Source organism: Amycolatopsis thermalba, from assembly GCF_023376025.1.
In the GTDB taxonomy this organism is placed as follows: Bacteria; Actinomycetota; Actinomycetes; order Mycobacteriales; family Pseudonocardiaceae; genus Amycolatopsis_E; species Amycolatopsis_E thermalba.
Map to the genome: position 1 here is coordinate 1,358,961 of NZ_CP091196.1, position 56,794 is coordinate 1,415,754.

At 70.2% G+C, this 56,794-nt stretch carries 53 protein-coding genes and 3 rRNA genes (2 of these 56 only partly in view); 25 read left to right on the forward strand and 31 right to left on the reverse strand.

Going from position 1 to position 56,794, the window contains the following annotated elements; translation table 11 throughout:
- Positions 1-288: the 3' portion of a carbohydrate ABC transporter permease gene (locus L1857_RS06655; RefSeq protein WP_369806769.1), read on the forward strand. 528 nt of this gene lie to the left of the window's left edge; the window shows 288 of its 816 coding nt (coding positions 529-816); its start codon lies off the left edge, out of view; the stop codon is at positions 286-288.
- Here the strand turns inward: L1857_RS06655 and L1857_RS06660 are convergent, their stop codons facing one another.
- The gene (locus L1857_RS06660; RefSeq protein ID WP_094004049.1) at positions 289-480 is read right to left on the reverse strand and encodes a ferredoxin; all 192 of its coding nucleotides are present in this window, start codon (positions 478-480) and stop codon (positions 289-291) included.
- Positions 481-488: 8 nt separating this feature from the next.
- Complete coding sequence (locus tag L1857_RS06665; RefSeq protein ID WP_094004050.1) at positions 489-1,673, reverse strand: cytochrome P450; 1,185 nt, start codon at positions 1,671-1,673, stop codon at positions 489-491.
- Between the two features lie 130 nt (positions 1,674-1,803).
- Between L1857_RS06665 and L1857_RS06670 the strand changes: the two genes are divergently transcribed.
- Positions 1,804-2,436, forward strand: a complete 633-nt coding sequence (locus L1857_RS06670) for a TetR/AcrR family transcriptional regulator (RefSeq protein ID WP_094004051.1) — start codon at positions 1,804-1,806, stop codon at positions 2,434-2,436.
- 11 nt (positions 2,437-2,447) lie between these two features.
- Complete coding sequence (locus L1857_RS06675; protein WP_094004052.1) at positions 2,448-3,086, forward strand: GNAT family N-acetyltransferase; 639 nt, start codon at positions 2,448-2,450, stop codon at positions 3,084-3,086.
- Positions 3,087-3,707: 621 nt separating this feature from the next.
- On the opposite strand, the gene L1857_RS06680 is transcribed toward L1857_RS06675, so the two are convergent.
- The 6 genes from L1857_RS06680 to L1857_RS06705 form a co-directional block, all read right to left on the reverse strand.
- A complete protein-coding gene (locus L1857_RS06680; protein WP_094004053.1) occupies positions 3,708-4,574 on the reverse strand; it encodes an aldehyde dehydrogenase family protein in 867 nt (288 codons plus the stop codon).
- Positions 4,567-6,000 carry an aldehyde dehydrogenase family protein gene (locus L1857_RS06685; protein ID WP_116111513.1) on the reverse strand — a complete coding sequence of 478 codons (1,434 nt, stop codon included), beginning with the start codon at positions 5,998-6,000 and terminating at the stop codon, positions 4,567-4,569. The genes L1857_RS06680 and L1857_RS06685 overlap by 8 nt, the downstream gene beginning before the upstream one ends.
- Positions 6,000-6,953 (reverse strand): deoxyribose-phosphate aldolase, encoded by a 954-nt coding sequence (deoC, locus tag L1857_RS06690; RefSeq protein WP_094004055.1) that lies wholly within the window; start codon positions 6,951-6,953, stop codon positions 6,000-6,002. The genes L1857_RS06685 and deoC overlap by 1 nt, the downstream gene beginning before the upstream one ends.
- Positions 6,954-7,009: 56 nt before the next feature.
- Positions 7,010-7,897, reverse strand: coding sequence for a CU044_5270 family protein (locus L1857_RS06695; protein WP_094004056.1), 888 nt, complete (start codon positions 7,895-7,897; stop codon positions 7,010-7,012).
- Positions 7,890-8,456: an RNA polymerase sigma factor gene (locus tag L1857_RS06700; protein ID WP_094004057.1), complete on the reverse strand. Its 567-nt coding sequence runs from the start codon at positions 8,454-8,456 to the stop codon at positions 7,890-7,892. Before L1857_RS06700 ends, L1857_RS06695 begins: the two co-directional genes overlap by 8 nt.
- 72 nt (positions 8,457-8,528) lie before the next feature.
- Positions 8,529-9,122 carry a DUF1707 SHOCT-like domain-containing protein gene (locus tag L1857_RS06705; RefSeq protein WP_116111512.1) on the reverse strand — a complete coding sequence of 198 codons (594 nt, stop codon included), beginning with the start codon at positions 9,120-9,122 and terminating at the stop codon, positions 8,529-8,531.
- Positions 9,123-9,228: 106 nt separating this feature from the next.
- Here L1857_RS06705 and upp point away from each other — a divergent pair, with 106 nt between their 5' ends.
- Both upp and L1857_RS06715 read left to right on the forward strand, forming a co-directional pair.
- Complete coding sequence (gene upp / locus L1857_RS06710; protein WP_094004059.1) at positions 9,229-9,852, forward strand: uracil phosphoribosyltransferase; 624 nt, start codon at positions 9,229-9,231, stop codon at positions 9,850-9,852.
- The gene (locus tag L1857_RS06715; RefSeq protein ID WP_116111511.1) at positions 9,842-10,444 is read left to right on the forward strand and encodes a class I SAM-dependent methyltransferase; all 603 of its coding nucleotides are present in this window, start codon (positions 9,842-9,844) and stop codon (positions 10,442-10,444) included. The genes upp and L1857_RS06715 overlap by 11 nt, the downstream gene beginning before the upstream one ends.
- On the opposite strand, the gene L1857_RS06720 is transcribed toward L1857_RS06715, so the two are convergent.
- Positions 10,405-11,010 carry a TetR/AcrR family transcriptional regulator gene (locus tag L1857_RS06720; protein WP_249464659.1) on the reverse strand — a complete coding sequence of 202 codons (606 nt, stop codon included), beginning with the start codon at positions 11,008-11,010 and terminating at the stop codon, positions 10,405-10,407. The genes L1857_RS06715 and L1857_RS06720 overlap by 40 nt on opposite strands.
- An 83-nt stretch (positions 11,011-11,093) precedes the next feature.
- Between L1857_RS06720 and L1857_RS06725 the strand changes: the two genes are divergently transcribed.
- Together L1857_RS06725 and L1857_RS06730 are read left to right on the forward strand one after the other, a co-directional pair.
- Positions 11,094-11,498, forward strand: coding sequence for a MerR family transcriptional regulator (locus L1857_RS06725; protein ID WP_116111509.1), 405 nt, complete (start codon positions 11,094-11,096; stop codon positions 11,496-11,498).
- Positions 11,495-12,475: an aldo/keto reductase gene (locus L1857_RS06730; RefSeq protein WP_162831119.1), complete on the forward strand. Its 981-nt coding sequence runs from the start codon at positions 11,495-11,497 to the stop codon at positions 12,473-12,475. The genes L1857_RS06725 and L1857_RS06730 overlap by 4 nt, the downstream gene beginning before the upstream one ends.
- Before the next feature lie 13 nt (positions 12,476-12,488).
- Here the strand turns inward: L1857_RS06730 and L1857_RS06735 are convergent, their stop codons facing one another.
- From L1857_RS06735 to L1857_RS06745, 3 genes are read right to left on the reverse strand one after another with little or no spacing between them, the layout of a single operon-like run.
- On the reverse strand, positions 12,489-12,887 hold the full coding sequence (locus L1857_RS06735) for a hypothetical protein (RefSeq protein WP_094004063.1): 399 nt from the start codon (positions 12,885-12,887) through the stop codon (positions 12,489-12,491).
- Between the two features lie 57 nt (positions 12,888-12,944).
- Complete coding sequence (locus L1857_RS06740; RefSeq protein ID WP_116111508.1) at positions 12,945-13,397, reverse strand: flavodoxin family protein; 453 nt, start codon at positions 13,395-13,397, stop codon at positions 12,945-12,947.
- A gap of 20 nt (positions 13,398-13,417) precedes the next feature.
- Positions 13,418-14,248, reverse strand: a complete 831-nt coding sequence (locus tag L1857_RS06745) for a helix-turn-helix transcriptional regulator (RefSeq protein WP_116111507.1) — start codon at positions 14,246-14,248, stop codon at positions 13,418-13,420.
- Between the two features lie 101 nt (positions 14,249-14,349).
- On the opposite strand from L1857_RS06745, the gene L1857_RS06750 reads away from it, so the two are divergent.
- The 4 genes from L1857_RS06750 to rrf all read left to right on the forward strand — a co-directional run bounded on the left by L1857_RS06750 (position 14,350) and on the right by rrf (position 20,546).
- Positions 14,350-15,066 carry an SDR family NAD(P)-dependent oxidoreductase gene (locus L1857_RS06750; protein ID WP_094004066.1) on the forward strand — a complete coding sequence of 239 codons (717 nt, stop codon included), beginning with the start codon at positions 14,350-14,352 and terminating at the stop codon, positions 15,064-15,066.
- Positions 15,067-15,438: 372 nt separating this feature from the next.
- Positions 15,439-16,957, forward strand: a 16S ribosomal RNA gene (locus tag L1857_RS06755).
- Positions 16,958-17,243: 286 nt separating this feature from the next.
- Positions 17,244-20,362 (forward strand): 23S ribosomal RNA (locus L1857_RS06760).
- Between the two features lie 67 nt (positions 20,363-20,429).
- Positions 20,430-20,546: ribosomal RNA gene (gene rrf / locus L1857_RS06765) — 5S ribosomal RNA — on the forward strand.
- Together the 16S, 23S and 5S rRNA genes form the textbook arrangement of a ribosomal RNA operon.
- A 104-nt stretch (positions 20,547-20,650) precedes the next feature.
- On the opposite strand, the gene L1857_RS06770 is transcribed toward rrf, so the two are convergent.
- From L1857_RS06770 to L1857_RS06780, 3 genes are all read right to left on the reverse strand, one after another.
- The gene (locus tag L1857_RS06770; RefSeq protein WP_116115523.1) at positions 20,651-22,291 is read right to left on the reverse strand and encodes a phospho-sugar mutase; all 1,641 of its coding nucleotides are present in this window, start codon (positions 22,289-22,291) and stop codon (positions 20,651-20,653) included.
- Complete coding sequence (locus L1857_RS06775; RefSeq protein ID WP_094008927.1) at positions 22,288-23,079, reverse strand: purine-nucleoside phosphorylase; 792 nt, start codon at positions 23,077-23,079, stop codon at positions 22,288-22,290. Before L1857_RS06775 ends, L1857_RS06770 begins: the two co-directional genes overlap by 4 nt.
- A 573-nt stretch (positions 23,080-23,652) precedes the next feature.
- Positions 23,653-25,389 (reverse strand): serine/threonine-protein kinase, encoded by a 1,737-nt coding sequence (locus L1857_RS06780; protein ID WP_094008922.1) that lies wholly within the window; start codon positions 25,387-25,389, stop codon positions 23,653-23,655.
- 127 nt (positions 25,390-25,516) lie between these two features.
- On the opposite strand from L1857_RS06780, the gene L1857_RS06785 reads away from it, so the two are divergent.
- The 6 genes from L1857_RS06785 (at position 25,517) to L1857_RS06810 (ending at position 33,419) form a co-directional block, all read left to right on the forward strand.
- A complete protein-coding gene (locus L1857_RS06785; RefSeq protein ID WP_116114799.1) occupies positions 25,517-27,397 on the forward strand; it encodes a methylmalonyl-CoA mutase family protein in 1,881 nt (626 codons plus the stop codon).
- Positions 27,397-29,565: a methylmalonyl-CoA mutase gene (gene scpA, locus L1857_RS06790; RefSeq protein ID WP_116114797.1), complete on the forward strand. Its 2,169-nt coding sequence runs from the start codon at positions 27,397-27,399 to the stop codon at positions 29,563-29,565. The genes L1857_RS06785 and scpA overlap by 1 nt, the downstream gene beginning before the upstream one ends.
- A 4-nt stretch (positions 29,566-29,569) precedes the next feature.
- The gene (gene meaB, locus L1857_RS06795) at positions 29,570-30,553 is read left to right on the forward strand and encodes a methylmalonyl Co-A mutase-associated GTPase MeaB (RefSeq protein ID WP_116114795.1); all 984 of its coding nucleotides are present in this window, start codon (positions 29,570-29,572) and stop codon (positions 30,551-30,553) included.
- Between the two features lie 45 nt (positions 30,554-30,598).
- Positions 30,599-30,892 (forward strand): hypothetical protein, encoded by a 294-nt coding sequence (locus L1857_RS06800; RefSeq protein WP_094008918.1) that lies wholly within the window; start codon positions 30,599-30,601, stop codon positions 30,890-30,892.
- A gap of 165 nt (positions 30,893-31,057) precedes the next feature.
- Positions 31,058-32,353, forward strand: coding sequence for a M20 family metallopeptidase (locus tag L1857_RS06805; protein WP_094008917.1), 1,296 nt, complete (start codon positions 31,058-31,060; stop codon positions 32,351-32,353).
- 166 nt (positions 32,354-32,519) lie between these two features.
- The gene (locus L1857_RS06810; RefSeq protein ID WP_205413417.1) at positions 32,520-33,419 is read left to right on the forward strand and encodes a DUF559 domain-containing protein; all 900 of its coding nucleotides are present in this window, start codon (positions 32,520-32,522) and stop codon (positions 33,417-33,419) included.
- 113 nt (positions 33,420-33,532) lie between these two features.
- Here L1857_RS06810 and L1857_RS06815 read toward each other — a convergent pair whose 3' ends face one another.
- Positions 33,533-33,985, reverse strand: a complete 453-nt coding sequence (locus L1857_RS06815; protein WP_039792089.1) for a gamma-glutamylcyclotransferase family protein — start codon at positions 33,983-33,985, stop codon at positions 33,533-33,535.
- Between the two features lie 99 nt (positions 33,986-34,084).
- Between L1857_RS06815 and L1857_RS06820 the strand changes: the two genes are divergently transcribed.
- From L1857_RS06820 to L1857_RS06830, 3 genes are all read left to right on the forward strand, one after another.
- The gene (locus tag L1857_RS06820; protein ID WP_094008916.1) at positions 34,085-35,488 is read left to right on the forward strand and encodes an NAD(P)H-quinone dehydrogenase; all 1,404 of its coding nucleotides are present in this window, start codon (positions 34,085-34,087) and stop codon (positions 35,486-35,488) included.
- Positions 35,489-35,571: 83 nt separating this feature from the next.
- Positions 35,572-36,057: a hypothetical protein gene (locus L1857_RS06825; RefSeq protein ID WP_116114793.1), complete on the forward strand. Its 486-nt coding sequence runs from the start codon at positions 35,572-35,574 to the stop codon at positions 36,055-36,057.
- Complete coding sequence (locus tag L1857_RS06830) at positions 36,054-36,581, forward strand: class F sortase (RefSeq protein ID WP_116114791.1); 528 nt, start codon at positions 36,054-36,056, stop codon at positions 36,579-36,581. The genes L1857_RS06825 and L1857_RS06830 overlap by 4 nt, the downstream gene beginning before the upstream one ends.
- A 50-nt stretch (positions 36,582-36,631) precedes the next feature.
- Here L1857_RS06830 and glpK read toward each other — a convergent pair whose 3' ends face one another.
- Both glpK and L1857_RS06840 read right to left on the reverse strand, forming a co-directional pair.
- Complete coding sequence (gene glpK, locus L1857_RS06835) at positions 36,632-38,137, reverse strand: glycerol kinase GlpK (protein WP_116114789.1); 1,506 nt, start codon at positions 38,135-38,137, stop codon at positions 36,632-36,634.
- Positions 38,138-38,150: 13 nt separating this feature from the next.
- The gene (locus L1857_RS06840; protein WP_116114787.1) at positions 38,151-38,900 is read right to left on the reverse strand and encodes an MIP/aquaporin family protein; all 750 of its coding nucleotides are present in this window, start codon (positions 38,898-38,900) and stop codon (positions 38,151-38,153) included.
- A 214-nt stretch (positions 38,901-39,114) separates the two neighbouring features.
- Between L1857_RS06840 and L1857_RS06845 the strand changes: the two genes are divergently transcribed.
- Positions 39,115-40,827: a glycerol-3-phosphate dehydrogenase/oxidase gene (locus L1857_RS06845; RefSeq protein ID WP_094008911.1), complete on the forward strand. Its 1,713-nt coding sequence runs from the start codon at positions 39,115-39,117 to the stop codon at positions 40,825-40,827.
- A 454-nt stretch (positions 40,828-41,281) separates the two neighbouring features.
- On the opposite strand, the gene L1857_RS06850 is transcribed toward L1857_RS06845, so the two are convergent.
- The 5 genes from L1857_RS06850 to L1857_RS06870 form a co-directional block, all read right to left on the reverse strand.
- The gene (locus L1857_RS06850; protein WP_205413416.1) at positions 41,282-41,914 is read right to left on the reverse strand and encodes an AMP-binding protein; all 633 of its coding nucleotides are present in this window, start codon (positions 41,912-41,914) and stop codon (positions 41,282-41,284) included.
- A 108-nt stretch (positions 41,915-42,022) separates the two neighbouring features.
- A complete protein-coding gene (locus L1857_RS06855) occupies positions 42,023-42,346 on the reverse strand; it encodes a hypothetical protein (protein ID WP_094008910.1) in 324 nt (107 codons plus the stop codon).
- Positions 42,346-42,708: a DUF1707 SHOCT-like domain-containing protein gene (locus L1857_RS06860; protein WP_205413415.1), complete on the reverse strand. Its 363-nt coding sequence runs from the start codon at positions 42,706-42,708 to the stop codon at positions 42,346-42,348. Before L1857_RS06860 ends, L1857_RS06855 begins: the two co-directional genes overlap by 1 nt.
- Complete coding sequence (locus tag L1857_RS06865; protein ID WP_116114783.1) at positions 42,705-43,163, reverse strand: DUF1707 SHOCT-like domain-containing protein; 459 nt, start codon at positions 43,161-43,163, stop codon at positions 42,705-42,707. Before L1857_RS06865 ends, L1857_RS06860 begins: the two co-directional genes overlap by 4 nt.
- 9 nt (positions 43,164-43,172) lie before the next feature.
- The gene (locus L1857_RS06870; RefSeq protein WP_094008908.1) at positions 43,173-44,975 is read right to left on the reverse strand and encodes an acetyl/propionyl/methylcrotonyl-CoA carboxylase subunit alpha; all 1,803 of its coding nucleotides are present in this window, start codon (positions 44,973-44,975) and stop codon (positions 43,173-43,175) included.
- 179 nt (positions 44,976-45,154) lie between these two features.
- Here L1857_RS06870 and L1857_RS06875 point away from each other — a divergent pair, with 179 nt between their 5' ends.
- From L1857_RS06875 to L1857_RS06885, 3 genes are all read left to right on the forward strand, one after another.
- Entirely contained in the window at positions 45,155-45,775 is a 621-nt protein-coding gene (locus tag L1857_RS06875; RefSeq protein WP_116114778.1) for a hypothetical protein, read from the forward strand.
- 41 nt (positions 45,776-45,816) lie between these two features.
- Positions 45,817-46,902 (forward strand): IS630 family transposase, encoded by a 1,086-nt coding sequence (locus L1857_RS06880; protein ID WP_249464661.1) that lies wholly within the window; start codon positions 45,817-45,819, stop codon positions 46,900-46,902.
- Between the two features lie 214 nt (positions 46,903-47,116).
- Entirely contained in the window at positions 47,117-48,010 is an 894-nt protein-coding gene (locus L1857_RS06885; RefSeq protein WP_249464663.1) for an IS982 family transposase, read from the forward strand.
- A 20-nt stretch (positions 48,011-48,030) separates the two neighbouring features.
- On the opposite strand, the gene L1857_RS06890 is transcribed toward L1857_RS06885, so the two are convergent.
- The 5 genes from L1857_RS06890 to L1857_RS06910 all read right to left on the reverse strand — a co-directional run bounded on the left by L1857_RS06890 (position 48,031) and on the right by L1857_RS06910 (position 53,426).
- On the reverse strand, positions 48,031-49,350 hold the full coding sequence (locus L1857_RS06890; RefSeq protein WP_094008907.1) for a dicarboxylate/amino acid:cation symporter: 1,320 nt from the start codon (positions 49,348-49,350) through the stop codon (positions 48,031-48,033).
- 100 nt (positions 49,351-49,450) lie between these two features.
- Complete coding sequence (locus L1857_RS06895; RefSeq protein WP_094008906.1) at positions 49,451-50,077, reverse strand: Maf family protein; 627 nt, start codon at positions 50,075-50,077, stop codon at positions 49,451-49,453.
- A 576-nt stretch (positions 50,078-50,653) separates the two neighbouring features.
- Entirely contained in the window at positions 50,654-52,093 is a 1,440-nt protein-coding gene (locus tag L1857_RS06900; RefSeq protein ID WP_249464665.1) for a DHA2 family efflux MFS transporter permease subunit, read from the reverse strand.
- Positions 52,077-52,712 carry a PadR family transcriptional regulator gene (locus L1857_RS06905; protein ID WP_240323209.1) on the reverse strand — a complete coding sequence of 212 codons (636 nt, stop codon included), beginning with the start codon at positions 52,710-52,712 and terminating at the stop codon, positions 52,077-52,079. Before L1857_RS06905 ends, L1857_RS06900 begins: the two co-directional genes overlap by 17 nt.
- A gap of 66 nt (positions 52,713-52,778) precedes the next feature.
- Positions 52,779-53,426, reverse strand: coding sequence for a GntR family transcriptional regulator (locus tag L1857_RS06910; RefSeq protein WP_116110964.1), 648 nt, complete (start codon positions 53,424-53,426; stop codon positions 52,779-52,781).
- Between the two features lie 59 nt (positions 53,427-53,485).
- On the opposite strand from L1857_RS06910, the gene L1857_RS06915 reads away from it, so the two are divergent.
- Positions 53,486-54,739: an MFS transporter gene (locus L1857_RS06915; RefSeq protein WP_233157537.1), complete on the forward strand. Its 1,254-nt coding sequence runs from the start codon at positions 53,486-53,488 to the stop codon at positions 54,737-54,739.
- A 34-nt stretch (positions 54,740-54,773) separates the two neighbouring features.
- Here the strand turns inward: L1857_RS06915 and L1857_RS06920 are convergent, their stop codons facing one another.
- The 3 genes in view from L1857_RS06920 to L1857_RS06930 are tightly spaced (at most 47 nt apart) and all read right to left on the reverse strand, a layout consistent with a single transcriptional unit that may run on beyond the window.
- Positions 54,774-55,013: an acyl-CoA carboxylase epsilon subunit gene (locus tag L1857_RS06920; protein ID WP_094008899.1), complete on the reverse strand. Its 240-nt coding sequence runs from the start codon at positions 55,011-55,013 to the stop codon at positions 54,774-54,776.
- Positions 55,014-55,022: 9 nt separating this feature from the next.
- Complete coding sequence (locus tag L1857_RS06925; RefSeq protein WP_094008898.1) at positions 55,023-56,663, reverse strand: acyl-CoA carboxylase subunit beta; 1,641 nt, start codon at positions 56,661-56,663, stop codon at positions 55,023-55,025.
- 47 nt (positions 56,664-56,710) lie between these two features.
- Positions 56,711-56,794, reverse strand: the end of a protein-coding gene (locus L1857_RS06930; protein ID WP_205413268.1) for a hypothetical protein. 909 nt of this gene lie beyond the right edge of the window; the window shows 84 of its 993 coding nt (coding positions 910-993); its start codon lies beyond the right edge, outside the window; it ends in the stop codon at positions 56,711-56,713.

Genomic DNA, 56,794 nt, shown 5'->3' on the forward strand with positions numbered 1-56,794 from the left:
CCGACCCTGCTGTACCGGGTGATCCTGCCCGTGGTCGCGCCCGGCATCGCGGCGACCGCGTTGATCTGCGTCATCTTCTCGTGGACCGAGTTCTTCTACGCGGTCAACCTGACCGCGGCGCGGGCCGGCACGGTGCCGGTGTTCCTCGTCGGGTTCATCACCAGCGAGGGCCTGTACTGGGCGCAGCTGTCCGCGGCCGCGCTGCTGGCCTCGCTGCCGGTGATGATCGTCGGGTGGATCGCGCAGAACCACCTGGTCCGCGGCCTGTCGATGGGCGCGGTGAAGTAGCTACTCCTGCAGGGACAGCGCCATGGCGGGGCACAGCTTGACGGCCTCGCGGGCGCTGTCCAGCTGCGCTCCCTCGGGGTGCTCGACCAGGACCACGACCGTGCCGTCGTCGTCCTGGTCGAACACCTCCGGTTCGGTCAGGACGCACTGGCCCGCGCCGATGCAGAGATCGGTGTCCGCGACGATGCGCATGGCTCCTCCTACCAGGTCACCGGGAACTCGTGAATACCGTAGACGCTCGCGTCGTCCTTGAACGGCAGGGAGTCCAGTGGCACGGCCGGGCGCAGGCCGGGGACCTTCCGGAACAGCGTGTCGAACACGATCTGCAGCTCCATCCGGGCGAGGTTCTGGCCGAGGCACTGGTGCGCGCCGAATCCGAACGCCAGGTGGTGCCGCGCGCCACGCTCGATGTCCAGCTCCTCGGGGTGGTCGAACGCGTCCGGGTCGCGGTTGGCGAGGTTGGTCAGCGGCACCACGCCCTCGCCGGCCCTGATCAGGACGCCGCCGATCTCCACGTCCTCGACCGCGACGCGGGAGGCCGCGAACTCGGCGATCGTGAAGTACCGCAGCAGTTCCTCGACCGCGGGCAGGGTCTTCGACGGGTCCTGCCGGATCTTCTCGATGTCCTCCGGGTGTTCCAGGAACGCCATGGTGCCCAGCGAGATCATGTTCGCCGTGGTCTCGTGGCCCGCGATGAGCAGCAGGAACGCCAGGCTCACCAGCTCCTCGCGGTCGTCCTGCTTGTCGAGCTGGCGGCTGAGCAGGTCGTCGGCGGGCGCCTTCGCCTTCTGCTCGATCAGGTCCGCGAGGTAGTCGCGCAACGCGTCGATGGAGGCTTTGCGCTCCAGCGGTGGGGTGACCCGGCTGATCAGGCGCGACGAGTGCAGCTGGAAGAACTCGTGGTCGGCGTAGGGCACGCCGAGCTGCTCGCAGATGACCAGTGACGGCACCGGCAGGGAGAGCGCTTTCACCAGATCGGCCGGCTTGGGGCCGGCGAGCATCGCGTCGATGTGCTGGTCGACGATCTCCTGGATGCGCGGGCGCAGCGCCGCCATGCGCCGCACCGTGAACTCGCCGACCACCTTGCGCCGCGCCGGGCCGTGCTCCGGCGGGTCCATGCCGATCAGCGACGCGCGGAACGTGGTGTTCAGGCGCTGCCCCTTGACCAGCAGCGGGAACTTCGGGTGGCGCCGGTCGGAGCTGAACCGCGGGTCGGTCAGCATCGTCCGGATGTCCTCGTGCCGGGTGAGCGCCCAGGCCGGCTCGCCACTGGGCAGGGTCACGCGCTGGACCGGCGCCTCCTCCCGCAGCCTGCGGTGCTCGTCCGGTGGCCCGTAGGGACAGCCGCGGGTGATGGGCAGTGTGGCGGGAAGCTGAGCGGTCACGGTTCCACCCCAATCCGGACAAAATGTGGAAGGATGTCGTCCACTTATTGCTCAACGTACTGATGTGGAAGCTTTTCGTCCACGTACGTTCGGGTGAGAGAATCTGGCGGGGGTCACGGAGAGGAACGACATGACGGCTTCGGAGACCCGGCTGCGCGCGGACGCCCGGCGCAACCGCGACCAGATCGTCGCCGCCGCCCGCCAGGTGTTCGCCGCCGCGGGGCCGGACGTGCCGATGGAGGAGATCGCGCGTACCGCCGGGGTCGGCGTCGGCACGCTCTACCGGCGGTTTCCCGACCGGGAGGCGCTGATTCGGGCCGTGGCGCGGGAGAGCTTCGCGCAGGTCCTCGCCGACGCGCGGGAGGCGGCGGCCGAGGAGCCGACGGCGTGGGACGCGCTGGTGCGCCTGGCCGGCCGGTCGCACCAGCTGCAGGCGAGCGTCCAGCTCGCGCTGGTCTCCGAGCGGGCCAGGGAGATCCTCAAGGGCGACCGGCAGACCGCGGAGTTCCGCGACGCGCTGCTGGCCGAACTGGACGCGATCGTCCGCGCGGCGCAGGCCGAGGGATCGGTGCGCGCCGACATCGGCACCGGGGACGTCGCCATCCTGTTGTCGCTGGTCCTGCGCCGGCCGTCGGCCGTGGACGACCCCACGTTGCTGGCCTCCGAGCGCGTGGCGGTCCTCATGCTCGACGGACTGCGAGCGCGTCCCGGCAGCCCGTTGCCCGGGCGCCCGATCACCGGCGAGGACCTCCAAATCCATTGACGGGTACCGGTATGGTGCTCGCGATGGTGCTGCCTCCGCCCCGCCTCGACCTGGCGCGCTACCGCGCCCCGGTCTGGGCCGGTGTGCCCGCGCGGGCCGGGCGGAAGGTGCGGCTGCGGGTGGTCACGCCGGCCGATCAGCGCAGGCTGGCGGGGTTCGACCGGGAGGCGGCCGACACGCGGCGCGTCGGTGAGTACCGGCACTGGGCGGCCCACCGCGCCGAGGCGGATTTCCACTTCGCGATCGAGACCCTGCGGGGCGGGCTGGTGGTCGGCTCGCTCTCGGCCACCGAGGCGGACTCGCCGGACCGCTTCAGCTACGGCATCGGGATCGGCCCGCAGCACCGGCGGTGCGGCTACGCGGGCGACGCGGTGATCACGTTGCTGCGCTTCATGTTCGGTGAGCGCGGCTACCGCAAGTGCGAGGTCAGCATCTACGGCGGCAACGTGGCGTCGCTGTCGCTGCACGCGAGGCTCGGCTTCCGCGAGGAGGGCCGGCTCCGCGACACCGAACTGTCCCGCGACGGCGTCAAGTACCTGGTGCTGATGGGCATCACGGACACCGCGTTCGCGGAGATCCACCCGGACTTCCCGGCCGCCGAGGTGCGCGGCCGCCACTGGCGCCCCCGCGGCCGCCACCGCGACCGCTGAGCCCGCCGAGGGCTTGCTTGGCGGGGTAGTCACCGGGGGTCGCTGGGCCACCCGGCCCCGCCGCGGCTCGCGTTCCGCGCGGGTCGTCCCCGCGACCGCTGACCTCGTCTGGCGAGGCCGCGGGGCGCGGCAGCCACCGGGACCGCCGGGCCACCCGACCCCACCGCGACTTGCGCTTCCGCGCGGGTGGCCGGGCCACGGAGGTGCGGGCCATCCCCGCGACCCGTTGAGCCCAGCCGAGGGCTTGCGTGGCGGGGCCATGACGCGGTGGTCACCGTCCCGCCGGGCCACCCGTCTCCACCGCGGCTCGCGCTTCTGCGCGGCGGCCCGCCCGCTGAGGTGCGGGGCCGCCACGGGCGCCCCCGCGGCCGCCACCGGGACCGCTGAGCCCGCCGAGGGTTTGCTTCGGGGCGCGGCGGTCACCGTGACCGCCGGGCTACCGACCCCGCCGATGGCTTGCGCGGCGCCTGGCGCAAGCGACCCCGCGACCGGCCGCGTCCTCCGGGGCCCGGCCCCGCCGCGAGTCGCGGCCCGGTGGGTTCACGCCCGTCGGTTCCTGCCGAGTCGCGGCAGCTTCCCCGCGCCGAAGCCGTGGGGAGGCCACTCGCGACCCCGCGACCGTCAGACACCCATCGGGTGCCAGACCGTCTTTGCCTCCAGGTAACGCCGTAGCCGGGTGATGTCCGGCCGCTGCGTCCAGTCCGGCTCCTCCGCCGGCACCGCCAGCACCCGCTTCACCGTGCCCGCCGCCTCCCGGGCCAGCTCCGCCCGCGCCTCCACATCGGCGCCCGTCGGGTCCAGGGCGTTCACGTCGCCGTGCGAGGCCAGCCACGGCCCCAGCTCCGCGGCCCGCCCGGTGAGGATGTTCGCCACCCCGCCCGGCAGGTCCGACGTCGCTAGCACCTCCGACAACGTGATCGCCGGCAGCGGCCGCTCCGCGCTGCTCACCACGACCGCCGTGCACCCCGTGGCCAACGCCGGCGCGAGCACGCTCACCAGTCCGAGCAGCGACGACTTCTGCGGCGCGAGGATCCCGACCACCCCGGCCGGCTCCGGCACGGTGAACGAGAAGTACGGCCCGGCCACCGGGTTCGCCGCGCCCAGCACGCTCGCCACCTTGTCCGTCCACCCCGCGTACCAGACCCAGCGGTCGATCGCGGCGTCCACGACCGCCTCGGCGCGACGCCCGGACAACCCCTCGGCCGCCCCGACCTCGGCGACGAACTGGTCGCGGCGCCCCTCCAGCATCTCCGCGACCCGGTACAGCACCTGTCCGCGGTTGTACGCGGTCGCGCCCGACCAGCCGCCGAACGCCTTGCGCGCGGCCACCACCGCGTCGCGGACGTCCTTGCGTGACGCGTGCGCCGCATGAGCCAGGAAGTTCCCCTTGCTGTCGCTCACCGGGTACACCCGGCCGGACTCCGAGCGCGGGAACTTGCCGCCGATGAACAGCTTGTACGTCTTCGCGACGGTCACCCGCTCAGACATCGAGGTATCCCTCCAGACCCGTGCGGCCACCCTCGCGGCCGAAGCCCGACTCCTGGTAGCCACCGAACGGCGCCACCGGGTCGAAGCGGTTGAACGTGTTGGCCCAGACCACCCCGGCACGCAGCCGGTTCGCCATCCACAGGATCCGCGAGCCCTTCTCGCTCCAGATCCCGGCGGACAGCCCGTAGGGCGTGTTGTTGGCCTTCGCGACCGCCTCGTCCGGCGTGCGGAAGGTGAGCACCGACAGCACCGGCCCGAAGATCTCCTCGCGCGCGATCCGCATCGACTGGTGCACCCCGGAGAACACCGTGGGGGCGAAGAAGAACCCGCGGCCGGGCACCGGGCACGGGCTGGTCCACCGCTGCGCGCCCTCGGCCTCGCCGGAGTCGGCCAGCTCGCGGATCTTGCCCAGCTGCTCGGCCGAGTTGATCGCGCCGACGTCGGTGTTCTTGTCCAGCGGATCACCCAGCCGCAGCGTCGAGATCCGGTACCGCAGCTTGTCCAGCAGCTCGTCGGCCACGGACTCCTGCGCGAGCAGCCGCGAGCCGGCGCAGCACACGTGACCCTGGTTGAAGAAGATGCCGTTGACGATGCCCTCGACGGCCTGGTCCAGCGGCGCGTCGTCGAACACCACGTTCGCCGCCTTGCCGCCCAGCTCCAGCGTGAGCCGTTTGGGCGTGCCCGCGACCTGGCGCTGGATCAGCTTGCCGACCTCGGTCGACCCGGTGAACGCGATCTTGTCCACCCCCGGGTGCCCGACCAGCCGCGCGCCCACGTCACCGGCGCCCGGCAGGATGTTCACCACGCCCGGCGGCAGCCCGGCCTGCTGGCAGATCTCGCCGAACACCAGCGCGGTGAGCGGGGTCGTCTCGGCCGGCTTGAGCACCACCGTGTTGCCGGTGGCCAGCGCGGGCGCGATCTTCCAGGCCAGCATCAGCAGCGGGAAGTTCCACGGGATGATCTGCCCGGCCACGCCCAGCGGCTTCGGATCCGGGCCGAAGCCGGCGTAGTCGAGCTTGTCGGCCCAGCCCGCGTGGTAGAAGAAGTGCGCGGCGACCAGCGGCAGGTCCGAGTCGCGGGACTCCTTGATCGGCTTGCCGTTGTCCAGCGTCTCCAGCACCGCCAGCTCCCGCGAGCGCTCCTGGATCAGCCGCGCGATGCGGAACAGGTACTTCGCGCGCTCGCTGCCCGGCATCGGGCCCCACGTCTTCTCGAACGCCTTGCGCGCGGCCTTGACCGCGGTGTCGATGTCGGCGGCGCTGGCGGTGGAGACTTCGGCGAGGACCTCCTCGGTCGCCGGGTTGACGGTCTTCAGCGGTTCGCCGCCGCCGTCGACGAACTCGCCGTCGATGAACGGCCGGTAGCTCGGCTTGAGGTTCGCCAGGTCGCGCGACTCGGGCGCGGGCGCGTACTCGAAGGCAGGCATCAGTCCACCGCCACGTAGTCGGGGCCGCTGTAGTGGCCGTCGTGCTGGGTGCGCCGCTGCAGCAGCAGGTCGTTGAGCAGGCTGGAGGCGCCGAACCGGAACAGCTCCGGGGTGAGCCACTGCTCGCCGGCGACCTCGTGCACGGCCACCAGGTACTTGATCGCGTCCTTGGTGGTGCGGATGCCACCGGCCGGCTTGACGCCACGCAGCTCGCCGGTCGCGGTGAACCAGTCGCGCACGGCCTGCAGCATCACGTGCGTGACCGGCAGGGTCGCGGCGGGGGAGACCTTGCCGGTGGAGGTCTTGATGAAGTCGCCACCGGCCAGCAGGGCCAGCCAGGACGCGCGGCGCACGTTGTCGTAGGTGACCAGCTCGCCGGTCTCCAGGATGACCTTCAGGTGCGCGGTGCCACACGCGGCCTTGATGGCCTGGATCTCCTCGAACACCGCGCCGTACCGGCCTTCGAGGAAGGCACCGCGGTCGATCACCATGTCGACTTCCGTGGCGCCGGACTCGACCGCCAGCGCCACGTCGGCCAGCTTCACCTGGCGGGACGACCGGCCGGAGGGGAAGGCGGTGGCGACGCTCGCGACACCGATGTCCGTGCCCTTGAGCCCTTCGACGGCCGTCGCGACGAGGTCCGGGTACACGCACACCGCGGCGACCTGCGGCGTGTCCGGGCGGTCCGGGTCGGGACGCCGGGCCTTCGCGGTCAGCGCGCGGACCTTGCCGTGCGTGTCGGCGCCCTCGAGCGTGGTCAGGTCGACCATCGAGATCGCGGTGTCGATGGCCCAGAGCTTGCTGGACTTCTTGATGCTGCGGGTCGCCAGGGCGGTGGCCCGGGCCTCGACCCCGACCTGGTCCACGCCGGGCAGGCCGTGCAGGAAGCGCCGGAGGCTCGCGTCGTCGCGGGTGGCGTCGGCGAGAGCGGCCGGCAGGGTGGGTGCGCTCACCCCGTAGAGGCTAGTACCGGACCGCGCCCCCGTGCGGAGACGCGGTCCGGTCGGGACTACGGCGTTTGCCCGGCCTCGTCGACGAGCCCGGTGGCGAGCAGTGCCTTACCCGCTGCCCGGCCGTCGTGCGAGGTCGTGGTCCAGCCGAGGACCTGGTAGGTGTCCCGGTCGAAGACCAGCGTGGTCATGTCACCGGCGTTGGTGGTGGTGCGCGTCACGCCGAGCCCGTGCCGGCCCGAAACGTCCCACATGTCGTCGATCAGTTGCACCCCGGGCACCGTGGCGGCGACGCGGTAGAGCGCGGCCTTGAGGTCGGGCGGGGCCGCGCCGTCGACGAGGTGCGCGATCATCTGGAAGGCCCACTGGTCGACCGTGTAGAGGTTCTGGACGCCCAGCCGGTCCAGATCACCCTGGACCTGCCGGTAGATCTCCGCGCGCAGCGCCGCCGGGTCGGTCGGCAGGGTCTCCAGGTAGTCGTAGCTCTGGTTGTACAGCGACGGCTCACCGACTTCGGGAATCACGCCGCGCCAGGGCGCCGCCCGCTCGTCCCGGACCTCCGCCTCGGAGCCGTCCGTCTTCACCCAGGTGTCGACGCGCTTGGGCCGCGTGTCTTCGCTGGAGACGGTCACCGAGCTGGTGTAGGTCCAGTCGCCGTGCCCGGCGGGCGCGGCGGCGGCCGCGTCCGCAGCCAGGGAGAGCACCGTCGCCGCGGTGGCGGGTGGCGCTCCCGGCCCGGAGATGCCCACCATGACGGCGACCGCGGCGGCCGCCGCGACGGCGGCGCCGGAGATCGCCAGGCGCGGCCTGAACCGGGGTCGCACGGCCCGGACCGGCGCCGGGTCGGCGGCCCGTTCCAGGATCGCCATCCGGTGCCTGCTCAGCACGACGGGGTCCGGCTCGGCGACGTCCGGCCGGAGGCGGGTGATCAGGTCGAGGTCATTCATCGTTGTCCTCCATGGGAAGCGCGGCCCGCATCTTCGTGCGGGCGCGGTGCAGGCGGGAACGGACCGTGCCGATCGGGATGTCCAGCGCCAGTGCCACCTCGTCGTAGGACAGGTGCTCCCACGCGACGAGGAGCAGGACGTCCCGTTCCGGTGCGGAAAGCCGGGCGATGGCCTGCCCGAGTGGCTGGGCCGCGGCGCTGACCCGGTCGGAGACCACGTCGTCGTGGTTCTCCTCGTGCGGGGCGGGGCCGGTTCTGGCCAGTGCCCGCAACCGCCGGGCTTCGGTCCGCCGGTGCCTGCTGATCAGATGGGTCGCGATGCCGTAGAGCCACGGCAGCGCGCTCGGGTGGCTGACGTCGAAACGCCGCCGCTTGTCGAACGCGACGAGCATCGTCTGGCCGGTCAGGTCGTCGGCGAGTTCGCTGCCGACCCGGCGGGCCAGGAAGCGGTGCACCGTCGCGGCGTGCCGGTCGAAGATGAGTGCGAAGGCGTCGGCGTCGAACCAGGAGCGTTCGATGATTCCGGCGTCGCTTTCGGTCCGCGCGGACGCGAAGGTCATCGGGCGCCTCCCTCCGGAGGGACGGGTGATCTTGTCACCCTCTATTCGCCCGGCGCGGTGATTGGGTTCGCGCTAGTTCTTCCGCGGTTTGCGCACGACCGTGACCGCGCCCCAGAACGCGAGCCCGGTGACCTTGACGACCGGCGCGCCCGGCGGCGGGGGCTGCGTGGACGCGCCCTCGCGGTCCTGGCTCTCGAAGGCGCCCATGAACCCGACGCCGGTGACCTCGACGATGATGTCGTTGGGCACCACGATGTCGATGCCGCCCATCACCGCGACGGCCGTGATGGTGGTGTGCCGTTCAGCGAACCGGGCGCCGCGCAGGTCCATCTCGACGCTGCCCCAGAACGCGACGCTGGTGTGCTCCGGCGGCACCGTCCACGGACCCTTGCGGGTGACGCCGGACATCACCGCGACGGAGACCTTCGAGCCGGGCACGCCACCGATGCGGTGGTCCGGGGTGAGGGCGCGGGGAGCGGCCGGCTGCACGGCGGCCGACGGCACGCCCGGCAGGTCCGCGACCGGCGGCTCCAGTTCGGCGAGCGTCTTGGCGGCGTACACGGTGTCGAGCCGCTCTTCCAGCTCCTGCACGGTGATCCGGCCCTCGGCGAGCGCGTTGTGCAGGACCTGCGCGACCCGTTCGCGGTCCGCGTCGGAAGCCCGCATCGGCGGGCGCTCGGGAGTCCCAGGCTGTTCCACGGCGCGAGCGTACCGAGCCGCGGCCCATGTGCGGCGGGTTTTCGCCGGTGCCGATCGGCTACCGTGACGCGTCATGGACGTGCTTGTCGTCGATCATCCGCTGGCCAAGGCCAGGCTGTCGACCATGCGTGACGCCCGCACGGACAGCGCGGCCTTCCGGGCGGCCCTGCACGAGCTGACCGTCATGCTGATCTACGAGGCCACCCGCGAGGCGCCGGTCCGCACCGAGCGCATCCACACGCCGGTCGCCCGCACCGACGCCGTCCGCCTGGCGAACCCGCCGCTGCTGGTGCCCGTCCTGCGCGCCGGGCTGGGCATGGCCGACCAGGCGCACAAGCTGATCCCCGAGGCGCAGATGGGTTTCGTCGGCCTGGCGCGCGACGAGGAGACCCTCCAGCCGACGCCGTACATGGAGTCGCTGCCCGACGACCTGTCCGACCGCCCGGTGCTCGTGCTCGACCCGATGCTCGCCACCGGCGGCTCGATGGAGTACACGATCCGGCTGCTCACCGGCCGCGGTGCCACCGACGTCACCGCGATCTGCGCGCTGGCCGCGCCGGAGGGGCTCAAGCACCTGGAGGACTCCGGCCTGCCGGTCCGCGTGGTCACCGCGAGCGTCGACGAGAGGCTCAACGACTCCGGCTTCATCGTCCCCGGCCTCGGCGACGCGGGGGACCGCCAGTACGGTGCCCGCTGACCCGTACTGGAACACCAACGTCGCCCGGCACCGGGACATCCTGCGCGCCGTGCCGGACGGCTGTGGCGACGCCCTGGACGTCGGCTGCGGCGACGGGCTGCTCGCGCGGAAGCTGACCGCGCGGGCGAAGCGCGTCACCGGGATCGACAGCTCGCCGGAGATGATCGCCCGCGCCTGGCAGCAGGGCGGTGGTCCCGAGTTCGTCGAGGGCGACTTCCTCACCGCCGACCTCCCCGCTGAGGGCTACGACTTCGTCTGTTCGGTCACGGCGATCCACCACATGGACTTCGCAGGGGCCCTCACCCGCATGCGCGACCTGCTGCGCCCCGGCGGCACCCTCGTCGTGGTCGGTTTCGCCCGGGAAGCGACCGTGGCGGACTGGGCGATGTGGGCCGCCGCCACTCCCGTCGTGCGGACCGTCAAGGTGCTGCGCGGCGCGAGCGGCCCGCCGGGCATGCCCACGGCCGATCCGGTGATGAGCTACCGCCAGGTCCGGGACACGGCCGGGCGAATACTGCCCGGCGTGCGCTACCGGCGCCACGTGCTCCGCCGCTACTCCCTGACCTGGGTCAACCGCCACCCATCCGCATGAGCGCGCAGCGCCGCCTCGTAGGAGCCGGCCACGTCGAAGCCGGGCGGCAGGTTCCCGTTCAGCTCCAGCGACACCAGCCCGTGCACGATGCCCCACGCGCTGACCGCGATCACCTCGGGCGCGACCGGCTGGAACAGCCCGGCCCCGATCGCCGCGCGGACGGTGTCGACCAGCGGCGCGAGCGACTCCCGCGCGACCCGCGACGCCTCCGCGCCCGGCTCGAACCCGGGCACCGCCTTGGTGAACATGATCGAGTACAGGTGCGGGTCGGCCAGCGCGCTCTCCCGGTAGGCCAGCCCGAGCCGCACGAAGTCCTCCACCGGGTCGCCGGACCGCTCGATCCCGCGCAACCGCGCCCCGAACCGCCGGAACCCCTCCTGGTAGACGGCGTTGACCAGCTCGGGCTTGCCGCCGAACAGCGAGTACACGGCGGTGGTCGAGGTGCCCGCGTCGGCGGCGAGCTTGCGCAGGCTGAGCGCCTTCGGCCCGTCCGTGGACAGCAGCTCACCGGCCCGGTCGAGCAGTTTCAGCCGGAGCGCCTCGTCGTGGGTGCGCGGTCGTGCCATGGGCCCAGGCTATCGCGACAGTGTTATCAATCGCCGGATCAGGATTTGACCTGGAGTGCACTCCAGGTCGTAGTGTCGGCACCATGAGCTACTCGATAGCGGAAGCCGCACGTCGCAGCGGGCTGTCGATCGACACCCTCCGCTACTACGAGCGCATCAAACTCCTCGAACCGCCCGCCCGGGACGCCGCGGGCAGGCGGGCCTACTCCGACGACGACCTCGCGTGGCTGGAGTTCCTCACCAAGCTCCGCACCACGGGTATGCCGATCAAGATGATGCGGGAGTACGCGCAGCTGCGGTCCGCCGGTGACGCCGGCGCCGGCCGCCGCCGGGCCATCCTGGTCGAGCAGCGCCGGTCGGTCGCCGAACGCATCGCCGAGCTGCAGGCCTGCATGGACGTCCTCAACTACAAGATCGAGAACTACGACCGGATCTGCGCGCTCATCCCGGGCGCCGCCGGCGTGGTCCGGGAGGAGATCTCCGCGTGATCCCGACCAGGAAGCTGGGCGAACTGGAGGTCGGCGCGCAGGGCCTCGGCTGCATGGGCATGAGCCAGGCCTACGGCGTGCGCGACGACGACGCGGAGTCGATCGCGACGATCCACCGCGCGCTCGAACTGGGCGTGACGCTGCTGGACACCGCGAACGTCTACGGCACCGGCGCCAACGAGGAGCTGGTCGGCCGCGCCATCGCCGGCCGGCGCGACCAGGTCGTGCTGGCCACGAAGTTCGGCATCGTCCTCGGCGCCGAGGGGCAGCAGGTGCGCGGTGACGCCGCCTACGTCCGCCAGTGCCTCGAAGAGTCGCTGCGCCGCCTTGGCGTCGACCACATCGACCTCTACTACCAGCACCGGGTCGACCCGGACGTCCCGGTCGAGGAGACCTGGGGCGCGCTGTCCGAGCTGGTCGCCGAGGGCAAGGTGCGCCACCTGGGCATCTCCGAAGCGTCCGCGGACACGATCCGCCGCGCCCACGCGGTCCACCCGGTCACCGCGCTGCAGAGCGAATGGAGCCTGTGGACCCGCGGTATCGAGGACGAGATCGTGCCCACCTGCCGCGAGCTGGGCATCGGGATCGTGCCGTTCTCGCCGCTCGGCCGCGGTTTCCTGACCGGCAGCATCACGACGGCGGCGGAGCTGCCCGCCGACGACATGCGCCGCAAGCTGCCGCGCTTCGCCGAGGGCAACCTGGACCGGAACCTGCGCATCGTCGAGGCGCTGCGGAAGCTGGCGGCGGAGAAGGGCGTGACCGCCGGGCAGCTGGCGCTCGCCTGGGTGCAGCACCAGGGTGCGGACGTCGTCCCCATCCCCGGCACCAAGCGCCGCACCTACCTGGCGGAGAACGTCGCCGCCGCGACGCTCGAACTGTCCGAAGAGGACATCCGGAGCATCGAGGCGGCCGTCCCCGCGGACGCCGTGGCGGGCGAGCGCTACCCGGCGGCGCTGGCCCGCAACGTCGGCAAGTGAGGGCGGTGGCCGCTCAGGCCACCGCCACCCCGGCCGCGGTCGTGATCATCGCCGCGGCGAGCAGCACCGCGCCGCCGACGGTGACCCCGTGCGCGAGCGGCTTCCGCCCCGGCAGCAGGTTGAGGAACATGCCGCCGGACTGCGCCAGGATCCCGATCAGCAGCAGGACGCTGACCACCCACTGCCCGGCGGCGCCGAGCCCGCCCGCGGCGACGAGTTGCAGGGTGATCAGCGCCAGCACGAGCAGCACACCGGCGTGCGCGTGCCCGGCGCGGAAGGAGGCCCGTTGCTCCTCGGTGAGCCTGCGCTTGCGGAGCAGGGCGAGCAGCGAGTACCCGCCGAACATCACGGTCGGCAGCGAGACCAGCGCGATCACGGTGAACAGCTGGGTGGGACCGGACAGGACGACCATCGCGAACTTCCTCTCTGGGGAGATCCACGACTATCGTAACAGTGTTACGTAACTCTGTTATTCCATCAGCCCGGCGGCCACCGTGGCGCCGAGTTCCCAGCACTTCTCCAGATCGGCCTTCGACGGTTCCCCGGTCACGGTGACGAACTGCGCCGCCTTCTCCCAGCCGAGCCCGGTGGTGATCGACTCGATGCCGCGGACCGTCCCGGAGACGTCGCTGCCGCCGTGCACGTAACACCCGAACGGGCGGCCCCGCGTGGAATCGAGGCACGGGTAGTAGACCTGGTCGAAGAAGTGTTTGAGCGCGCCCGCCATGTATCCGAGGTTGGCGGTGGTGCCGAGCAGGTAGCCGTCCGCCTCCAGGACGTCGGTGGCGGTGGCCGCGAGGGCCGCCCGCCGCACGACGGTCACCCCTTCGATCTCGTCGGTGGTCGCGCCGGAGACGACGGCCTCGAACATGGCCTGCACGTTCGGCGAGGGCGTGTGGTGCACGATCAGCAAGGTGGGCACGCCTGACGAGCGTGCCGTGGTCAGCGCGCCGGTGCAACCGTGCCGAGGAGCTTGAGCAGCTGTAGCGCCTCGTGCCCCGGGCTGCCGGGCTCGGCGGTGTAGAGGATGACCCGCTGGTCGCGGTCGCAGACGAGCAGCACCTCGCACTCGACCTGGAACCGGCCCACGCGCGGGTGGTGCAGCGTCTTGGTGCGGCCGCGCCACCCGATCACGTCGTGCCGGGCCCACAGCTCGCGGAACTCCGGGCTGCCCGCCAGCAGGTCCTCGATCAGCTCGCGCAGCCCCGGGTCGTCGGGGTACTTCGCGGCGGCTGCGCGCAGTTCCGAGGCGAGGTTGATGCCGAACTGCTCCCAGGTGTCCGGGTAGCGGCCGGTGCCGGGCCGGAGGAACCGGTCGCGCGCGAGGTTGCGCTCCCGGGGCGGCAGGGCGAAGAGGTCGTCGAAGATGACGGCGGCCAGCGGGTTCCAGGCCAGCACCTCGTACTTGACGTCGACGACCATCGCGGCGGCGTCGTCGAGCCGGTCCAGCAGGTGCCGGATCCCGGACGGCACGTCGGGGGAGGGGCCGGCCGGCCCGGGCTGCTCCCCGGCGAGGCGGAACAGGTGCGCGCGCTCGACGTCGGACAGGCGCAGCGCCCGCGCGATCCCGGACAGGACCGGCCGCGACGGCTGCGGACCGCGGGCCTGTTCGAGGCGCGCGTAGTAGTCCGTGGAGATCGCGGCGAGCGAGGCGACCTCCTCCCGCCGCAGGCCAGGGGTGCGCCGCCGCAATCCGGTGGGCAGCCCGACGTCGGCCGGCCGGAGCCGCTCGCGCCTGGTGCGCAGGAACTCCCCGAGTTCTCGCCTGTCCATGCCTCCAGTGTCCGGGACCCCGAACGCCGGTATCCAGGGACCACGAGTCCCCGGTTGCGCCGTCTCTGCCGCGACCGCTCCCGGCCGCCGAGGGTGGAGGCGTGACAGACACGAAGATCGCCCTCGTCACCGGGGCGAACAAGGGGATCGGCAAGGAAATCGTCCGGCAGCTGCTGGCTGCGGGGGTCACGGCGATCGTCGGGGCACGGGACCCGGAGCGCGGCCGGAAGGCGGCCGAGGAGCTGGGTACGACGTCGGTGGTCATGGACGTCACGGACCAGGCGTCGGTGGACGCCGCGGCCAAGACCGTGGAGCAGCAGTACGGCCGGCTGGACATCCTGATGAACAACGCGGGCGTCGCCCTGGACTGGGGACGAGAGCGTCCGTCCGAGTTGTCCGCCGACGTGGTCCGCGAGATCTACGAGACCAACGTCTTCGGGGTCATCCGCGTGACCAACGCGTTCCTCCCGCTGCTGCGGAAGTCCGAGCGGCCGCGGATCGTGAACACCTCCAGCTCGCTGGCGTCCGTCTCTCTGCAGGCCGACCCGGACTCGCCCCAGTCGGGGGTGCTCCTCCTCGGCTACAACTCGTCGAAGTCGGCGCTGAACGCGGTGAGCCTCTCCTACGCCAACGACCTCCGGGCGGAGGGGATCACGGTGAACGTGTTCGAGCCGGGGTTCTGCTCGACCGATCTGAACGACCACGCGGGGCAGCTCGATCCGGCCCAGGGAGCCGCGGTCGGGGTCGCCGTCGCGCTGGCGCCCGGAGAGGGCGGCACGGCGCAGTTCCACGCCGAGGGCGGTTTCCTGCCTTGGTAGGCAGTTGATCAGCGCTTTTACCGTTAAGGGACCCCCCTGTTCGGACCCCATTCCGGGGCATGTAATCTTCTCTTCGTCGCCAGGGAGACCGGGCCGGCGGGGAGAAAAAGCCCCAAGGGAACGGGATCCGGGCGGGGGGTCACGAACCAAGCTCCCACCGATGGTGGTAGAGTGGGTGACCGCCGCCGGACGAAACCACAGTGTAATCGGAGTTGTGAGACTTCGTGTCGCTGGTTGGTCGTCGGGTGACACAACAAAACGTGTTGTTTGAGAACTCAACAGTGTATTGATGAGCTAAAGCCAGTTGATTAGCTAGAACCCTTTGTGGGTTCCTTTGAGGCTATGAATCATAGCCGGATCGATTTTCTAGCATTGTTGGAGAGTTTGATCCTGGCTCAGGACGAACGCTGGCGGCGTGCTTAACACATGCAAGTCGAACGCTGAAGCATCTTCGGGTGTGGATGAGTGGCGAACGGGTGAGTAACACGTGGGTAACCTGCCCTGTACTTTGGGATAAGCCCTGGAAACGGGGTCTAATACCGAATATGACTCCACACCGCATGGTGTGGGGTGGAAAGTTTCGGCGGTACGGGATGGGCCCGCGGCCTATCAGCTTGTTGGTGGGGTGATGGCCTACCAAGGCGACGACGGGTAGCCGGCCTGAGAGGGTGACCGGCCACACTGGGACTGAGACACGGCCCAGACTCCTACGGGAGGCAGCAGTGGGGAATATTGCACAATGGGCGGAAGCCTGATGCAGCGACGCCGCGTGAGGGATGACGGCCTTCGGGTTGTAAACCTCTTTCGCCAGGGACGAAGCGTAAGTGACGGTACCTGGAGAAGAAGCACCGGCTAACTACGTGCCAGCAGCCGCGGTAATACGTAGGGTGCAAGCGTTGTCCGGAATTATTGGGCGTAAAGAGCTCGTAGGCGGCTTGTCGCGTCTGCTGTGAAAATCCGGGGCTTAACTCCGGACCTGCAGTGGATACGGGCAGGCTTGAGTTCGGTAGGGGAGACTGGAATTCCTGGTGTAGCGGTGAAATGCGCAGATATCAGGAGGAACACCGGTGGCGAAGGCGGGTCTCTGGGCCGATACTGACGCTGAGGAGCGAAAGCGTGGGGAGCGAACAGGATTAGATACCCTGGTAGTCCACGCTGTAAACGTTGGGCGCTAGGTGTGGGTGACTTCCACGTTGTCCGTGCCGTAGCTAACGCATTAAGCGCCCCGCCTGGGGAGTACGGCCGCAAGGCTAAAACTCAAAGGAATTGACGGGGGCCCGCACAAGCGGCGGAGCATGTGGATTAATTCGATGCAACGCGAAGAACCTTACCTGGGCTTGACATGCACTGGAAACCGGCAGAGATGTCGGCCCCCTTGTGGCCGGTGTGCAGGTGGTGCATGGCTGTCGTCAGCTCGTGTCGTGAGATGTTGGGTTAAGTCCCGCAACGAGCGCAACCCTTGTCCTGTGTTGCCAGCGCGTAATGGCGGGGACTCGCGGGAGACTGCCGGGGTCAACTCGGAGGAAGGTGGGGATGACGTCAAGTCATCATGCCCCTTATGTCCAGGGCTTCACACATGCTACAATGGCTGGTACAGAGGGCTGCGATACCGTGAGGTGGAGCGAATCCCTTAAAGCCGGTCTCAGTTCGGATCGCAGTCTGCAACTCGACTGCGTGAAGTCGGAGTCGCTAGTAATCGCAGATCAGCAACGCTGCGGTGAATACGTTCCCGGGCCTTGTACACACCGCCCGTCACGTCATGAAAGTCGGTAACACCCGAAGCCCATGGCCCAACCCGTAAGGGAGGGAGTGGTCGAAGGTGGGACTGGCGATTGGGACGAAGTCGTAACAAGGTAGCCGTACCGGAAGGTGCGGCTGGATCACCTCCTTTCTAAGGAGCACAACACATCCACTCGCCGATGGTGAGTGGAGTGGCCAGGCTCAGTGTCCGACTGTGGCACTGTCTGGTTGCTCAAGGAATTGTGGACGACTGGCTGATGCTCATCACCTGCTTCGAGGATGTGTCTAGTACTGCCGGCTTCGGTTGGTGTGGAACGGGCATCGGAGGGGCCGGGTGGTGGGTGTTCATCTTTACGCTGTTGGGTCCTGAGGCAACACGGTGTGTTGTTTCTGGGTGTGGTGTTTGAGAATTGCAGAGTGGATGCGAGCATCTTTGTGGTCAAGTTGTTAAGGGCACATGGTGGATGTCTTGGCATCAGGAGCCGATGAAGGACGTGGGAGGCTGCGATAAGCCTCGGGGAGCTGTCAACCGAGCTGTGATCCGAGGGTGTCCGAATGGGGAAACCCAGCACCTGTTATGAGGTGTTACCCGTACCTGAATATATAGGGTGCGTGGAGGGAACGCGGGGAAGTGAAACATCTCAGTACCCGTAGGAAGAGAAAACACTAGTGATTCCGTGAGTAGTGGCGAGCGAAAGCGGAGGAGGCTAAACCGTGCGCATGTGATACCTGTCAGGGGTTGTGTGTGCGGGGTTGTGGGATCCATCTTCCAGAATCTGACAGTTCTGGCATCGTGCTGCATGGCTAGTGGAACCGCCTGGGATGGTGGACCGGAGTGGGTGAGAGTCCCGTACGCGAAAGCTGTGTTGGTGTGGTGTGGTGGTGTTCCCGAGTAGCAGCGAGCTCGTGGAATTTGCTGTGAATCTGCCGGGACCACTCGGTAAGCCTAAATACTTCCTGGTGACCGATAGCGGACGAGTACCGTGAGGGAAAGATGAAAAGTACCCCGGGAGGGGAGTGAAAGAGTACCTGAAACCGTGTGCCTACAAGCCGTCAGAGCGATCGTTTGATTGTGATGGCGTGCCTTTTGAAGAATGAGCCTGCGAGTTAGTGCTGCGTGGCGAGGTTAACCCGTGTGGGGTAGCCGTAGCGAAAGCGAGTCTGAAGAGGGCGTGTGAGTCGCGTGGTCTAGACCCGAAGCGGAGTGATCTACCCATGGCCAGGCTGAAGCGAGGGTAAGACCTCGTGGAGGGCCGAACCCACCAGGGTTGAAAACCTGGGGGATGAGTTGTGGGTAGGGGTGAAAGGCCAATCAAACTCCGTGATAGCTGGTTCTCCCCGAAATGCATTTAGGTGCAGCGTCGCATGTTTCGTGGTGGGGGTAGAGCTACTGGATGGCCTAGGGGCCTTACCGGGTTACCGAAGTCAACCAAACTCCGAATACCATCACGTGAGAGTGCGGCAGTGAGACGGCGGGGGATAAGCTTCGTCGTCGAGAGGGAAACAGCCCAGAACACCGGCTAAGGCCCCTAAGTGTGTGCTTAGTGGGAAAGGATGTGGGGTCGCCGAGACAACCAGGAGGTTGGCTTAGAAGCAGCCATCCTTGAAAGAGTGCGTAATAGCTCACTGGTCAAGTGGTCCTGCGCCGATAATGTAGCGGGGCTGAAGTACACCGCCGAAGCCGTGTCAATGACACATATACATCCGCAATGCTCTTTGGGAGTGTTGTGCAGTGGTGTTGTTGGGTAGGGGAGCGTCCTGCATCCAGGGAAGCGGCGAGGGAACTCAGTCGTGGAGGGTGTGGGAGTGAGAATGCAGGCATGAGTAGCGAATGCAGAGTGAGAAACTCTGCCGCCGGATGACCAAGGGTTCCTGGGTCAAGTTAATCTGCCCAGGGTAAGTCGGGACCTAAGGCGAGGCCGACAGGCGTAGTCGATGGACAACGGGTTGATATTCCCGTACCCGCGTATGTTCGCCCATGATGAGGCGCATGATACTAACCACCCGAGCCGGTGGAGACCTTCGGGTTGAGATCGGTGAGCGTGGGGCCTGAGTGTGTAGTAGTCAAGCGATGGGGTGACGCAGGAAGGTAGCTCCGCCAGTGAGTGGTTGTACTGGTGTAAGCGTGTAGCCTGGGACATAGGTAAATCCGTGTCCCGTTGAGGGTGAGACGTGATGCGTAGCCGTTGAGGCGAAGTAGGGTGATCCTCTGCTGCCGAGAAAAGCCTCTAGCGAGAACATGTGCGGCCCGTACCCCAAACCGACACAGGTGGTCAGGTAGAGAATACTAAGGCGGTCGGGTGAACTGTGGTTAAGGAACTCGGCAAAATGCCCCCGTAACTTCGGGAGAAGGGGGGCCAAAGCACTTGAAGCCCCGTGCGGGCTAGGGTGAGTTGGCCGCAGAGACCAGCGGAAAGCGACTGTTTACTAAAAACACAGGTCCATGCGAAGTCGTAAGACGAGGTATATGGACTGACGCCTGCCCGGTGCTGGAACGTTAAGAGGACCGGTTAGCTCTCTTCGGGGGGCGAAGCTGAGAATTTAAGCGCCAGTAAACGGCGGTGGTAACTATAACCATCCTAAGGTAGCGAAATTCCTTGTCGGGTAAGTTCCGACCTGCACGAATGGCGTAACGACTTTCCGGCTGTCTCAACCACAGGCCCGGTGAAATTGCACTACGAGTAAAGATGCTCGTTACGCGCGGCAGGACGGAAAGACCCCGGGACCTTTACTATAGCTTGGTATTGGTTTTCGGTTCGGCTTGTGTAGGATAGGTGGGAGACTGTGAAGCTGTCACGCTAGTGGTGGTGGAGTCGTTGTTGAAATACCACTCTGGTCGGATTGGGAATCTAACCTAGGGCCCTGATCGGGTTCAGGGACAGTGCCTGGTGGGTAGTTTAACTGGGGCGGTTGCCTCCTAAAAGGTAACGGAGGCGCCCAAAGGTTCCCTCAGCCTGGTTGGCAATCAGGTGTTGAGTGTAAGTGCACAAGGGAGCTTGACTGTGAGACTGACGGGTCGAGCAGGTGCGAAAGCAGGGACTAGTGATCCGGCATCTCCTGGTGGAAGGGATGTCGCTCAACGGATAAAAGGTACCCCGGGGATAACAGGCTGATCTTGCCCAAGAGTCCATATCGACGGCATGGTTTGGCACCTCGATGTCGGCTCGTCGCATCCTGGGGCCGGAGTAGGTCCCAAGGGTTGGGCTGTTCGCCCATTAAAGCGGCACGCGAGCTGGGTTTAGAACGTCGTGAGACAGTTCGGTCCCTATCCGCCGCGCGCGTAGGAGACTTGAGGAAGGCTGTCCCTAGTACGAGAGGACCGGGACGGACGAACCTCTGGTATGCCAGTTGTCACGCCAGTGGCATGGCTGGTTAGCTACGTTCGGAAGGGATAACCGCTGAAGGCATCTAAGCGGGAAGCCTGTTCCTAGATGAGGTCTCCCACCCCTTTGTGGGTTAAGGCCCCCAAGAGACGATTGGGTTGATAGGCCAGACATGGACGCACAGTAATGTGTTTTTGAGTGGACTGGTACTAATAGGCCGAGGACTTGCCCACGAAGCTGCTACGCATCCGCTCTGCAACTCTGAGACACCACACCACACCTGTGGTTGTTTCACAGAGTTTCGGTGGTCATGGCGGCAGGGAAACGCCCGGTCCCATTCCGAACCCGGAAGCTAAGCCTGCCAGCGCCGATGGTACTGCACCCCCGCGGGTGTGGGAGAGTAGGACACCGCCGAACACAATTTGATACTCGAGGCCCCGGTCGAGAACTGTAAAAGGTTCTCCCGGGGCCTCGAGCTTTTTGCCCGGTACTGCCCGAACAAGGCGGACAGCACCGGGCGATCAAGCCAGCAGAGCCTCCACATCGGCACGCAACGCGGCCATCGTCGCCGTCGCATCCACTCGCACCTCCGCCAACGCGGCGGCGTCCGCCACCGGCCGCGCCACCTGCAGGTAGCACTTCAGCTTCGGCTCGGTGCCCGACGGGCGGATCACCACCCGCACCCCGCCGTCGGCGATCCGCAACGCGTCGGTCTCCGGCAACAGATCCTCCATCTCCACGGCCAACCCGGCCAGCTCGGCCGGCGGCGTCTTCCGCAGACGCGCCATCAGCTGCCCGCGGACCGACAGATCCGTCACCCGCAACGACACCTGGTCCGTCACGTACACCCCGTGCGCGACGGCGAGCCGATCCAGCTCGTCGAGCAACGACCGGCCCTCGGCCTTCAGCTTCGCCGCCAGATCACACGCGAGCGTCGCCGCGGCGATGCCGTCCTTGTCCCGCACGAAGTCCGGGTTCACGCACAGCCCGAGCGCCTCCTCGTAGGCGAACACCAGCCCCGCACCGGAGCGGGTCAGCCACTTGAACCCGGTCAAGGTCTCCGCGTACCGGGCGCCGTGGGCGCGGGCGATCGCACCCAGCATCGACGCGGACACGATCGTCGTCGCCACCAGCGGGTCCGGGTTGCTGGTCGTGGACAGGACGTACTCGCCCAACAGCACCCCGGTCTCGTCCCCGCGGAGCATCCGCCACGTGCCTGCCGGGTCCGGGACGCCGACGGCACACCGGTCGGCGTCCGGGTCCAGGGCGATGGCGAGGTCGGCGTCCACCTCCGCGGCCAAGGCGAGCAGCAGATCGGTCGCGCCGGGCTCTTCCGGGTTGGGGAAGGACACCGTCGGGAAGTCCGCGTCCGGGTCGGACTGCTCGGGCACCAGGTGCACGTCGGTGAACCCGGCCCGGGACAGCGCCGCACGCAGGACGTCGGCGCCGACCCCGTGCAGCGCGGTCGCCGCGACCCGCAGATCGCGGTGCGGAGACCGCGGGACCTGCGACACCCGGTAGAGGTACTCGTCGAGGATCTCCTCCCCGAGCACCGTCGCCCCGGGCTTGCGGGGCACGCTGATCGCGCCCGGCGCGTCGGCGATCGCGGCTTCGATCTCGGCGTCGGCGGGCGGCACGATCTGGATCGCGGTGTCGTCGTAGAGCTTGTAGCCGTTGTCCGCGGGCGGGTTGTGGGACGCGGTGATCTGGATGCCGGCGGCCGCGCCGAGGTGTTTGGTCGCGAACGCCACCAGCGGTGTCGGCAGTGCCCGGGGCAGGACCCGCACGTCGAACCCCGCCGCGTGGAGGACCTCGGCCGCCGCCGCGGCGAACTCCGCCGAGCCGTGGCGGGCGTCCCGGCCGACGACCACGATCCGGCCGGCCTTGCCGTGCTCGGTCAGCCAGGCCGCGACCCCGGCCGTGGTGCGGACGACGACCGCGGTGTTCATGCCGTTCGGCCCCGCCCGGACGGGACCGCGCAGCCCGGCGGTGCCGAACTCGAGCGGGCCGGCCATCCGGTCGGCGAGGTCGTTCAACGCGTCCGGGGCACCGTTCATCGCGTCGGCGAGCACGGCCTGCAGTTCCTGCCGCGCGGCCGGGTCGACGTCGTCGGCGATCCAGCGGAACGCGCGGTCCCGGAGTTCCGGGTCGAGCCGGCTCATGCGCGCGCGACGAGCTGACGCAGCAGGGTGCCCATCTTCTCCGCCGACGCGCGTCCGGCCTCCAGGACCTCCTGGTGGCTCAGCGGTTCGCCGGTCATGCCCGCGGCGAGGTTGGTGACCAGGGACAGCCCGAACACCTCGACGCCGGCGGCGCGCGCGGCGATCGCTTCGAGCACGGTCGACATGCCGACCAGGTCGGCGCCGAGGGTGCGCAGCATGCGGATCTCGGCGGGGGTCTCGAAGTGGGGGCCGGGCAGGCCCGCGTAGACGCCCTCGGTCAGGCTCGGGTCGATCTGGCGCGCCAGGTCCCGCAGGCGGTGCGAGTACAGGTCGACCAGGTCGACGAAGTTCGCGCCGGTGATGGGGGAGGTCGAGGTCATGTTGAGGTGGTCGCAGATCAGCACCGGCTGGCCGACCTGGTAGTCGTCCCGCAGGCCACCCGCGGCGTTGGTGAGCAGGACGGACTTCACGCCCGCGGCGGCCGCGGTGCGTACGTTGTGCACGACGCGGCCCACGCCCTTGCCCTCGTAGAGGTGGGTGCGGCCGAGCAGCACCAGGGCACGCTTGCCGTCGACGTCCACCGAGCGGACGGTGCCGCCGTGCCCCACGGCGGTCGGGGTCTCGAAGCCGGGCAGCTCACCGAGCGGGATCTCCGCCTCGGGCTCGCCGATCACGTCCGCCGCGGGACGCCACCCGGAGCCGAGAACCACCGCGATGTCGTGCTTGGCGAAGCCGGTGCGCTCGGCGATGGTGGCGGCAGCAGCCGACGCCACATCTTGTTCGGTCATGGGAACATCCTCCCAGCGCCGCGCCACGCCGCGCGTTGAACCCAAGGTAGCTGGGTGGTCATCCCGTCGCCTGACACGTGACGATCACTTTGAGCCAGGCCCGCAACCCAGGCCGCCAACCGGCGGCCGACCATGCCAACCTTGCGGGCCTGGCTCAAAGTGATATGCACAAACCGCAGGCGACGGGATGACCACCCAGCGACCACCTCGCCAAGGTGACGTGACTGCATTCCCCGTCATCCCGGAGCCTGCCCGTCCGGCGAGGACATCTTTTGATCTTTTTTCTGCGCTTCGCGCAGGACAGCGCCTACGGCGCCAAAGGTCACCTTCCGACCACCCCCGCCCCCGATGCCTGATTGTGTTTCAGTCGCCGATCAGGCGTGCCAAGGCGGGAAAGAGTACCTTGACACGCCTGATCGGCGACCAAAAGCGGGCTGGGGATCGGGGCGGGGGAGGTCTGGTTGGGGTAGTCGGTCCTGCTGCGTTGCCAGGCGGGGTTGTGCAGGGCTGCCGCGCGGTCAGTCGAGTGCCGGGCCGCTTGCGTTGCCGGGTGGCGGTTGGGCGCTGTGCGTTCTAACCCGTCACCTGAAAAGTCGGCAGGATCCGGTCGTAGAGCGCCGTCTTCGCGGTGCCTTCCTGCTCCGTCGGTACCGTCACGCTCACCGCCCAGAGGCTCGTTCCCTGCTTGAAGACCTTCGCGTACGTCGTGCGGCTGACCGAACCGGCCGGGGCACGGTCGATCGTCCGGTACATCATCGTCCGGCCGTCCTGCTCGGCCAGCTTCGCCTGGCTGACCATCCGGAACTCCCCGCTCGAGCGGCTCTTCTCCAGCGCCTTGACGTAATCGTCGATGTCGTTGCCGGGGAAGTACTTCGGGAAGTGGTTCACCGCCAGCATCTGCGAACCGTCCGCCGAGACGAACTGCACCAGCGTCGACAGCGGCAGATCGTCCCCCGCCTGGGAACTCGTGAACCGCGTCCAGCCGGACGGCACGTCGACCGTGAACGTGCCGTCCTGGACGCCCTTCACGCTCGACGCCTCGCCCGTCCGGCGCTCGAACACCGTCGGCTGCGGGGCGGACAGCCCGGACGTGTCCTCCCGCGACGGGGGCGCCACCGGCTGCGCACCGATCACCCGCGCCGCCACGAAACCGCCGAACGCGGCGGCCAGGAACAACACGATCGACGCCGCGACCAGCACCACCGTCGCCGCCGTGCTGCGGCCCACCGGGGCGGGGGTGACCAGCGTGCCGACGGCCGGGCGGGGCGCGGCGAGCGTGTCGGCGGGCCGGCCGAACGGCAGCGGCCCGGGATCGGCGGCCAGCTCACCGCTCGCCTCGGGGCGGGACGGCCCGAACGGCAGGGGACCGGGGTCGGCCGCCAGCTCACCGCTCGTCTCCGCCGGGCCGTCGTCCACCGCGGGGCGAGCCGAGATCTCCCGCGTGTCGGTGGCCTCCTCGCGCTGACCGCTCGCCGCCGCGAACATCTCCGGTCCGAACAGGACCCGTGGCGCCTTCTCCAGGATCGGGTACAGCCGCCGCCGCACCTGCGCCAGCGGCAAGCGGTCCCGCGGCTCCTTCGCCATCAACGCGGTGATCAACGGCGCGAGCGGCCCCGGCGACGGCCGCGGCACCTCGCCCTTGACGACCTTCCCGATCGTCTCCAGCGGGTCGCCGTCCGCGTCGTAGGGCGGGTGGCCCTCCACCGCGCAGAACAGCGTCGCGCCCAGCCCCCACAGGTCGGCGGCCGGAGTCACCGCTTTGCCGGAAGCCACCTCCGGGGCGATGTACGCCGGCGAACCCAGCGTCATGCCGGTGCGGGTCATCGACGCGTCGGACACGTTGCGGGCGATGCCGAAGTCGGTGAGCTTGATCCGCCCGTCCTCGGCGACCAGCACGTTCCCCGGCTTCACGTCACGGTGCGTGATACCCGCGTTGTGTGCGGCCCCCAGCGCCGCGGCCACCGCGTCGCCCACCGCGGCGGCCTGCTCGACCGACAGCGGACCGTGGTCGCGGATCAGCTCGGCCAGGCTGTGCGAGGGCAGCAGCTCCATCACGACGAACGGCTCGCCGTCCTGACGTGCGACGTCGTGCAGGGTGATCACGTTCGGGTGAGACAGCACGGCGATGGCCCTGGCCTCACGCAGCGTCCGCTCGCGCAGCTCGTCGGCCTGGCCCGCGGTGACCCCGGGCGGCAGCAGGATCTCCTTCACCGCGACCGGCCGGTGCAGGAATTCGTCGTAGGCCGACCACACCGTGCCCATCGAGCCGGAGCCCAGCACGGAGCGCAACCGGTACCGCCCGGCCACCACCCTGGTCTCCTCGCTCGAACTCGCCACGGCACCATTGTTGCGGATGCGCGCTCGGTGACCGCGGGCGCTGCCAGCCCGCGAGCAGAGTCACAATCGTGCCCCTTGCCCGCCCCCTACCATCAGACGTATGACTCAGGCTGGGACAACGGCGCCCACCCCGGATTCGCCGGACGAGCTGGCCCTCGCCGCCGAGTTCGGGACGCCGCGGCGGGAGGACTGGCAACGCCTCGTCGCGGGGGTGCTGACCAAGAGCGGAGTGCTGCCGGAGTCCTTCGACGGCGCCCCGGAAAGCCTCCTGACCAGCAAGACCTACGACGGCATCGAGATCCAGCCGCTCTACACCGCCGACGACGCGGCGCCGCCGTCCGGCTTCCCGGGCCTGCCCCCGTACGTGCGGGGCGCGGTCGCCGAGGGCACCAACAGCACCGTCGGCACCGGCTGGGACGTGCGTGTGCTGCACGGCGGCGCCGACGCGGCCGAGACCAACAAGGCCATCCTCGCCGACCTGGAGAACGGCGCCACCTCGGTGTGGCTGCGCGTCGGTGGTGACGCACTGCCACTGGACGCCCTCGCCGACGCGCTCAACGAGGTCTACCTCGACCTCGCGCCGATCGTCCTCGACCCCGGCGCCGACTACGAGGCCGCCGCCGAGGCCCTGCTTGGGCTGCTCGCCGAGAAGAACGTCCCGGACAGCGAGGTCGCCGGCACCCTCGGCGCCGACCCGATCGCGCTGCGTGCCCGCACCGGCCGCCCGCACGACATCGCGCCCGCCGCCGCGCTCGCCGCGCGTCTGTCCGCCAAGCACCCGAAGCTGCGCACGCTGGTGGTCAACGCGCTGCCCTACCACGAGGCAGGCGGCTCCGACTCGCAGGAACTCGGCGCCGCCATCGCCGCCGGGGTGGCCTACCTGCGCGCCCTCACCGACGCCGGGCTGAGCGTGGACGCGGCCGCCGACCAGCTGGAGTTCCGCTTCGCCGCGACCGCCGACCAGTTCCTCACCATCGCCAAGCTGCGCGCCGCCCGCCGCCTGTGGGCGCGGGTGTGCGAGGTGTCCGGCGCGACCGGCGGGCGCGGGATGCGCCAGCACGCGGTCACCTCGCCCGCGATGTTCACCCGCCGCGACCCGTGGGTGAACATGCTGCGCACCACCCTCGCCTGCTTCGCCGCCGGAGTCGGTGGGGCGGACGCCGTCACCGTGTTGCCGTTCGACTTCGCGATCGGGCTGCCCGACGCGTTCTCCCGCCGGATCGCCCGCAACACCCAGTCGATCCTGATCGAGGAGTCCAAGCTGTCCGGCGTGATCGACCCGGCGGGCGGCTCCTGGTACGTCGAGAACCTCACCGACGCGCTGGCCAACGCGGCCTGGCGCGAGTTCACCGAGATCGAACGCCAGGGCGGCATCGAGGCGGTGCTGGACTCCGGCGCACTCGCTGCGCGGCTGGACGAGACCTGGCAGGCGCGGCAGAAGCGGCTGGCCACCCGCACGGACCCGATCACCGGCGTCAGCGAGTTCCCGGACCTGCACGAAAAACCGGTCGAACGCACCCCGGCACCGTCCGTTGTGGACGAAGGCGGGCTGCCGCGCGTGCGGTACGCCCAGGCCTACGAGGAGCTGCGGGACCGCTCCGACGCGCACCTCGCCGAAACCGGTGAGCGGCCGAAGGTCTTCCTCGCCACGCTCGGCCCGGTCGCCGCCCACACCGCCCGCGCGACCTTCGCGGCCAACCTCCTCCAGGCCGGCGGCATCGAACCGCTCAACCCGGGCGCGGCCGGGGACGTCGTGGCCGCGTTCCGGGAGAGCGGCGCCAAGGTCGCCTGCCTGTGCGGCACCGACAAGCTCTACGCCGAGCACGCCGCGGAGACCGCGCGGAAGCTCAAGGAGGCCGGCGCGGTTCGCGTGGTGCTGGCCGGGAAACCGGAGTACCCGGACGTCGACTCCTACGTCCACGCCGGCTGCGACGCGCTCGCCGCGTTGACCAGCATCCTCGACACGCTGGGAGTGAAGTGATGGCCATCCCCGACTTCACCGACGTCGAACTCGGCATCCCCGACCCGGGCAGCCAGACCGGCTGGGCTGAAGCGCTGCACTCGAGCACCGGCAAGGGCGCCGACGCGCTGACCTGGGAGACCCCCGAGGGCATCGGCATCAAACCGCTCTACACCGCCGAGGACACCGCGGGCCTGGACTTCCTGCGCACCTACCCGGGCATCGCGCCGTTCCTGCGCGGCCCGTACCCGACGATGTACGTCAACCAGCCGTGGACCATCCGCCAGTACGCCGGGTTCTCCACCGCCGCCGAGTCCAACGCCTTCTACCGGCGCAACCTCGCGGCCGGGCAGAAGGGCCTGTCGGTCGCGTTCGACCTGGCCACCCACCGCGGTTACGACTCCGACCACCCGCGGGTGGCCGGTGACGTCGGCATGGCGGGCGTGGCGATCGACTCGATCTACGACATGCGCCAGCTCTTCGACGGCATCCCGCTGGACAAGATGAGCGTGTCGATGACCATGAACGGCGCGGTGCTGCCCGTCATGGCGCTCTACATCGTGGCGGCCGAGGAGCAGGGCGTTCAGCCGGAACAGCTGGCCGGGACCATCCAGAACGACATCCTCAAGGAGTTCATGGTCCGCAACACCTACATCTACCCGCCGCAGCCGTCGATGCGGATCATCTCCGACATCTTCGCCTACACCTCGCAGCGGATGCCGCGGTTCAACTCGATCTCCATCTCCGGCTACCACATGCAGGAGGCCGGGGCGACCGCCGACCTGGAGCTGGCCTACACGCTCGCCGACGGCGTCGAGTACATCCGCGCCGGGCTGGACGCGGGCCTGGAGGTCGACAAGTTCGCGCCGCGCCTGTCCTTCTTCTGGGCGATCGGCATGAACTTCTTCATGGAGGTCGCCAAGATGCGGGCGGCCCGGCTGCTGTGGGCCAAGCTCGTGAAGCAGTTCGGGCCGAAGTCCGAGAAATCGCTCTCGCTGCGCACGCATTCGCAGACCTCCGGCTGGTCGCTGACCGCGCAGGACGTGTTCAACAACGTCATCCGCACCTGCGTCGAGGCGATGGCCGCCACCCAGGGCCACACCCAGTCGCTGCACACCAACGCCCTCGACGAGGCGCTGGCCCTGCCCACCGACTTCTCCGCGCGCATCGCCCGCAACACCCAGCTGCTGCTGCAGCAGGAGTCCGGCACCACGCGCGTGATCGACCCGTGGGGCGGCAGCGCGTTCGTCGAGAAGCTGACCTACGACCTCGCGCGCAAGGCGTGGGGCCACATCAGCGAGGTCGAGTCGGCGGGCGGCATGGCCCGCGCGATCGACGCCGGCATCCCGAAGCTGCGCATCGAGGAGGCCGCGGCCCGCACCCAGGCGCGGATCGACTCCGGCCGCCAGCCGGTCATCGGCGTGAACAAGTACCAGGTGGTCGACGACCAGCAGATCGACGTGCTCAAGGTGGACAACGCCGGGGTGCGCGCCCAGCAGCTGGAGAAGCTGCGGCGGCTGCGCGAGGAGCGCGACGAGGACGCCACGCAGGACGCGCTGCGGCGGCTCACCGCTGCCGCGGAGGGCGAGGGCAACCTGCTGGAGCTCGCTGTCGACGCGGCCCGCGCCAAGGCGACCGTCGGGGAGATCTCCGACGCGCTGGAGAAGGTGTGGGGGCGCCACTCCGGGCAGATTCGTACGATCTCCGGCGTGTACCGCGACGAGGTCGGGAAATCCGGGAACGTGGAGAAGGCACGCGCGCGGGTCGAAGCGTTCGCCGAGACCGAGGGGCGCCGTCCGCGCATCCTGGTCGCCAAGATGGGCCAGGACGGGCACGACCGCGGGCAGAAGGTGATCGCCACCGCGTTCGCCGACCTCGGCTTCGACGTCGACGTGGGGCCGCTGTTCTCCACTCCGGCCGAGGTCGCGCGCCAGGCGATCGAGGCGGACGTGCACGTCGTCGGCGTGTCCTCGCTGGCCGCCGGCCACCTGTCGCTGGTGCCCGCGCTGCGCGAGGAGCTGGCCCAGCTCGGGCGCGAGGACATCATGATCGTGTGCGGTGGCGTCATCCCGCCGCAGGACTACGACGAGCTGCGCGCCGCCGGGGCGTCGGCGATCTTCGGACCGGGCACGGTCATCGCGGACGCCGCGCTGGACCTGCTCGACCAGCTCGAGCAGCGGGAGTCCTGAGCCCTTGCCGCGCAAGATCGACGTCGGTGCCTACGCCAAGGGCGTGCTCGCGGGCGACCGCGGCACCCTGTCCCGGGCGATCACGCTGGTCGAGTCCCAGCGGCCGGACCACCGGCAGCTCGCCCAGGAGCTGCTGGTCGAGCTGCTGCCGCACGCCGGTGGCGCGCGGCGGGTCGGGATCACCGGCGTGCCCGGGGTCGGCAAGTCGACCTTCATCGACCAGCTCGGCACCGACCTGACCGAGACCGGTCACCGGGTCGCGGTGCTGGCCGTCGACCCCTCGTCGACCCGGACCGGCGGCAGCATCCTCGGCGACAAGACCCGCATGGCGCGGCTGGCCAACGATCCGGCCGCGTTCATCCGGCCGTCCCCGACCTCCGGCACGCTCGGCGGCGTCGCCCGCGCCACCCGCGAGACGATCGTGCTGATGGAGGCCGCCGGGTACGACGTCGTGCTGGTCGAGACCGTCGGCGTCGGGCAGTCCGAGGTGACCGTGGCCAACATGGTCGACTGCTTCCTGTTCCTGACGCTGGCCCGCACCGGCGACCAGCTGCAGGGCATCAAGAAGGGCGTGCTGGAGCTGGCCGACGTGATCGCGGTGAACAAGGCCGACGGCGAGCACGAGCGCGACGCCAAGCGCGCCGCGCGGGAGCTGGCCGGCGCGCTGCGGATGATCTACGGCCCGGACGCCGCCTGGACACCGCCGGTGCTGACCTGCAGCGGGCTCAACGACATCGGCCTGGACACCGTGTGGCAGCAGATCGAACGCCACCGCGAGACCCTCCAGGCGTCCGGCGAGCTGGACCGCAAGCGCAAGCAGCAGCAGGTCGACTGGACGTGGGCGATGGTGCGCGAGCAGCTGCAGGCCCGCCTCGCCGAGCACCCGGGCGTGAAAGCGCTGGTGCCCGGGGTCGAGGAGGACGTCCGCGAGGGCCGGCTCACCGCGACGCTCGCCGCGCAGCGGATCCTGGACGCGTTCTCCCTGTGAGTGTCTTCCTTGTTGATGGGTAACCGAACCGGCACACTGGGCTCCATGGTCAAGGTGCGTGCCGTGCTGGCGGGTCTGATGCTGACGACGATGGTCACCTTCGCCGTGCCCGCGGCGCCCGCGCTCGCCGCCCCGGTGTCCGTGCACGTCACCGCCGCCGACGTGGTGGCGCAGCAGACCACCGATCCGGGGCCGCGGATCAACCCCGACGACAACAGCAAGGCCAACCAGGAGAAGACCAAGAGCAAGATCGTCGTCGGGGTGCTCGCCGCGGTGCTCGCCGGGATCGTCCTCTGGGGACGGAGCGTGCGGCGGAAGAAGCGCAAGGCCTCCAGCTGACCCGTGCGCGGCGTATTCGGTTACGCCGTATTCCGTAGTGCCGCTCGCCGCAGATCCACTACCGGCCGTCGCCCAGAGTGAGATCCGGTTCGAAGATTGCTCCTTGCATGGTGCAGGATTGCGTCAAATGGGTTACGTAGTTCTCGGTGTGTATGGAGGTGCGGCGTGACCGTGCTGGACTCCCGCCCGGAGGTGCCCGGCGATCACGGTGGTCGCCCTACCTCGTTCGAGGCGTCGGACGCGCTGATCACGGCGGACGGCGTCAGCATGGCTCCCGTGACCGATCTCGGTGCGGGCCGGGGCCCCTTCTGGCTGGACGAGTGGCTCGCGCGCGGCGGTACCGACCTGGTCGCCTGGCGCCGTCACATCCACGCCCACCCCGAGCTGGCGCGCCACGAGTTCGCGACCACCGAACTGATCACCGACATCCTGCGCTCGGCCGGGCTGACCCCGGAGATCCTGCCCGGCGGCACCGGCGTGGTGTGCGACGTCGGATCGGGTGACCGCTGCGTCGCCCTGCGGGCCGACATCGACGCGCTGCCGCTCACCGAGGCGACCGGCCTGCCCTACTCGTCGACGGTGGAGGGCGCCGCGCACGCCTGCGGGCACGACGCGCACACCGCGATCCTGCTCGGCGTGGCGAAGGCGCTGGCGTCGGCGCCCGAGCTGCCCGGCCGCGTGCGGCTGATCTTCCAGCCCGCCGAGGAGGTCATGCCCGGCGGCGCGCTCGACGTGATCACCGCCGGCGGCCTCGACGGCGTCGACCGGATCTTCGGCCTGCACTGCGACCCGCGGCTCCAGGTGGGCAAGATCGGCACCCGGGTCGGCGCGCTGACCTCGGCGGCCGACCTCATCGAGCTGCGGCTGACCTCGCCCGGCGGGCACACGTCCCGGCCGCACCTGACCGCGGACCTGGTGCACGCGCTCGGCGTCGCGATCACCTCGCTGCCGTCGCTGCTGTCCCGGCGCGTCGACCCGCGGTCCGGCACCGTGCTGGTGTGGGGCGCGGTGCACGCCGGGCAGGCCGCCAACGCGGTGCCCGAGGAGGGCGTGCTGCGCGGCACGCTGCGGACGGCGGACCACGAGGTGTGGAAGTCGCTGGAGCCGCTCGTCGCGTCGTCGGTGGAGTCGCTGCTCACGCCCTACGGGGTCGGCTTCGAGCTGGACTACCGCCGCGGGGTGCCGCCGGTCGTCGGCGACGTGGACAGCACGTCGCTGCTGCGCGCCGGGATCGAAGCCGCCCTCGGCGACGATGCGGTGACCGGTACGGAACAGTCGTCGGGCGGCGAGGACTTCGCCTGGTACCTGGAGCACGTGCCGGGCGCCTTCTGCCGCCTCGGGGTGTGGTCCGGCGAGGGCGACCAGCGCGACCTGCACCGCCCCACCTTCGAACTGGACGAGCGCGCGCTGCACGTCGGCGTGCGCGTCCTGGTCCACACCGCCCTGGCCGCCCTGGCCTGAGCAGCCCGCGAGTCCCACGCTCCCGTCCGCGAGTCCCACGCTCACGCGCACGAGTTCTGCATTCGTGCGCGTGAGTTCTGCGTTCGAGTTATCCACAGGCGCGGAAGTTATCCACAGATCTTGTGAGTTGCCGCTACTTCGGTACTTTCTGCGACATGGTCGACACATGGCGTCGTTACCGAAGAGCTTGCATGGTGCCTACCACCGTGCCGAACTGAACAAGATCGTCGGGCCGGGCGAGATCCGAAAGGCCGTCGCAGCCGGGCAACTCGTCGCGGTGTCGCGAGGCGTGCTGGTCGATGCCCGGCGCGCGACCGAATTCACGACGAGAGCCGCGGCAGCGGTGCTGATGGCCGGGCCCGAGGCGGTGTTGAGCGGACCGAGTGCGCTCCTCGTGCTCGGCTGTTCGGTGCCGGATCCGGCCCCGGTGCACATCATCGTGCCGTACCACCGCAAAATCCGGCCGCGCCCGGGAGTGAAGGTTCATCAGGGGCGCCTTGACCAGAGCGACGTGCACGAGTTCGACGGGCTCCGGGTGCAAGCGCCGGAACTGGCGCTGGCCGAAGTGATGTGCCGGGCCACGCGTCGGATTGCGCTGGCTACCGCCGACGAGGCGCTGGGGATGCTCGCCGAGGACCTCCGGGACGACTTCCGGACCAGGATCGAGGAGCGGATCCTCGCCCGTCCTGATCCGCGGGGGCGGAGGCAGGGGCTCGCGGTGCTCCAATTGGCGACCGGGATGGCGGAGTCGCCGATGGAGAGCTGGATGCTGCTCGCGCTGGTCGACGGCGGACTGCCGGTGCCCGTGCAGCAGCACTCGATCACCGATCTCGCCGGGCGCGAGCTGTACCGGCTGGACTTCGCGTGGCCTGAGCTGCGTGTGGCCGTCGAGTACGACGGCTACGCGGCGCACGAGAACAGGCGGGACCGGGATGCGGCAAGGGACGAAGACCTGCGACGGCGGGGCTGGACGGTGATCCGGGCTTCCGCGGACGACCTGGCGGCACCGGCACGGGTGATCGAGGCGGTGCGGGCGGCCTTCCGGGTTCGCGGGCTAGCCACGTGACGGTGTGAATGTGGAACTCGCGGACGTGAACGTGGGACTCGCGGACGTGAGTGTGGGACTCGCGGGCGTGAGTGTGGGACTCGCGGGCGTGAGTGTGGGACTCGCGGAGGGGGTCAGGAGGTGATTCCGCGGCAGGGGCGGGTGCGCAGGTCGTCCACGTAGTCCGTGGGCGCGCCGGCCGCCTCGGCGGCGTCGGCCAGCACGCCGAGGTACCGGGCCGACGGCAGGCCGCCCTCGTAGGCGTCCAGCACGTACAACCAGGCCAGCGCGGAGCCGTCCATCGTCTGCACGCGGAGCCGGATCTTGTTGTGCATGCCCAGCTCACCGCCTTCCCAGCTGTCCAGCCGGGCCTCGTCCAGCGGTGTCACGTCGTACAGCACCACGAAGACCCGGGAGCCCGGGTCTTCGACGATGGTCGCCAGCGCGCCTTCCCAGCCGAGGTCCTCGCCCCCGAAGGTCAGCCGCCAGCCCTCCAGCCAGCCGGTGCCGGCCATGGGCGAATGCGGCGCCCGCTCCATCATCTGATTCGGATCCATGTTGGACCCGTAGGCGGCATACAACGGCACGCGCACAGCCTAGCCGCCCGTCGCTCACCCGACCGGACGTACTCCGGGTGTCGCGGCCTAAGGTTGTGGATGACGTGCGCGTGAGGAGGAGGAGACGACGTGACCAGGATCGTGATCATGGGCGGCGGACCGGCGGGCTACGAGGCGGCGCTGGTGGCGGCACAGCACGGCGCCGACGTCACGATCGTCGAGAAGGACGGGCTCGGCGGCGCGTGCGTGCTCTACGACTGCGTCCCGTCGAAGACGTTCATCGCCTCCTCGGGGGCCCTCGCGAACATGCACGGCCTCGGTGAGCTGGGGATCATCACCGACATGGCCGACACCAGCGTCGACCTGCGCACGGTGCACGGCCGGGTGAAGGGCCTCGCGCTGGCCCAGTCCGCCGACATCCGCGCCCGCGTGCAGCGCGAAGGTGTGAAAGTCCTCACCGGCGAGGGCCGGTTCGACGACGACGAGCCCGGCCTGGCCACGCACAAGGTCCGCGTCACGAAGGCCACCGGCGACGTCGACGTGCTCGACGCCGACGTCGTCCTGATCGCCACCGGCGCCACCCCGCGCGTGCTGCCCGGTGCGGTGCCCGACGGCGAGCGCATCCTCGACTGGCGCCAGCTCTACGACCTGCCCGAGCTGCCCGAGCACCTGGTCGTGGTCGGGTCCGGCGTCACCGGCGCCGAGTTCGCCTCCGCTTACACCGAGATGGGCGTCAAGGTCACCCTGGTGTCCAGCCGCGACCGTGTCCTGCCGCACGAGGACGCCGACGCCGCCGCCGTGCTGGAGGAGGTGTTCGCCCAGCGCGGCAACACCGTCGTCAAGCACGCGCGCGCCGAGCGGGTCGAGCGCACCGAGAAGGGCGTCGAGGTCCACCTGCAGGACGGTCGGGTCATCGAGGGCACCCACGCGCTGATGACCGTCGGCTCGGTGCCCAACACCAAGGACATCGGGCTGGAGAAGGTCGGCATCGAGCCGGGTCCCGGTGGGTTCATCACGGTGGACCGCGTGTCCCGCACGAGCGTTCCCGGCATCTACGCGGCGGGCGACTGCACCGGGGTGCTGATGCTCGCGTCGGTGGCCAGCATGCAGGGCCGGATCGCGATGTGGCACGCGCTCGGCGAGGGCGTCGCGCCGATCAAGCTGAAGACGGTCGCCGCGAACGTGTTCACCCACCCGGAGATCGCGACCGTCGGCATCAGCCAGAGCGCGATCGACTCCGGCGCGGTCCCGGCCCGCACGATCATGCTGCCGCTGGCGACCAACGCGCGGGCCAAGATGGAGGGTCTGCGCCGCGGTTTCGTGAAGCTGTTCTGCCGCCCGGCGACCGGGGTGATCGTCGGCGGCGTGGTCGTGGCGCCGACGGCGAGCGAGCTGATCCTGCCGATCGCGCTGGCGGTGCAGAACCAGCTGACGGTCGACCACCTGGCGCTCACGTTCGCGGTGTACCCGTCGCTGTCCGGCTCCATCACCGAGGCCGCGCGGCAGCTGATGCGGCACGACGACCTGGACTGACGTCACGGTTGGGTGTCGGGAGCCAACCCCGGCACCGGGCGGCGCGCCTACAAGGCCATCAGCTCTACCGCCGTGAGGCCACCATGAGAACAACCGCCATCGCCGCCGCCCTGCTCGCGACCCTGGTCGCCGCCACGCCGGCGTTCGCGCAGACCACCACCACCGAACCCACCTCGCCGGAACCGCTGCCGGTGTGGCTGAAGCTGTCCGCCTACAGCGGGCACCCCGGCGAGAAGGTCTCGGTCGCCGCCGCGTGCGACGACCAGGCCAGTCCACTCACCACTCGCGCCTTGCGGGTGACCCAGCCGCTCGAGGCGAACCCGGAGGGTCACCAGCCGTGGGCGTTGTTCGCCGAAACGGTGATCCGGGATGTGCCGGAAGGCTCCTATCCGGTGTCGTTCCACTGCGGTGGGGATCCGGTGACCGTGTACTTCACCGTGCTCGACCGGGATTCCTCGCCGGCGCCGGGCTCAGGGCAGACGAAGAAGGCGCCGGCGTCGAGCCAGGGCCAGACGCGGGTCGTGCCGCAGGGCGCGCCGCAGACCGGTGACGGGTCGCTGGCACCGTGATCCGCGCGGCGCTCGCCGTGGCGCTGGGCCTGCTCCTGCTGAGCGGTTGTGCCGCCGCGCCGGAGCAGGCGCCCACGGCTTCCGTGCCCGCTGCCGTGGAAATCCCGGCGATCGGGGCCCGGTCGAGCCTGATTCCGTTGGGGCTCAACGAGGACGGGACCGTGGAGGTGCCGCCGGTGACGTCGCCGCGGCAGGCCGGCTGGTACTCGCTCGGCCCGGCGCCGGGGGAGCGCGGGCCGGCCGTGATCCTCGGGCACGTCGACGGCAACCGGCCGCAGGGGATCTTCTCCCGCTTGCACGAACTCGCGCCCGGCGACCGGATTTCGGTGTCCCGTGTGGACGGTTCCCGATCCGGGTTCGCGGTGACCCGGGTGGAACGGGTGCCGAAGACGGACTTCCCGACCGCCGCGGTGTACGGCGACACGGCCGGGCCGGAGCTGCGGCTCATCACGTGCGGCGGGGTTTTCGACCGCGCGGCGCGCAGTTACCGCGACAACGTCATCGTGTTCGCCGTTCTCGCCTGAGCCCGCTCTCCCCGCACCGGAACCCGGCACGGGGAAAGCGCGCCCACACGTCACTCCACCCAGTCGAAGGTCTTCGTCACCGCCTTCTTCCAGTTGCGGTACTGCGCCTCGCGGTGCTGGGCGTCCATCGACGGGGTCCATTCCTTGTCCTGGGCCCAGTTGTTGCGGATGTCGTCCTCACTGGCCCAGAAACCCACGGCCAGGCCGGCCGCGTACGCCGCGCCGAGTGCCGTCGTCTCGGCGACCACCGGGCGGATCACCGGGACGTCCAGGATGTCCGCCTGGAACTGCATCAGCAGCTCGTTCACGACCATCCCGCCGTCGACCTTCAGCGACTTCAGCGGCACACCCGAATCGGCGTTCATCGCCTCGATCACCTCGCGCGTCTGGAACGCCGTCGCCTCCAGCACCGCCCGCGCGATGTGCCCCTTGTTCACGTACCGCGTCAACCCGGCGATCACGCCCCGCGCGTCCGACCGCCAGTACGGAGCGAACAGACCCGAAAACGCCGGCACGAAGTACGCCCCGCCGTTGTCCTCGACCGTGCGGGCCAGCTGCTCGATCTCCGCGGCGTTGCTGATGATCCCGAGGTTGTCGCGCAGCCACTGCACCAGCGAACCGGTCACCGCGATGGAACCCTCCAGCGCGTAGACCGTCTCGTTCGACCCGATCTTGTAACAGACCGTCGTGAGGAGGCCGTTCTCCGACATCACCTTTTCCGTGCCGGTGTTCAGCAGCACGAAATTGCCGGTGCCGTAGGTGTTCTTCGCCTCGCCGGGGGACAGGCACGCCTGCCCGAACGTCGCCGCCTGCTGGTCGCCGAGGATCCCGGCGATCGGCACGCCGGACAGCACCCCGCGCGGCCGTACCTTGCCGTACTCCTCGGACGACGAGCGGATCTCCGGCAGCATCGACATCGGGATGCCCATGTCAGCCGCGATCTCGGCGTCCCAGCTGAGCGTGTCCAGGTCCATCAGCAGGGTGCGCGACGCGTTCGTCGGGTCGGTGATGTGCACCCCGCCGTCCGGGCCGCCGGTCATGTTCCACACGGTCCAGGTGTCCATGTTGCCGAACACCAGATCGCCGGCCTCGGCGCGTTCCCGCGCACCCTCCACGTTGTCCAGGATCCACTTGACCTTCGGCCCCGAGAAGTACGTGGCCAGCGGCAGGCCCGTCTTCGGGCGGTACCGCTCCTGCCCGCCGCCGAGCTCGCCCAGCTGGTCGACGATCCGGTCGGTGCGGGTGTCCTGCCAGACGATGGCGTTGTAGACCGGCTTGCCCGTCTTCCGGTCCCACACCAGCGCGGTCTCGCGCTGGTTCGTGATGCCGACCGCGGCGATGTCCCCGGCCTGCAGGTCGGCCTTGGCGAGCGCGCCCGCGGTCACCGCGCGCGTGTTCTCCCAGATCTCCTCGGCGTTGTGCTCGACCCACCCGGCCTGCGGGAAGATCTGCTCGTGCTCCCGCTGGTCGACCGCGACCACGCGGCCGGAATGGTCGAAGATCATCGCCCGGGTGGACGTCGTGCCCTGGTCGATGGCGGCCACATAAGACGTCATGCTGATCTCCCAATCAGGTCAGGTTGTGCACGGCCAGGTACAGCAACGCGGCGAGGGCGCCGCCCGCGAGCGGTCCCACCACGGGAACCCACGAATAACCCCAGTCGCCGTCCCGCTTGCCGCGGATCGGCAGGAGGAGCGCATACGCGATGCGCGGACCGAGGTCGCGCGCCGGGTTGATCGCGTACCCCGTCGGCCCGCCGAGGGAAATACCGATCACCAGCACCACGAACGACACCCCGGCGTACCCCAGAGCCGAGTTGCCGAACTCCGGCACGCCGGCCTCGCCCGCCGTCGCCGTCGGGCTGAGCAGGATCCACGCGACGAGCACGAACGTGCCGATGATCTCGGTGACCAGGTTCCAGCCGTAGCTGCGGATCTGCGGGCCGGTGGAGAAGACCCCGAGCGTGTTCTCCGGCTCGGGGTGGTCGTCGAACTGCAGTTTGTAGGTCGCCCAGCAGAGCACGGCGCCGATGATCGCGCCGACCATCTGGCCTGCCACGTAGATCGGCACGTCCTCCCACGGGGTCTTGCCCGCGATGGCCAGGCCCAGCGTCACCGCCGGGTTCAGGTGCGCACCACTCGGCGCGGCGATGCTGGCGCCGGTGAACACACCGAAGGCCCAGCCGAAAGTGACGAACAGGAAGCCCGCGTTGTTGCCGAGGTTCTTGCGGAGCACCACGTTCGCGACCACGCCGGTACCCAGCAGAATCAGGGTTCCGGTACCGAGCAGCTCCCAGATGAATATTCCCAGTGCACTCATCCTGCCCCTTCCCAACGTCCCCAAGGGTCGGACACAGTGCACACCGGCCACATCGCCGACCCACGACGACTGAACCTAACCCTGGGTGACCACCAGTCCAACCCCCACCGCGGGAATTCCTGGATGTCGGGACACCTGTCCTAAAGCCGCGCGGGTGCCGGATCCCGTGCCATGCTGGTGTGGTGAGCCCGTGTCCGCGAGGGAAGGAACCGGAGTGACTGAGGCGAAGCTGGGGCCGGAGGCGAGGGAGGAGACCTGGCGGCGGCTCGGTGAGGAGACGTTCGACCTCGTGGTGATCGGCGGCGGGGTGGTCGGCGCGGGCACCGCGCTCGACGCGGCCACCCGTGGCCTCCGGGTCGCTCTGGTCGAGGCGCGTGACCTGGCGTCCGGCACGTCGAGCCGGTCCAGCAAGCTCTTCCACGGCGGCCTGCGGTACCTCGAACAGCTGGAGTTCGGTCTCGTCCGGGAGGCCCTGCGCGAGCGCGAGCTGATGCTCACCCGCATCGCGCCCCACCTGGTGAAGCCGGTCAGCTTCCTGTACCCGCTGCAGCACCGCCTCTGGGAGCGGCCGTACACCGCGGCCGGGCTGTTCCTGTACGACACGATGGGCGGCGCGCGGTCGGTGCCGGGGCAGAAGCACCTCACCCGGGCGGGCGCGCTGCGACTGGTCCCCGCGCTCAAACGCGATGCCCTGATCGGGGGAATCCGGTACTACGACTCGCAGGCCGACGACGCCCGCCACACGATGACCGTCGCCCGCACGGCGGCGCACTACGGCGCGGTGGTGCGGACCAGCACCCAGGTCGTCGGGTTCCTGCGCGAGGCCGACCGCGTGTCCGGCGTGCGCGTGCGCGACGTCGAGGACGGGCGCGAGACCGAGGTGCACGCCAACGCGGTCATCAACTGCACCGGCGTGTGGACCGACGAGCTGCAGCGCCTGTCCGGCAGCCGCGGCCGGTTCCGGGTGCGGTCCAGCAAGGGCGTGCACATCGTGGTGCCGCGCGACCGGATCGTGTCGGAGTCCGGGCTGATCCTGCGCACCGAGAAGTCCGTGCTGTTCGTGATCCCCTGGCGCAACCACTGGATCGTCGGCACCACCGACACCGACTGGAACCTCGACCTCGCCCACCCCGCGGCCACGAAGAACGACATCGACTACATCCTCGAGCACGTCAACTCGGTGCTCGCGACCCCGCTGACGCACGACGACATCGAAGGCGTCTACGCCGGGCTGCGCCCGCTGCTGGCCGGCGAGAGCGAGGAGACGTCGAAGCTGTCACGCGAGCACGCGGTGGCGCGCGTGGCGCCGGGGCTGGTCGCGATCGCGGGCGGCAAGTACACGACTTACCGCGTGATGGCCGCCGACGCGGTCGACGCCGCCGCGCCCGACCTGCCCGGGCGCCTGCAGCCGTCCATCACCGACAAGGTGCCGCTGCTCGGCGCCGACGGCTACCACGCGCTGGTCAACCAGGCCGACCACCTCGCCGCGCAGCACGGCCTGCACCCGTACCGGGTCCGGCACCTGCTCGACCGGTACGGCTCGCTCGTGCACGAGGTCCTCGCGCTCGGCGAGGGCAAGCCGGAGCTGCTGCGCCCCATCGAGCACGCGCCGGACTACCTCGGGGTCGAGGCCGTGTACGCGGCGAGCCACGAGGGCGCGCTGCACCTGGAGGACGTCCTCGCGCGGCGCACCCGCATCTCCATCGAGTACCCGCACCGCGGGGTGGACTGCGCCGAGGCTGTGGCGCGGATGGTGGCGGACGTCCTGGGCTGGTCCGAGGAGACGGTCCGCCACGAGGTCGAGGTGTACACCGCGCGGGTGGCGGCGGAGCGGGACTCGCAGACGCAGCCGAGCGACGAGGCAGCCGACGAGCGGCGATCGAGCGCGCCGGAGGCCCGGGCGCGGCTGGCGGCGCCGGTGGGGTGAGCCGCCGGGCAGGCTGCCGGGCCGGGGCTGCTGCTGGGCGAGTGGTGGTCGAGCGTGCCGGAGGCTCGGGCGCGGCTGGCGGCGCCGGTGGGGTGAGCCGCCGGGCAGGCTGGCGGGCCGGGGCTGCTGCTGGGCGAGTGGTGGTCGAGCGTGCCGGAGGCTTGGGCGCGGCTGGCGGCGCCGGTGGGGTGAGCCGCCGGGCAGGCTGGCGGGCCGGGGCTGCTGCTGGGCGAGTGGTGGTCGAGCGTGCCGGAGGCTTGGGCGCGGCTGGCGGCGCCGGTGGGGTGAGCCGCCGGGCAGGCTGGCGGGCCGGGGCTGCTGCTGGGCGAGTGGTGGTCGAGCGTGCCGGAGGCTTGGGCGCGGCTGGCGGCGCCGGTGGGGTGAGTCGTCGGGTGGGCTGGCGGGCCGGGGCTGCTGCTGAAGGCCGCCCCGGCGGCGTGATCGTCCTGGCGGGTCAGGCCTCGCCGGCCAGGTTGGCTGCCGCGAAGCTTCCGGTGCCCGTCGCGCGTTCGTGGAGTACCACCGTGTCCCCGGCGAGCAGCGCCTTGCACGTCAGGCGGTTGCCGATCGGGTGCGACAGGGGCGCTATCAACAGCACCTGCTGCGGCCCGGCGGGGTTCGGCCGCGTCGTGCGGGCCATCTCCTCGTACACGTCCCGGTAGCAGACCAGGTTCGTGCCGTCACCGGAAAACATGGTCTCGATCGAGCGCGGCAGTGCGGCGTCCTCGTCCCGGCGGGCGGCGCGCGCGACGCGCGACGTCACCAGCGGGCCCTCCGTGGTCAGCACGTGGTCGACCTCGAGCAGCTCCAGCAAATCGGTGCGCTCTTCGTCCACATGCACCACCCGAGCGCCGAGTAACTGGGAAGCGAACTGCAGGAGAATTGTTTCCGGCGTGTTTCCACCGGTAATTGCGACCAGCTGCCCGGGGACAATCCCCTCGGATTTCAGTGTCGCATGCAGCCGCCGTAATGTGTCGAAGGTCTCCCGATACGTCATCGACCGGCCACGATGGGCGAATGCGATCTGGTCGCCGCCACCTAACAGCACGTCGAGGATGCGGGTCAGAAAGACGCTGGACTCGCCCACGTTCCCCCCGTTCAGCGCTGAATCGGAATCTGAAACCAGATCACCACAACACCCCGCGGCGCGCGAGGAATTGTGTCAGCCAGCACAAGAGGACTGGGCCACATCGCCCTACGGACGGCGGGCGGCCAGCCCCAGCGCCCGCGCCGCGAACCGGGCCACCGCGTCCACGGCCGCCCGCTCGGCGAACCCGTCCGCGGGAGAGGTCCAGACCTCGATCGTGCCGTCGGTGCCCAGCACGACCTCACCCAGCAACACGCCGGTCGCCGGCTCCGCGATCACCCACGAATAGCTCTCGTTCCGCGCCCACTCGCGGGCCCGCCGCGCCGCGTACCGGCTCGGCGCGGTCACCCCGGCCGCCGCCAGCGCCGGCAGGTCGCCGGCCCGCAGCTGCCGCAGGCGGTACCGGCCCGCGTTGATCTCCACCGGATCCATCAGCGCCGCCGCCAGGTCATGGCCACCGCGACCGCGACCGGGACCAGGAAGACCAGCCACATCCCACGGGTCAGCACGAACACCGCCACCGCCGCGATCAGGAGCAGCGGCAGGAGCCCGAGACCGGCCTTCCGCACCGGCGTCCGGGACGGCACCGGCCGGTCGAGCACCCGCGGCCGGGGCTCGGGCAGGTCGGCGAACAGCGGCGCCAGATCGGACCGGGTCCGCGCGGCCGCGACCTTCGCCGAGCGCAGCCCGAACTCGTCGATGTCCAGCCGCCCGGTGCGGACGTGCTCGGACAGGGCGTCCATGGCCTCCGTGCGCTCGGCGTCGGACAGCCGCAGCTCCGGCTGGTCGCTCACCGCCGCCGGTCCCGCCGGCCGTGGTTGCCGTGCCGGTGCTTCTCCCAGTCCGAACCCCAGAAGTTGCTGGCGGCCGCGGTGAACACGAACGGCATGGCGATCCACCACCAGGTCGACGTGGCGAAGGCCAGCACGATCGCCGCCACCCACAGGAACGGCACCGCGGCGGCCGCCACGCGCTGCGGCAACGGTCGGTCCGACCACTGCCGCGGCGTCCGGTCCGGCTTCTTCTCGACCGCCCCCGCCGGCTTCTCGAACACCGGATGCGGCTCCGGCAGGTCGGCGAACAGCTCGGCGAGGTCCCGCCGCGTGCGCGCGGCGGTGACCTTCGCCGAACGGTCGCCGTACTCGTCGAGGTCCAGGCGCCCGGCGCTCAGGTGCTCACCGAGAGCCTTCAGCGCGGACTCCCGGTCGTTGTCGCCGATGCGCAGATCGGGCGAGGGAACCTCGGTCACCCCGTCAGGTTAGTCCTTGATTTCGAGCAGGGAAGCGCCTTGCGTGACCGCGGCGCCGACCTCGACGGAAAGTCCGGTCACGGTGCCCGACTTGTGTGCGGTGACCGGGTTCTCCATCTTCATCGCCTCGAGCACGACGAGCAGATCGCCCGCCTCGACCTGCTGGCCGTCCTCGACCGCGATCTTGACGATCGTGCCCTGCATCGGCGCGGCCACGGTGTCCCCGCTGGCCGTGGTCTTCGTGCCGCCGCCCCGCTTGCGCGGCTTGGCCTTCGCGCCGCCGCCGTTGCCCTTGCCGCCGCCGCCGGCGAGCGCGAGGTCGCCGGGCAGCGAGACCTCCAGGCGACGGCCGCCGACCTCGACGACCACCGTCTGACGCGGCTCGGCCTCGTCCTCGGCCTCGGCGGCCGCGGTGAACGGCTCGATCTGGTTGTCGAACTCGGTCTCGATCCAGCGGGTGTGCACGGAGAAGCCGTCTTCGTCGCCGACGAACGCCGGGTCGCGCACGATGACGCGGTGGAACGGCAGGACCGTCGCCATGCCCTCGACGATCATCTCGTCCAGCGCGCGGCGGCTGCGCTCCAGCGCGTTCTGCCGGTCGGTGCCGGTGACGATCACCTTCGCCAGCATCGAGTCGAACTGCCCGCCGATGACACTGCCGTCGACCACGCCGGAGTCGACGCGCACGCCCGGGCCCTCGGGGAAGACCACCTTGGTGACGGTGCCCGGCGCGGGCAGGAAGTTGCGCCCGGCGTCCTCACCGTTGATGCGGAACTCGATGGAGTGGCCGCGCGGCGTCGGGTCCTCGGTGAACCGCAGCTTCTCGCCCTGGGCGATGCGGAACATCTCGCGCACCAGGTCCACGCCCGCGGTCTCCTCCGTCACCGGGTGCTCGACCTGCAGGCGGGTGTTGACCTCCAGGAACGAGATCGTCCCGTCCAGGCCCACCAGGTACTCGACCGTGCCGGCGCCGGAGTAGCCGGCCTCCTTGCAGATCGCCTTGGCCGACTCGTGGATCGTGCGGCGCTGCTCGTCGGTCAGGAACGGCGCGGGCGCCTCCTCGACCAGCTTCTGGTGGCGGCGCTGCAGCGAGCAGTCGCGGGTGCCGACGACCACGACGTTGCCGTGCAGGTCGGCCAGGACCTGGGCCTCGACGTGACGCGGCTTGTCCAGGTAGCGCTCGACGAAGCACTCACCCCGGCCGAACGCGGCGACCGCCTCGCGGGTGGCCGACTCGAACAGCTCCGGGATCTCCTCCTTGGTGCGGGCGACCTTCAGGCCGCGGCCGCCACCACCGAACGCCGCCTTGATCGCGACGGGCAGGCCGTGCTCGTCGGCGAAGGCGATGATCTCCTCGGCGTTCGACACGGGGTCCTTGGTGCCCGGGACCAGGGGAGCACCGGCCTTGAGCGCGATGTGCCGCGCGGTGACCTTGTCACCGAGGTCGCGGATCGCCTGCGGGCTCGGCCCGATCCAGGTCAGGCCCGCGTCGATGACCGCCTGCGCGAAATCGGCGTTCTCGGAGAGGAAGCCGTAGCCGGGGTGGACGGAGTCGGCGCCGGACCGCTTGGCGACGTCGATCAGCTTGTCGATGACCAGGTAGCTCTCCGCCGCCGTGGTGCCGCCGAGGGCGAACGCCTCGTCGGCGAGCTGGACGTGCGGCGCGTCCCGGTCGGGCTCGGCGTACACCGCGACACTCGCGAGCCCGGCGTCCTTGGCCGCTCTGATGACGCGGACCGCGATTTCACCCCGGTTGGCGACGAGGATCTTCGTCACCGGTCCGCCCTGGGTCGCGCTGGCCTGCTCGGGCACGCCCTTACCTCCATCTGGTCCTTCACGCAATCCCCCCGGAGCGTCGCGCGGCGCTTCCGCGGGCCTTTCCCGGAGTTTACGGCGGCGTAGTCGTGCTGCGGTGAGACCCGGCTCACGCTTACCCTGAAGGGGAAAGGGGTGGGCACGTGGGCAGGGGACGCGCGCCTCGGTCGGTGGTTGTGACCGCGGTGGTGGCCGCCGTCGTCGCGTTGTCCGCCCTGGTCACCGTGCGGTTGCTGCGCGAGGACGGGACGAGCGCGCAGGCGCCGGCCGGCGCCGGGAGCAACGCGGTGACCGCGGGCGCGGATTGCGGTGAGGGGCCGTGCCAGGTGGTGGCGCGGGCGAGTGTCGATGGCAAGCCGGTCGAGCTGCTCGCCGACGCCCAGGGCGGGAACGGGCGGTTCCAGGCCGGCGCCAACGTGCTCGAGCTGACGGTGACCGAGCTGGGCGGACGGCTCGACGCGAACTCGCTGTCCTGCGTGAGCGGCGCGGTGTCGGCGTGCCTGGTGCACGCGCGGCAGGAGGGCGCCGCGATCGCCCAGCTGCTCGTCGGCCGCGCCGGCACGTGGCGCTCGGTCGACAAGCCCTACTACTCCAGCGGCGGGGTCGTGCGGCTGGACGACGTCACCGGGGACACCGCGCCGGAGGTCGTGGTCGTGCAGAGCTCGCCGGTGCTGGCGCGGGTGTTCGCCCTGGACGGCAGCGCGCTGGGCTGCACGCGGCGCTACACCTCGGTCAGCCAGCTGCGTGGCTGGCCCGAGGTGCAGCTCAACTCCAGCGACCTGCGCGCCTGCTCCTAGTGTCCTGAGTCGTTAATTCGAGTTCAGCTGTAGGGTGCGGCATGCCGAATCCGAAGCTGCCTGAGTTGGCCTTGTCCGTTGATGAGGCACAGACGTTGCGGAACTGGGTGCAGCGGCGGAAGACGGCTCAGGCGTTGGCGTTGCGGTCGGGGATCGTGCTGCGGTGCGCCGAGGGCGGCTCGAACAGCGAGATCGCCGCGGAGTTGGGCGTCGGGCGCGCGATGGTCGCGAAATGGCGTTCCCGGTTCGTGGCCCAACGACTGGACGGCCTGGTCGACGAGCCACGTCCGGGGCGCCCGCGCACGATCACCGACGAGCAGGTCGAGGCGGTGATCACCAAGACGCTGGAGTCCACGCCGGCGAATGCGACGCACTGGTCGACCCGGTCGATGGCTGCGGAGTCCGGGTTGACCCAGACCGCGGTGACCCGGATCTGGAATGCGTTCGGTCTGCAGCCGCATCGCCGTGAGGCGTGGAAGTTGTCCAAGGATCCGTTGTTCGTGGACAAGGTCAAGGACGTGGTCGGGCTTTACCTCGCGCCGCCGGAGCGGGCGGTGGTGCTGTGCGTGGACGAGAAGTCCCAGATCCAGGCGCTCAACCGCACCGCCCCGATCCTGCCGATGATGCCGGGAACGCCGCAGCGTGCCACGCACGACTACACCCGCCACGGCACCTCCAGTCTGTATGCCGCACTGGACATCGCCACCGGCAAGGTCATCGGCCGGCTGCACGCGCGGCATCGTGCGATCGAGTTCAAGAAGTTCTTGATCGCCATCGACAACGAAGTACCCGCGGACCTGGCAGTGCATCTGGTTATGGACAACGTCTCGACCCACAAGACCCCGGTGATCAAACGCTGGCTGGCAGCTCACCCGCGGTTCACCGTGCACTTCACTCCGACCTCGAGTTCCTGGCTCAACCTCGTCGAACGCTGGTTTTCCGAGCTGACGACCAAAAAACTCCAACACGGCAGCCACACCAGCGTCCACGCGCTCAATCGCGACATCCGCGCATGGATCGAGACCTGGAACAACGAACCACGGCCCTACGTCTGGACCAAGACCGCCGACCAGATCCTTGACTCCATCGCACGCTACTGCACGCGAATTAATAACTCAGGACACTAGGGCGTCTTCGAGCGCAGGGTGCGGGACCGTGCGCGCGATCCCCACGCTCTCGCAGGCCAACCGGCAGCGACGGCTCCGGCACCGCCCCCACTGCGCGTCGTCCGGGGGGTGTCCGGAGCGTCGCTGCCTCGCCTCTCGAAAACAGGCCCTAGACGAGTAATGCTTAAGTTGGGGTGATGCCCGGAGTGAGGCGAAGGGTGTTCAAGATCAGTTTGTGACGACAGACCTGAACACCCTTCTCACCGCACTCTACGTCAAGATCGACGACCACCTCACGGGTCAGCGTCGGCGGGGCCGGCCACCGAGGCTGACCGACGCCGAGTTGGTCACCCTGGCCGTGGCCCAGGCGCTGCTGGGGTTCACCTCCGAGGCCCGCTGGCTGCGGTTCCTGCCCGCCCGGATGCCCGGCGCGTTCCAGTACCTGCCCGGCCAATCCGGCTACAACCGTCGCCTGCGTGCCGCATTGCCGCTGATCAAGCACGTGATGCGCTGGCTGGCGGCAGACACGGACCTGTGGACCGACACCACCTGGATCGTCGACTCAACCCCGGTCGAATGCGGACGATCCCGGCCCACCGTGAAACGGTCACAGCTGGCCGGCTGGGCCAAATACGGTTACTGCCGATCACACTCGCGCTGGTTCTGGGGCCTGCGCCTGCATCTGGTCTGCACCCCGGCCGGACTGCCCATCGCCTGGGCGTTGGCCGACCCGAAGATCGACGAGCGGCAGGTACTGATGGCTATCTGCGACCACGAACCTCGCCTGCTCACCGAACGCCCCGGACTGCTGATCATCGCCGACAAGGGCTACGTCTCCCGCGAACTCGACCACTACCTCACCGAGCGCGGCGTCCGGCTGATCCGACCGTCCTACCGCAACCGCAAGCCCCACCCCGGCGAACCGCTACTCAAGTCCATCCGCCAACTCATCGAGTCAGTCAACGACACGCTCAAAGGCCAGTTGGACCTGGAACGACACGGTGGGCGGACCATCGAAGGCGTCGGCATCCGCATCGCCCAACGTCTCCTGGCCCTGACCGCGGCGATCTGGCACAACCGCGCCACCGGCCAACCCACCACCCGATCCCTCACCGCCTACGACCACTAACCGAGATCGGAATTACTCATCTAGGCCCGGACCGGTGCCGGGGCGTCCAGCAGCGGCGCCGTGGTCGGCGAGTGCAGCACCTCGTCGTCGAGGAGGCCCTCCGTGCGTGCGATCCAGGTCGGGATCGCGATCTGGCCCGCCACGTTCGTCGCCGTGCGCATCATGTCCAGGATCGGGTCGATGCCGTAGATCACCGCGATCCCGGTGGCGATCACCTCGGGCGGCAGGTTCAGCGTGCTCAGCGTCAGCGTGAGCATCGTGAACCAGCCGGTCACCCCGGCGGTGGCGATCGCGCCGAACACCGCGACCACGACGATCAGCAGGTAGTCGGCGAAGCTCAGCGAGATGCCGAACAGGTTCGCGATGAAGATCGTGGCCACCGCGGGGTACACCGCGGCGCAACCGTCCATTTTGGTCGTCGTGCCGAGCGGCACCGCGAAGCTCGCGTAGCCGGGGTCGACGCCCAGGTTCACCGCGGTCTGCCGGCTCAGCGGCAGCGTCGCCCCGGAGGAGCGGGACACGAACGCGAACTGCAGCGCCGTCCACGCCTTGCGGAAGAACAGCGCCGGGCTCACCTTGCCGACGAACCGCAGCAGCAGCGGGTACACCACGAACAACACCAGCAGCGTTCCCGCGTAGACCGCGACGATCAGCGACAGCAGCGGCCGCACGAACTGGTCTCCGTAGGTGGCGAAGGCGTGCCCGATCAGGCCGAGCACGCCCAGCGGCGCGAGCCGGATGATCCAGCCCAGCACCTTCTGCACGATGTCGAACACCGCGCGGTTGAAGTTCACGAACGGCTCGGCGCGGTCACCCAGCGCGTACGCGGCGAGGCCGACGGCCAGCGACACGAGCACGACCTGCAGGATCTCGCCGTCGGCGAAGGCCTCGAACAGGTTGCTCGGCACCAGGTTGTTGATCAGGTCCAGCCACGAGCCCTGGTCGCGCGACGCGAGCTTCTCCACCGTCGACGGCTGGGGCTGCAACGAGACGCCGGTGCCCGGGTTCACGATCTTGCCGATGGCGATGCCGATGAGCACCGCGATCAGCGAGGTCGTGGCGAACCACAGCACGGTCTTGCCGCCGAGGCGGGCCGCGGTGCGGGCGCCGCCGAGGCCGCGCAGGCTCACGATGCCCAGCACGATGGCGGTGAAGACCAGCGGCAGGACGGTGACCTGCAGCAGGTTCGTGAAGATCGACCCGATCGTGTCGAGGGTCGTGACGAGCCAGTCCTGGCCGGTCTGCTTCGCCAGGACGCCCAGCAGGGCGCCCACGACGAGGGCGACGACCACGATCAGGCCGAAGACCTTGGGTTTGGTGTAGGTCCGTAACAGGGACACGGGTTCGCTCCGGGGCGTGAAAGTCACTGGTTGTGCCGCGTGTGGTCAACACACGGCGTCACCGGACTCTTCCCCATGACCCGTTCGTGTGGGCGACTTCTCAGGATGTGGGAGACCAGAGGTCGGTGACGCTGACCCCGACCTCCGCCAGCAGCCGCCGGGTCAGCGGCAGGCTGATCCCGATCACGCTGGACGGGTCGCCGTCGACGCCCTCGACGAACCAGCCGCCCAGCCCGTCGAGCGTGAACGCACCCGCCACCCGGAGCGGCTCGCCGGTGGCGACGTAGGCGTCGATCTCGGCCTGCGACGGTGCGGAGAACCGCACGTGGGTGGTCTGCGTGCCGACGGCCTGCCGCACCTTCTCGCCGCCCTCCACCAGCAGCACCGCGTGCCCGGTCAGCAGGTCGCCGGCGCCGCCGGCCATCTGCGCCCACCGCTTGCGCGCGGTCTCCGCGTCGCCCGGCTTGCCGAGCATCTCGCCGTTGAACGACAGCATCGAGTCGCAGCCGACGACCACCGCGTCCGCGTGCGTGCGGGTGACCTCGGCCAGCACGGCCTCGGCCTTGGCGAGCGCGAGCGCGGTGACGAGCTCCTCGCGGGACGGGTCGGTCAGGGCCGCGGCCACGGCGTCCTCGTCGACGCCGGAGACCACGACACTCGGTTCGATGCCGGCGGCACGCAGCACCGCGAGCCGCGCCGGGGACTGGGAAGCCAGAACGAAACGCACGGCGCGAGCGTAGAACCACGCCGAGACGGCTCGCGCGGCGGTGCGGGTAGCGGCTGCCCTCCGCGACTGCGCCACCCACCAAGTCGGTGTGGTCCTCGCGGCGGCCCGTCGGCTCACGGGTGCGCTCTGGGCGGTCGCCCGGTTCCGGCGGGCCTCGCCCGCGGTCCGGCTTCGGCGGGCGTTGCCTGCTTGTCTGCTGGTGGCTGCGCTTCGCGGGACACGCCATCCACCGCGTCGGTGTGGTCCTCGCGACGGCCCGCCGGCTCACGGGCGCGCTCCGCTCCGGCGGCCCCTCGCCGCGGGGCGCCTCATCAACTTCCGGCCGCCGCTTGGGGCCGCGGTTCCCGTGGCAGCGCTACCTGCCACCTTCGGCGGGCGCGCTCCGCGCGGCTGCTTCGCGGGGCCGCTTCCTCGTCGATTCCCGCCCGCCGCAGTCCGGGCGGTCGCGCGTCGCTCGGCGGTGCCATCCACCACCTTCGGCGGGCGCGCGACTCGCGGAGTCGCCTCCTCGTCAACTCCCACCGCCACCCACGTCAGCGACTCGTCCGGGAGCTGGTCGCCGTCTCGCCTTGCTCGTCAGGCGCGCGTCGCCGCTGGGGCGGGCGCCGGCCGCGGAGCCGGGCGGCGCATGGCGGCCGCCGCGATGATTCCGAGCAGCAGCACCGCCACCGGCAGCAGGATCGTTTCGCGGGTCGCGTCCGTGAGCGCCCGGGGCGCGTTCCCGCCGCTGCTCGCCATGCCCGCGCTGATCCGGGCCTGCAGCAGCACGCCAGTGGCCGCGCTGCCGAACACGCCGCCGACCTGCCGGGCGGTGTTGAAGATGCCCGACGCGGTGCCGGCCAGCCGCGGCTCGACCGAGCTCATCGTCACGTTGCTCATCGGCGCGAACACCGCACCGGTGCCCACCCCGCACAGCAGCAGGCCGGGGAAGGTGACCCACCAGGTGCTCGTCTCCCGCGCCATCAGCGCGATGAGCCCGAGACCCGCGGCGAGCGCGACGATCCCGAAGATCACCAGGTACCTCGGGTCGGTCCGGTCGGACAGGCGGCCGATGAACGGCGCGATGACCCCGGACAGCAGCGACATCGGCGCGGTGACCAGCCCGGCCTCGGTGGGGGAGAGCAGCAGCACGTCCTGCACGTAGATCACCAGCGGCAGGAACATCGCGGTCATCGTGAAGCCGATCGTGACCGCCGTCAGCGTGCCCGCGGAGAAGTTGCGGTTGGCGAACACCCGCAGCGGCAGCAGCGGCTCGCGGCGGTTGCGGCGCTGCCACACCACGAACCCGGCCAGCAGCAGCACCCCGGCGGCGATCACCTCGGCGACGTTGACCGGCCCGGCGACCCGGCCCCAGGAGTAGTGCTGCCCGTTCTGCAGCCCGAAGACCAGCAGCGACAACCCGGCGACGGACAGCAGGATGCCCGGGACGTCGAACGAGTGCGAGTTCCGCGGCTGCCAGTCCGGCACCAGCACCACCGCCAGCACCAGGCCGGCCGCGCCGACCGGCACGTTGACGAAGAAGATCCACTCCCAGCCCAGGTGGTCCACCAGCACACCGCCGAGCAGCGGGCCGGTGATCGTGGCCAGGCCCGCGACCCCGCCCCACAGGCCCATCGCCGGGCCCCGCTTGGCGGGCGGGAACAGGTGCGTGATGAACGCCAGCGTCTGCGGGGTCATCAGCGCGGCGCCCAGTCCCTGCACGGCGCGCGCGGCGATCAGCACCTCCGCGGTGCCGGCCAGGCCGCACCACAGCGACGCGAGCGTGAACACCGCGAGCCCGGCGAGGTAGACGCGCTTCGGGCCGAACCGGTCGCCGAGCCTGCTGGTGAACAGCATCGGCACCGCGTAGGCGAGCAGGTAGACGCTCATCACCCAGACGATGGCGTTCAGGTCGGTCGCCAGCCCGCGCACCATCGACGGGACCGCGATGGACACGATGGTGGTGTCCAGCAGGATCATGAAGAACCCGACGCACAGCGCGACCAGTGCCGCCCACGGGTCAGCTCGCTCGGTCATCAGATCTGTCCTCAGTGGATTCGGTGGGGACGGGGGAGAGCCGCTTCGGGCGGCGGTCGCCGGTCCAGCCGAGGCGGCCGGTGGTGATGTCGTCGACCAGTTGCCGGGTCCACTCCAGCTCGAAGCGGACCTGCGCGGTCGTGTAGCGCCAGTCGACCCAGTAGATCTCGGGCACCTCCGCGACCAGCCGGCGCGTGATGACCTCCTGCGACGCGGCCTTGGCCTCCAGCTGCAGCAGGCGCATCCGCAGCTGCTCCAGCGCGGTCTCGCGGCCGAGGTCGTCCATCGCGCCGAGGCCGCTGAGGAACTCGGGGTGCTCGCTGGCGAGCGTGCCCAGCATCGTCTTGGCGCGGTCGACGAACGCGTCCCGCCCCTGTTCGGTCAGGGCGTAGACGGTCCGCTCCGGCCGGCGACCCTCACGCTGGGTCTCCACGACCTCGATGTGTCCGGTGGCCAGCAAGCGGTCGACCGTGTGGTAGAGCGATCCGGGTTTGACCGCCACGCGGATCTCCAGGTGCCGGTCCCGCATGAGCTGGGTCATCTCGTACGGGTGCATCGGCCGCTCGTGCAGCAGTTCCAGGACGGCCATGGCCATCGGGGTGAGCTTCGCGGCAGGCATCATTCGCTCCAGTCCGTTTATTCCACGTGGACTACACGAGGTGGAACAAGACGCGGGCAAGCGGGGTCAGCGGGCGGCTTCGTCCCGGACGGCGGCGATGTGGTTGCCGATCACGGTGTGCAGGGCGTCGGTGTCACCGGCTTCGAGCAGGTCGCAGATGCGTTCGTGCTCGGCGAGGATGATCGGCGGGCGGACGGTGTTGTCGCGCAGCGCGGTGTTGACCATCCGCAGCTGGCGGTCGCGCAGGCCGGAGTAGAACTCGGCCAGCAGGGCGTTGCCCGCGGCCTCGACGAGGGTGGCGTGGAACTCGCGGTCGAGCCGGGTGAAGCGGGCGGTGTGCTCGGGCAGGGACACCGTGCGCTGCTCGTCGAGGACGGCCCGCATCTTGGCGGCGACCTCGCGGTGCGTGCCGGCGGTGATGATCTTCGCGGCGGCGTGGCGCTCCAGGAAGATCCGCGCCTCGGCGATGTCGTGCACCTCGTTCGGGGACACCGGGACGACCAGCGCGCCGCGTTTCGGGTAGAGGCGGAGCAGGCCCTCGGCGGACAGGCGGAGGAACGCCTCGCGGACCGGGGTGCGGGACAGCTCCAGCGCCTCGGCGACCTCACCCTCGCTGATCAGCCGCCCACCCTCGAGGCGGCCGTCCAGGATGCGGTCCTTGGTCCACTGGTAGGCCCGGTCGCCGGCCGCCTGTGAGCGGTCCCTCGTTGACATGGCCGCATCGTAGCCACGACGCTGATAGATACAAGATAGATGCAACAGGAGGTGATCCGGTGGCCGCGGGCAGGGCTTGGCTGATGTGGGGGCTGGGGGCGCTGTGCTACCTGACCGCGTTGTTCCACCGGATGAGCCTCTCGGTCGCCGGGCTCACCGCGCAGGAGCGGTTCGCCATCGACGCGACCGGGCTGGCCGCGTTCTCCGTGGTGCAGCTCGTGCTCTACGCGGTGCTGCAGGTGCCCGTCGGGGCGGCCGCCGACCGGTTCGGGCCGCGGCGGCTGCTGTCGCTCGGGATGGCGCTGATGGCCGCCGGGTCGATCGTGTTCGCGCTGGCCACGGCCTACCCGGCGGCGATGGCCGGGCGGGCGCTGATCGGCGCCGGTGACGCGTTCCTGTTCGTCAATGTGCTGCGGCTCGCGCACAACTGGTTCCCCGGCCGCCGGTACGCGCTGGTCGCGGCGCTGACCGGGATGATCGGCGGGCTCGGCCAGCTGATCGCGACCGCGCCGCTGGCCGCCCTGCTCACCGGGTTCGGGTGGACGCCCGCGTTCCTGGTGGCCGGCGTGATCACCGCGGTGCTGCTGGTCGCGGTCGGGATCGCGCTGCGCGACGGGCCGTCGGAGGTCGCGCGGGAGGAGCCGCGGGAGCCGTTGCGGGTCAGTCTGCGGCACGCGTGGCGCAACCGCGGGACGCGGCACGCGATGTGGACCCACTTCACGCTGATGGGCGCGTTCGTCACGTTCACCGCGGTGCTCGGGCAGCCGTACCTGGTGCACGCGCAGGGCCGGACCCCGGCGGCGGCGAGCGCGTTGCTGACCGTGGTGGTGGCCGGGTTCGTGCTGGCCGGGACGTTCGCCGGGCAGCTGGGGTCGCGGCGGCCGGGCCTGCGCGGGCCGATGGTGGCCGTCGCCGCGGTGGGGAGCGTGGCGTGCTGGGCGGTGCTGGTCGTGGTGCCCGGTCCGCTGCCGGTGGCCGCGCTCGGGTCGGTGCTGTTCCTGATCGGCGCCGCGGGCGCGGTGAGCATGCTGGCGTTCGATCTCGCGCGCTCGGCGAACCACGGTCACCAGGCCGGGGTCGCCAGCGGCGTGGCGAACATGGGCGGGTTCGCGTTCGCGGTGATCGCCGAGCTGGGGGCCGGCCTGCTGCTGGACGAACTGCTGCGGCACGGGGTGGCCGCGCCGCTGGCCTACCGGCTGTCGTTCCTGGTCGCGCTGGCGATGGGACTGGCCGGCACGGTGCGGCTGGTGACGCTGCACCGGCACGCCGGGGTGCGTTCCCCGCACCCGGAACGCGTGCTCGAACCCGCCTGAAGCCCGGCCGCACGGGGAGTGCGGCCGGGATGCGTCAGCGGGGCCAGGCCGACGCGCGCCAGGCGCCCGAGCCCGGCTGCGGCAACGGGCGCCGCACCAGGGAGGCGCGGTCGGCCCAGAACGACGTCCGCTCCGGCTTCTCCGGCTCCTCGCCAGGCGCGGACGCCGCGGCGGCCACCACCGCGGTCAGCGCCGCCAGCTCGGTCTCGCTCGGGTCGCCGCGCACGATGCGCAGCAACGGCCGGGCGGGCGGGGTCTCTTCGGGCTCGCTCATCGGTCCCCCTTACAGCGGGATGTTGCCGTGCTTCTTGGGCGGCAGCGTCTCGCGCTTGTCCCGCAGCATGGACAGCGCCCGGGCGACGTGGCCGCGGGTGTGCGACGGCACGATCACCGAGTCGACGTAGCCCCGCTCGGCGGCCTCGTAGGGGTTGAGCAGCGTGTCCTCGTACTCCTGGATCAGCTCCGCCCGCAGCGCCTCGACGTCCTTGCCCTCCTCGGCGGCCTTGGCGAGCGTCTTGCGGTGCACGATGTTCGCCGCGCCCTGGGCGCCCATCACCGCGACCTGCGCGGTCGGCCACGCCAGGTTGATGTCCGCGCCCAGGTGCTTGGAGCCCATGACGTCGTACGCGCCGCCGTAGGCCTTGCGCGTGATGACGGTGACCAGCGGGACCGTCGCCTCGGCGTAGGCGTAGATCAGCTTCGCGCCGCGGCGGATGATGCCGTTCCACTCCTGGTCGGTGCCCGGCAGGAAGCCCGGCACGTCCACGAACGTCAGCACCGGCACGTTGAACGCGTCGCAGGTGCGCACGAACCGCGCCGCCTTCTCCGAGGCGTCGATGTCCAGGCAGCCGGCGAACTGCGTCGGCTGGTTGGCGACCACGCCGACCGCGTGCCCGTCGACCCGGCCGAACCCGACGATCACGTTCGGCGCGAACAGCTCCTGGACCTCCAGGAACTCGCCGTCGTCGAGCACGCGGGTGACGACCTCGTGCATGTCGTAGGGCTGGTTCGGCGAGTCCGGGATCAGGGTGTCCAGCTCGAGGTCGGTCTCGGTCACGCCGTCGGCGATCGACCCGTCGACGGGCTCCGGCGGGTCGAACACCGGCGGCTCGGACAGGTTGTTCGACGGCAGGAAGGACAGCAGCTCCTTGACGTAGGCGATCGCGTCCTCCTCGTCGGTGCCGAGGTAGTGCGCGTTGCCCGACTTGGTGTTGTGCGTCCGCGCGCCGCCCAGCTCCTCGAACGTGACCTCTTCACCGGTCACGGTCTTCACCACGTCCGGGCCGGTGATGAACATGTGCGAGGTCTGGTCGACCATCACGACGAAGTCGGTCAGCGCGGGGGAGTAGACGTGCCCGCCCGCGTTGGCGCCCATGATCAGCGAGATCTGCGGGACCACGCCGGAGGCCTTCACGTTGCGGGTGAAGATCTCGCCGTAGAGGCCGAGCGAGACCACGCCCTCCTGGATGCGCGCGCCGCCGCCCTCGTTGATGCCGATGATCGGGCGGCCGGTCTTGATCGCCAGGTCCATGACCTTGACGATCTTCTCGCCGTACACCTCGCCGAGCGAGCCGCCGAACACGGTCACGTCCTGGCTGAACACGCACACCGGGCGGCCGTCGATGGTGCCGTACCCGGTCACCACGCCGTCGCCGTACGGCCGGTTCTTCTCCTGCCCGAAGTTCGTCGACCGGTGCCGCGCCAGCTCGTCCAGCTCGACGAACGACCCGGGGTCGAGCAGCAGGTCGATCCGCTCGCGGGCGGTCTTCTTGCCCTTCGCGTGCTGACGCTCCACGGCCCGGGCGGACCCGGCGTGCACCGCCTCGTCGTTCCGGCGGTACAGGTCGGCCAGCTTCCCGGCCGTGGTGTGGATGTCCGGCTCCTCCGCCGGAGGCGTCCCGATCGGCTCCGTCGCGCTGCTCATGACGGGAGCCTATCTACTGCGCAAGGGGCGCGTGTGTGGCGTGAACCTCACCTGGCGAACCGCGACCACGCGTCCAGCAGCCGCCGGGCCGATCCGCCGACCGGTCCGACCGCGTCGGCCAGCGTCTCCGC

Coding starts and splice junctions, on each gene's coding strand:
- L1857_RS06660 (WP_094004049.1), bottom strand. CDS start 480: ATGCGCATCGTCGCGGACACCGATCTCTGCATCGGCGCGGGCCAGTGC.
- L1857_RS06670 (WP_094004051.1), top strand. CDS start 1,804: ATGACGGCTTCGGAGACCCGGCTGCGCGCGGACGCCCGGCGCAACCGC.
- L1857_RS06675 (WP_094004052.1), top strand. CDS start 2,448: ATGGTGCTCGCGATGGTGCTGCCTCCGCCCCGCCTCGACCTGGCGCGC.
- L1857_RS06680 (WP_094004053.1), bottom strand. CDS start 4,574: ATGTCTGAGCGGGTGACCGTCGCGAAGACGTACAAGCTGTTCATCGGC.
- L1857_RS06685 (WP_116111513.1), bottom strand. CDS start 6,000: ATGCCTGCCTTCGAGTACGCGCCCGCGCCCGAGTCGCGCGACCTGGCG.
- L1857_RS06695 (WP_094004056.1), bottom strand. CDS start 7,897: ATGAATGACCTCGACCTGATCACCCGCCTCCGGCCGGACGTCGCCGAG.
- L1857_RS06700 (WP_094004057.1), bottom strand. CDS start 8,456: ATGACCTTCGCGTCCGCGCGGACCGAAAGCGACGCCGGAATCATCGAA.
- L1857_RS06705 (WP_116111512.1), bottom strand. CDS start 9,122: ATGCGGGCTTCCGACGCGGACCGCGAACGGGTCGCGCAGGTCCTGCAC.
- upp (WP_094004059.1), top strand. CDS start 9,229: ATGGACGTGCTTGTCGTCGATCATCCGCTGGCCAAGGCCAGGCTGTCG.
- L1857_RS06720 (WP_249464659.1), bottom strand. CDS start 11,010: ATGGCACGACCGCGCACCCACGACGAGGCGCTCCGGCTGAAACTGCTC.
- L1857_RS06725 (WP_116111509.1), top strand. CDS start 11,094: ATGAGCTACTCGATAGCGGAAGCCGCACGTCGCAGCGGGCTGTCGATC.
- L1857_RS06735 (WP_094004063.1), bottom strand. CDS start 12,887: ATGGTCGTCCTGTCCGGTCCCACCCAGCTGTTCACCGTGATCGCGCTG.
- L1857_RS06745 (WP_116111507.1), bottom strand. CDS start 14,248: ATGGACAGGCGAGAACTCGGGGAGTTCCTGCGCACCAGGCGCGAGCGG.
- L1857_RS06770 (WP_116115523.1), bottom strand. CDS start 22,291: ATGAGCCGGCTCGACCCGGAACTCCGGGACCGCGCGTTCCGCTGGATC.
- L1857_RS06775 (WP_094008927.1), bottom strand. CDS start 23,079: ATGACCGAACAAGATGTGGCGTCGGCTGCTGCCGCCACCATCGCCGAG.
- L1857_RS06785 (WP_116114799.1), top strand. CDS start 25,517: ATGACTCAGGCTGGGACAACGGCGCCCACCCCGGATTCGCCGGACGAG.
- scpA (WP_116114797.1), top strand. CDS start 27,397: ATGGCCATCCCCGACTTCACCGACGTCGAACTCGGCATCCCCGACCCG.
- L1857_RS06800 (WP_094008918.1), top strand. CDS start 30,599: ATGGTCAAGGTGCGTGCCGTGCTGGCGGGTCTGATGCTGACGACGATG.
- L1857_RS06810 (WP_205413417.1), top strand. CDS start 32,520: ATGGCGTCGTTACCGAAGAGCTTGCATGGTGCCTACCACCGTGCCGAA.
- L1857_RS06825 (WP_116114793.1), top strand. CDS start 35,572: ATGAGAACAACCGCCATCGCCGCCGCCCTGCTCGCGACCCTGGTCGCC.
- glpK (WP_116114789.1), bottom strand. CDS start 38,137: ATGACGTCTTATGTGGCCGCCATCGACCAGGGCACGACGTCCACCCGG.
- L1857_RS06840 (WP_116114787.1), bottom strand. CDS start 38,900: ATGAGTGCACTGGGAATATTCATCTGGGAGCTGCTCGGTACCGGAACC.
- L1857_RS06855 (WP_094008910.1), bottom strand. CDS start 42,346: ATGGATCCGGTGGAGATCAACGCGGGCCGGTACCGCCTGCGGCAGCTG.
- L1857_RS06880 (WP_249464661.1), top strand. CDS start 45,817: ATGCCGAATCCGAAGCTGCCTGAGTTGGCCTTGTCCGTTGATGAGGCA.
- L1857_RS06900 (WP_249464665.1), bottom strand. CDS start 52,093: ATGACCGAGCGAGCTGACCCGTGGGCGGCACTGGTCGCGCTGTGCGTC.
- L1857_RS06905 (WP_240323209.1), bottom strand. CDS start 52,712: ATGCCTGCCGCGAAGCTCACCCCGATGGCCATGGCCGTCCTGGAACTG.
- L1857_RS06910 (WP_116110964.1), bottom strand. CDS start 53,426: ATGTCAACGAGGGACCGCTCACAGGCGGCCGGCGACCGGGCCTACCAG.
- L1857_RS06920 (WP_094008899.1), bottom strand. CDS start 55,013: ATGAGCGAGCCCGAAGAGACCCCGCCCGCCCGGCCGTTGCTGCGCATC.
- L1857_RS06925 (WP_094008898.1), bottom strand. CDS start 56,663: ATGAGCAGCGCGACGGAGCCGATCGGGACGCCTCCGGCGGAGGAGCCG.